The organism is Streptococcus sp. 2154 (genome assembly GCF_013277255.1).
GTDB classification, from domain to species: domain Bacteria; phylum Bacillota; class Bacilli; order Lactobacillales; family Streptococcaceae; genus Streptococcus; species Streptococcus pseudopneumoniae.
The window spans coordinates 6,106-50,972 of record NZ_VMMK01000019.1; the positions used below are offsets into that span (position 1 = coordinate 6,106).

At 39.9% G+C, this 44,867-nt stretch carries 40 protein-coding genes and 1 pseudogene; 10 read left to right on the forward strand and 31 right to left on the reverse strand.

Going from position 1 to position 44,867, the window contains the following annotated elements:
• Positions 1-67: 67 nt before the first annotated feature.
• The 3 genes and pseudogenes from HT693_RS12345 to HT693_RS11835 all read left to right on the forward strand — a co-directional run bounded on the left by HT693_RS12345 (position 68) and on the right by HT693_RS11835 (position 1,291).
• Positions 68-327 (forward strand): annotated as a pseudogene (locus HT693_RS12345) (hypothetical protein).
• Positions 328-453: 126 nt separating this feature from the next.
• A complete protein-coding gene (locus HT693_RS02600) occupies positions 454-1,083 on the forward strand; it encodes an MBL fold metallo-hydrolase (protein WP_172924782.1) in 630 nt (209 codons plus the stop codon).
• A 37-nt stretch (positions 1,084-1,120) separates the two neighbouring features.
• Positions 1,121-1,291 carry a hypothetical protein gene (locus tag HT693_RS11835; RefSeq protein WP_240152684.1) on the forward strand — a complete coding sequence of 57 codons (171 nt, stop codon included), beginning with the start codon at positions 1,121-1,123 and terminating at the stop codon, positions 1,289-1,291.
• Positions 1,292-1,450: 159 nt separating this feature from the next.
• Here HT693_RS11835 and HT693_RS02610 read toward each other — a convergent pair whose 3' ends face one another.
• The 3 genes from HT693_RS02610 to pepO form a co-directional block, all read right to left on the reverse strand.
• Positions 1,451-4,126, reverse strand: coding sequence for an LPXTG cell wall anchor domain-containing protein (locus HT693_RS02610; RefSeq protein ID WP_166730939.1), 2,676 nt, complete (start codon positions 4,124-4,126; stop codon positions 1,451-1,453).
• Between the two features lie 427 nt (positions 4,127-4,553).
• Complete coding sequence (locus HT693_RS02615; RefSeq protein WP_000078994.1) at positions 4,554-5,177, reverse strand: recombinase family protein; 624 nt, start codon at positions 5,175-5,177, stop codon at positions 4,554-4,556.
• A 183-nt stretch (positions 5,178-5,360) separates the two neighbouring features.
• Positions 5,361-7,253, reverse strand: a complete 1,893-nt coding sequence (gene pepO / locus HT693_RS02620) for an endopeptidase PepO (RefSeq protein WP_023940430.1) — start codon at positions 7,251-7,253, stop codon at positions 5,361-5,363.
• 370 nt (positions 7,254-7,623) lie between these two features.
• On the opposite strand from pepO, the gene HT693_RS02625 reads away from it, so the two are divergent.
• The 6 genes from HT693_RS02625 to tpx all read left to right on the forward strand — a co-directional run bounded on the left by HT693_RS02625 (position 7,624) and on the right by tpx (position 13,842).
• Positions 7,624-8,406, forward strand: coding sequence for a ThiF family adenylyltransferase (locus tag HT693_RS02625; RefSeq protein WP_230531986.1), 783 nt, complete (start codon positions 7,624-7,626; stop codon positions 8,404-8,406).
• A gap of 325 nt (positions 8,407-8,731) precedes the next feature.
• Positions 8,732-9,925 carry an MFS transporter gene (locus tag HT693_RS02630; RefSeq protein ID WP_001081491.1) on the forward strand — a complete coding sequence of 398 codons (1,194 nt, stop codon included), beginning with the start codon at positions 8,732-8,734 and terminating at the stop codon, positions 9,923-9,925.
• Positions 9,926-10,397: 472 nt separating this feature from the next.
• Positions 10,398-11,120 (forward strand): metal ABC transporter ATP-binding protein, encoded by a 723-nt coding sequence (locus tag HT693_RS02635; RefSeq protein ID WP_000619152.1) that lies wholly within the window; start codon positions 10,398-10,400, stop codon positions 11,118-11,120.
• Positions 11,117-11,965, forward strand: a complete 849-nt coding sequence (locus HT693_RS02640) for a metal ABC transporter permease (RefSeq protein WP_000559791.1) — start codon at positions 11,117-11,119, stop codon at positions 11,963-11,965. The genes HT693_RS02635 and HT693_RS02640 overlap by 4 nt, the downstream gene beginning before the upstream one ends.
• A 34-nt stretch (positions 11,966-11,999) precedes the next feature.
• Positions 12,000-12,929 (forward strand): metal ABC transporter substrate-binding lipoprotein/adhesin PsaA, encoded by a 930-nt coding sequence (gene psaA / locus HT693_RS02645; RefSeq protein ID WP_050253855.1) that lies wholly within the window; start codon positions 12,000-12,002, stop codon positions 12,927-12,929.
• Positions 12,930-13,350: 421 nt separating this feature from the next.
• Entirely contained in the window at positions 13,351-13,842 is a 492-nt protein-coding gene (tpx, locus tag HT693_RS02650; RefSeq protein ID WP_050253854.1) for a thiol peroxidase, read from the forward strand.
• Positions 13,843-14,052: 210 nt separating this feature from the next.
• On the opposite strand, the gene HT693_RS02655 is transcribed toward tpx, so the two are convergent.
• From HT693_RS02655 to pbp2b, 16 genes are all read right to left on the reverse strand, one after another.
• Positions 14,053-16,761: an FtsX-like permease family protein gene (locus tag HT693_RS02655; RefSeq protein WP_138705201.1), complete on the reverse strand. Its 2,709-nt coding sequence runs from the start codon at positions 16,759-16,761 to the stop codon at positions 14,053-14,055.
• Between the two features lies 1 nt (position 16,762).
• Positions 16,763-17,464 (reverse strand): ABC transporter ATP-binding protein, encoded by a 702-nt coding sequence (locus tag HT693_RS02660; protein ID WP_119947765.1) that lies wholly within the window; start codon positions 17,462-17,464, stop codon positions 16,763-16,765.
• Between the two features lie 110 nt (positions 17,465-17,574).
• Complete coding sequence (locus HT693_RS02665; protein WP_130883159.1) at positions 17,575-18,267, reverse strand: phosphoglycerate mutase; 693 nt, start codon at positions 18,265-18,267, stop codon at positions 17,575-17,577.
• 145 nt (positions 18,268-18,412) lie between these two features.
• Positions 18,413-21,205: an isoleucine--tRNA ligase gene (ileS, locus tag HT693_RS02670; protein ID WP_138705202.1), complete on the reverse strand. Its 2,793-nt coding sequence runs from the start codon at positions 21,203-21,205 to the stop codon at positions 18,413-18,415.
• A 261-nt stretch (positions 21,206-21,466) separates the two neighbouring features.
• Positions 21,467-22,348, reverse strand: a complete 882-nt coding sequence (locus HT693_RS02675) for a DivIVA domain-containing protein (RefSeq protein ID WP_001123177.1) — start codon at positions 22,346-22,348, stop codon at positions 21,467-21,469.
• 8 nt (positions 22,349-22,356) lie between these two features.
• Positions 22,357-23,142 (reverse strand): RNA-binding protein, encoded by a 786-nt coding sequence (locus tag HT693_RS02680; RefSeq protein WP_001032411.1) that lies wholly within the window; start codon positions 23,140-23,142, stop codon positions 22,357-22,359.
• Complete coding sequence (locus HT693_RS02685) at positions 23,139-23,402, reverse strand: YggT family protein (RefSeq protein ID WP_000576513.1); 264 nt, start codon at positions 23,400-23,402, stop codon at positions 23,139-23,141. Before HT693_RS02685 ends, HT693_RS02680 begins: the two co-directional genes overlap by 4 nt.
• Positions 23,402-23,941: a cell division protein SepF gene (locus tag HT693_RS02690; RefSeq protein WP_000053381.1), complete on the reverse strand. Its 540-nt coding sequence runs from the start codon at positions 23,939-23,941 to the stop codon at positions 23,402-23,404. Before HT693_RS02690 ends, HT693_RS02685 begins: the two co-directional genes overlap by 1 nt.
• Positions 23,942-23,950: 9 nt before the next feature.
• Positions 23,951-24,622, reverse strand: coding sequence for a YggS family pyridoxal phosphate-dependent enzyme (locus tag HT693_RS02695; protein ID WP_001101087.1), 672 nt, complete (start codon positions 24,620-24,622; stop codon positions 23,951-23,953).
• 4 nt (positions 24,623-24,626) lie between these two features.
• The gene (gene ftsZ, locus HT693_RS02700) at positions 24,627-25,886 is read right to left on the reverse strand and encodes a cell division protein FtsZ (protein ID WP_172924784.1); all 1,260 of its coding nucleotides are present in this window, start codon (positions 25,884-25,886) and stop codon (positions 24,627-24,629) included.
• 16 nt (positions 25,887-25,902) lie between these two features.
• Positions 25,903-27,276, reverse strand: coding sequence for a cell division protein FtsA (gene ftsA / locus HT693_RS02705; protein WP_138705204.1), 1,374 nt, complete (start codon positions 27,274-27,276; stop codon positions 25,903-25,905).
• Positions 27,277-27,494: 218 nt separating this feature from the next.
• Positions 27,495-28,199: a TIGR02206 family membrane protein gene (locus HT693_RS02710; RefSeq protein ID WP_054388023.1), complete on the reverse strand. Its 705-nt coding sequence runs from the start codon at positions 28,197-28,199 to the stop codon at positions 27,495-27,497.
• Between the two features lie 94 nt (positions 28,200-28,293).
• The gene (gene murF, locus HT693_RS02715; protein WP_138705206.1) at positions 28,294-29,667 is read right to left on the reverse strand and encodes a UDP-N-acetylmuramoyl-tripeptide--D-alanyl-D-alanine ligase; all 1,374 of its coding nucleotides are present in this window, start codon (positions 29,665-29,667) and stop codon (positions 28,294-28,296) included.
• Positions 29,668-29,752: 85 nt separating this feature from the next.
• Positions 29,753-30,796 carry a D-alanine--D-alanine ligase gene (locus HT693_RS02720; protein WP_138705207.1) on the reverse strand — a complete coding sequence of 348 codons (1,044 nt, stop codon included), beginning with the start codon at positions 30,794-30,796 and terminating at the stop codon, positions 29,753-29,755.
• A gap of 175 nt (positions 30,797-30,971) precedes the next feature.
• Positions 30,972-31,568, reverse strand: coding sequence for a recombination mediator RecR (recR, locus tag HT693_RS02725; RefSeq protein ID WP_138705208.1), 597 nt, complete (start codon positions 31,566-31,568; stop codon positions 30,972-30,974).
• A 10-nt stretch (positions 31,569-31,578) separates the two neighbouring features.
• The gene (pbp2b, locus tag HT693_RS02730) at positions 31,579-33,636 is read right to left on the reverse strand and encodes a penicillin-binding protein 2B (RefSeq protein ID WP_138705209.1); all 2,058 of its coding nucleotides are present in this window, start codon (positions 33,634-33,636) and stop codon (positions 31,579-31,581) included.
• Between the two features lie 303 nt (positions 33,637-33,939).
• Between pbp2b and HT693_RS02735 the strand changes: the two genes are divergently transcribed.
• Complete coding sequence (locus HT693_RS02735) at positions 33,940-34,791, forward strand: MurR/RpiR family transcriptional regulator (RefSeq protein ID WP_138705210.1); 852 nt, start codon at positions 33,940-33,942, stop codon at positions 34,789-34,791.
• A gap of 61 nt (positions 34,792-34,852) precedes the next feature.
• On the opposite strand, the gene HT693_RS02740 is transcribed toward HT693_RS02735, so the two are convergent.
• From HT693_RS02740 to HT693_RS02790, 12 genes are all read right to left on the reverse strand, one after another.
• The gene (locus HT693_RS02740; RefSeq protein ID WP_000384969.1) at positions 34,853-35,203 is read right to left on the reverse strand and encodes a type II toxin-antitoxin system RelE/ParE family toxin; all 351 of its coding nucleotides are present in this window, start codon (positions 35,201-35,203) and stop codon (positions 34,853-34,855) included.
• Entirely contained in the window at positions 35,193-35,480 is a 288-nt protein-coding gene (locus HT693_RS02745) for a hypothetical protein (protein WP_000150673.1), read from the reverse strand. Before HT693_RS02745 ends, HT693_RS02740 begins: the two co-directional genes overlap by 11 nt.
• A gap of 96 nt (positions 35,481-35,576) precedes the next feature.
• Positions 35,577-36,461: an ROK family protein gene (locus HT693_RS02750; RefSeq protein ID WP_023933715.1), complete on the reverse strand. Its 885-nt coding sequence runs from the start codon at positions 36,459-36,461 to the stop codon at positions 35,577-35,579.
• A 17-nt stretch (positions 36,462-36,478) separates the two neighbouring features.
• Positions 36,479-37,396: a dihydrodipicolinate synthase family protein gene (locus HT693_RS02755; RefSeq protein WP_001281495.1), complete on the reverse strand. Its 918-nt coding sequence runs from the start codon at positions 37,394-37,396 to the stop codon at positions 36,479-36,481.
• A gap of 169 nt (positions 37,397-37,565) precedes the next feature.
• Positions 37,566-38,210, reverse strand: coding sequence for a YesL family protein (locus HT693_RS02760; RefSeq protein ID WP_023940409.1), 645 nt, complete (start codon positions 38,208-38,210; stop codon positions 37,566-37,568).
• Between the two features lie 82 nt (positions 38,211-38,292).
• Positions 38,293-38,487, reverse strand: coding sequence for a hypothetical protein (locus HT693_RS11840; protein WP_001810112.1), 195 nt, complete (start codon positions 38,485-38,487; stop codon positions 38,293-38,295).
• Positions 38,488-38,520: 33 nt separating this feature from the next.
• Positions 38,521-38,865, reverse strand: coding sequence for a hypothetical protein (locus tag HT693_RS02765; protein WP_025170608.1), 345 nt, complete (start codon positions 38,863-38,865; stop codon positions 38,521-38,523).
• 326 nt (positions 38,866-39,191) lie between these two features.
• Entirely contained in the window at positions 39,192-39,644 is a 453-nt protein-coding gene (locus tag HT693_RS02770; protein ID WP_023940408.1) for a YhcH/YjgK/YiaL family protein, read from the reverse strand.
• Between the two features lie 226 nt (positions 39,645-39,870).
• A complete protein-coding gene (locus HT693_RS02775; protein WP_001192006.1) occupies positions 39,871-40,710 on the reverse strand; it encodes a carbohydrate ABC transporter permease in 840 nt (279 codons plus the stop codon).
• Positions 40,711-40,725: 15 nt separating this feature from the next.
• Entirely contained in the window at positions 40,726-41,592 is an 867-nt protein-coding gene (locus tag HT693_RS02780; protein WP_161802645.1) for a sugar ABC transporter permease, read from the reverse strand.
• 250 nt (positions 41,593-41,842) lie between these two features.
• Positions 41,843-43,171, reverse strand: coding sequence for an ABC transporter substrate-binding protein (locus HT693_RS02785; RefSeq protein ID WP_023936033.1), 1,329 nt, complete (start codon positions 43,169-43,171; stop codon positions 41,843-41,845).
• Between the two features lie 123 nt (positions 43,172-43,294).
• Positions 43,295-44,812 carry a PTS transporter subunit EIIC gene (locus tag HT693_RS02790; protein ID WP_031222794.1) on the reverse strand — a complete coding sequence of 506 codons (1,518 nt, stop codon included), beginning with the start codon at positions 44,810-44,812 and terminating at the stop codon, positions 43,295-43,297.
• Between the last annotated feature and the right edge of the window lie 55 nt (positions 44,813-44,867).

The following is a 44,867-nucleotide window of genomic DNA, read 5'->3' on the forward strand; positions in this document are numbered from 1 at the left end:
ATTTTCGAAGAGTATAAAAATCCTCAAGATACTTTCTTTTATCCGTTAGTTTATAAGGAGAACACCTATGAAAAAAACTGCTATTTCTATCTTTGCTCTCCTAGTATTAGGAGCTAGTTGCCTGTTCCTATTCAGCCAGCAAAGCTATAAAAAACAGTCGTTCAATACTATGCTAACGACCAGAACCTGCCAAATAGGATAACTTATAGTGAATATAGCGACAAACGAGAAGCCAACTACGGTGGCACTCTAAACATCACATCTATCAAACAAGCTAATGACGGAGTTTATGCAACCTATGGAGGGCAATTGACACCTTTCCAATAGTGATAAATTGATAACCAGCCTGTCTTCATCTAGTCATGCTGGTTTTTAAGTTCATTCTAAATCCTTACCTATTCTCCCTAACTGTGCTATACTTAATTTAGTACATTCTTTGAGATTGGAGATAAAATGAAAATCCATAAAACTGTGAATCCTGTTGCCTATGAAAACACCTATTACCTGGAAGGTGAAAAACACCTCATCGTTGTAGATCCTGGTAGTCAATGGGAAGCCATTCGTCAGACAATCGAGAACCTCAACAAACCGATCTGTGCCATTCTATTGACCCACGCTCATTATGACCATATCATGAGTCTGGACTTGGTTCGCGAGACGTTTGGCAATCCTCCTGTCTATATCGCAGAGAGCGAAGCCAGCTGGCTCTACACTCCTGTCGATAATCTCTCCGGTCTCCCTCGCCACGATGATATGGCAGATGTGGTCACAAAACCTGCAGAACACACCTTTGTCTTTCACAAAGAATACCAACTAGAGGAATTTCGTTTTAAGGTTCTACCGACCCCAGGGCACTCTATCGGTGGTGTTTCCCTAGTCTTTCCTGATGCTCACCTAGTCTTGACGGGAGATGCTCTGTTCCGCGAAACAATTGGACGGACGGATCTTCCGACTGGTAGTACAGAGCAACTCCTTCATAGTATCCAGACCCAACTCTTCACCCTACCAAACTACGATGTCTATCCAGGACATGGTCCAGCTACTACTATCGCTCACGAAAAGGCCTTCAATCCCTTTTTCTAGCAAGATGATGACAATCGATAGCACAATTTAATACTCAATGAAAATCAAAGAGCAAACTAGGAAACTAGCCGCAGGTTGCTCAAAGCACAGCTTTGAGGTTGCAGATAAAACTGACGAAGTCAGCTCAAAACACTGTTTTGAGGTTGTGGATAGAACTGACGAAGTCAGTAACACATATCTACGGCAAGGCGACGCTGACGTGGTTTGAAGAGATTTTCGAAGAGTATTAGAATTATAAAAAACGCATAATATCAGATGTAGATAATTTGATATTATGCGTTTTATCATGAAAAGATTTTCTAAATCATCTCCTCAAATTGATTTTTTCACAGTCTAAAATATTTGATAGATAAACTATGAATTGGAGTTATTCTGACTCCTTACGAAAGCTAAATAATCCAGCAGTTAGAGTTAACATTCCAAATAGGGTGGCGAGAATTGAGTGATTTTCTCCAGTATTTGGCAAAGTCTTAGCTACTTGTTTCGAAATAGTTTCAGTCTTAGTTGCTAACGACTCAGCTTGAGTTTTTGTACTACTTGCGTCATTTCCTTTTTGTTCAGTATTACTACTATTTACAACTGGAACAGGAGTTGTACTACCTCCGTTATTGCGGCTTGCGGCAACTTTGAAAGTCATAGCATAGATACTGAAGTGATTGGTTTCAAAAGTCACCTTATCTGTATCTTGTTTGAACTTCAATGCCTGTAAAGTACCATCTGGAGCAACATAGTAAACATTTTCAACTGGCTTATCGGCAGAAAGACTTACTAGAACCATGCCATTTGGCTGGATAGCTTTACCATTCGCGTCATATAGATGAATGTCAAATGCCTTGTAGTCTTTTGATTCAAGTGAAGTCGGCTTGGTTTCTTCTACCTTGATATAGCTGACATTTTTGAGTGTTGCTTCTGAACCATGCACTTGAACGCTTCCAGCTTTGTTCGAAAGAACACGAGTATTGTTTGGGATGGCTGGATTAAGCGTAGGCGTTACGGGAGTTGTCGGTGTTATTGGAGCAACTGGTGTAACTGGATTTACAGGTTTCTCGCTTGGCTTTTCTGCTGGTTTCTCTGGCTTAGCAGGTTGTGGTTGATCAACTGGAACAGTAGGAACACTTGGTTGCTTGTCTGGCTTAGGTTGTTCACTTGGCTTAACTTCAGGTTTTACTTGCTCAGCTGGTTTTTCAGCAGGGTTCTTAAACAAGAAAACGTAAGTATCGTAGGTTTCACCAAATAGATTGTATGAATGAGTTTTAGTTTTCTCATCATAGCGATTTGTTTCTTCACTTGGGAATCCTGGATAATAGAGTTCTTCCAGTTTTCTATCCTTAGTTAATGTATAAACCTGAATATCTTCTTTCTTCTCTTTTGATTTGATAGTTAAAGAGATGCCACCACCTTGGAGAGTTCGATTTGTTCCGTAAGTTGGATTTCCATTTTTATTAGGAACTTCATAGAAGATTGTATAAGCTTCGTAGTTCATTCCTTCCAACTCTGGAACTTTTACTCGAACAAGAGCAGGTTTAAACCTACTGTCCATATCTCCAAATCCGCTACCTTTAAATTTTATCTCTTTACCGTTTTCGAACATCGGATTATTGAAATTCGAATTAAAAGTATTTACTTTTATATGAGAGCCTGCATGAAGCAAGTCTGGTTCAGCTGTCCACCAACCGTAAGAGGTTTTTTCTACATTTTCAGCAGGAAGTGGAGCAGCAAGGTCGTTTGTTGTTAGAGTAGGACGACCTGTTCCATTATTAAACCAACGTTTTGGCTGGTCGTTACGATAAGGAATCTTTGGCAATCCAGTATTTTCGGCTGGTTCCACTGGTTTAGCAGGTTGTGGTTGTTCTGCAGGTTTAACCTCTGGTTGAGGGGTTTCTGCTGGTTTTGGAGATGGAACGGGTGTTTCAGCTGGTTTATTTTCAACCGGCTTGTTCTCAGCTGGTTTCGGCTGCACAGTTGGTTCAACTGTCTCCGCTGGTTTCGAAATTTCAGCAGGTTTTTCCGTTTCCGCTGGTTGCGGATCTTTAGGTGTTGGTTTTTCTTCTACTGGTTTATTTTTAGTATAAATAAAATAGTAGCGAAAAAGATTATCTCCTTTACCATTTTTGTAGCCAGAACCACGCAAAGCATAAGCTGCATCATAACTGACTCTGACAACTTTTGGATCTGGGTCGATATCTGGATGATCTGCAGCTGATTTTACGACGTGGCTAAAAGTGTAGTCGGAGAATTTTTTTGCTGTTAGTATTCCATCTGCATCATCTTTATCGGTATCGAACCGTAATGATCTAACTGTTGCGTGTTCTGGACTATCAATCCTGGATTCAGTAGTGTATCCATATTTTTGGACACGATCAGCATCCAAGAAATCTGCTTGGACTTTGTATTCTCGATAAGTCCAGTCTGCTAAAGTAGGAAAGCCTTGCCCATTTGTTCCGGGAATTGGCGTGTTTAGAAGTTTATCAGCATCTATTCCAGAAAGAGCGTAAAGCTTTTGATTTGCTTCAGATACAATCTTGTCGTTCTCTTCTTTAGTCATAGACATGACTGCGCCAGCTTTGTATGCCAAATCTTCCGCCACCATCTTCTTCATCTCTTCAGAATCTGTTATAGGTTGTTCTGGTTCAGGCGTTATGATTGGTAGACCTGGCTCAGGTAGCTGATTGGTTGGATCGACGTTGTATTTTTTCTCGATCTCAGCATTTTTCTTGTCCTCTGCGATAGCCTCATCTGTTCCGTTTGCGAGAATGTTGCCCTCGGTCGAAGGTTTTTCGACAGGCGCGGGCTCTTCTACCGGCTTTTCAGCAGGTTTCGAAACTTCTTTGCCTGGCTTTGGCTTAGCGATTGGGTCGAGCATACTGAAATCAACCCAGCTACCATTAGGTTTTGGTGCAGGTGTTGGTTGAGCAACATTAGGTTTAGCAGCAACATTTGGCTGCGGCGCAACGTTTTCCTCGGCACGCACCAAAGTTGGCACGGCAGCACTAAGAGTTACAGCAGAGAAAGTGACAATACCTAGTTTAGTTAGTTTATTCATAATTTTTCCTCCTTGGGAATGTATAATTGCCTTTTTAGGCTTATAAAATAACAAAATCAACTTCCTTTCAAGACCACAAAAGCAAAATTTTGAGCCAACTCATTCTCTAAACATTTAATGTTCTTGATAGAAGCCTTAAATGAACCTTTATCCATTAACTGAACAATACAGCTATTACACTATTACATATCTTAATAATTTTTAAATTTTTTGTTACCATAAGCTCGCTAACTACTTTAGAGATAGGGAACTAAGTGTATCGCGTAACGACCGTTAAACGATACACAAAAAATACCAGTCTAATACAGGTTAAAAACACTGTTAAACTCGTATTTTTTAAATATTCATATTGTTGTTTTGACTGTTTCATCAAACGGTCGTTAATCGAAACAAATTTACAGCTTCATTCTACCATTTTTCCCTATTTTTAGCAATGATTTTCCGTTTTTTTTTGACGATTGTTCGCCACTTTATTGCGTTCTAACACTTTATATAGGGTTGATGTAGAAATTTGTTCAGCTTTTGCAATATTACGTATGCTTATATTTGAATGTAGATATTTGTTAAGTATCCGCTCCTCCTTTTCTTTTGAAATCCGTTTTGCTCCTAATCTAACACCATTTTCCTTAGCTTTTCGAAGTCCTTCTTTTGTGCGAAACCTCAGATTTTCCAGCTCATTTTCTGCCACAAAGCCTAAAATGACGCAAAGTAACCTGCCAATAAGAGAGTCTGTTTCTAGTTTTTCATGCAAACTGACTAGCTGAATATGATATTCATTAAATTGTTCAATAAGTTCTAGTAGCTTAAACATAGATCGAGTCAGTCTATCTAACTTATAGATAGTGAAAGTAACCTGCTTGCCATCTTTCGAAAAGTCAGAGGCCAGTTTTAAGGCTTTTGTAAGTTCAGGACGAGTGTTATTTGCACCAGATTCCTTTTCTATAAAAAGTTTATCGCAATGTTTGAGAGCTTCGATTTGCACTTTCAATCCTAGGTCTTGCTTATGAGTAGATACACGGGCGTAGCCTATGTTGATAGTCTTTTGAGACATAAAAATCCTCCTGTTATCTTGATACAGAGGGATATTTTACTATGAATTTTAAAATAAGAAAAGACTTCAATTTCATAATCCCTATCTATGTACACCCCAAAAGCTAGATTATTCTATCTAACTTTTTAGGGTGTACATAGATAGGGAAGGTGTAATTATAGGAGTTTTACTTGTCTCTTTGTATTACCAAATAATCACGCGCTCTTCTGGTGAACGCCACATACCGTCTCCTTCTTTGACATCATAGGTTGTAAAGAAATCATCGAAGTTTGGCACTTGTACATTGACACGGAGTTTGGCTGGCGCGTGCACATCGACGCTAGCCAAGAGTTTCATAAATTCTGGACGACCTTTCATGCGCCAGATGCGACCGAAGTTGTAGAAGAATTCTTCTGCTGAGAAGTCTGGTTCTCTCCTAGCTGCTTCAAGCGCTGCAGCGATTCCTCCCAAGTCAGCCACGTTTTCTGACACAGTCAATTTACCGTTAATGGTTGCTCCATAAGAATCCTGTCCATCAAATTGGTCAATAACTTTTTGTGTTTTCTCCTTGAAGGCAGCATAGTCGCTCTCTGTCCACCAATCCTTGAGGCTACCATTTTCATCAAAGGAAGCTCCGTTGGTATCAAAGGCGTGGGAAATTTCATGGGCAATAACCGCCCCGATACCCCCGTAGTTAGCAGAAGATGACTGATGCAAGTCATAGAAAGGTGCTTGTAAAATAGCTGCTGGAAAGACAATCAGGTTCTTCTGTGGATTGTAGTAGGCATTGACCATATGAGCAGGCATGCCCCATTCCTTGTAGTCAACAGGTTGGTTCCACTTGCTCCAACTGTGTTTGATTTCCACACGCGCAAAAGCTAGAGCATTGTCAAAAAGACTAGCCGTTTCATCCACTACCTTGTCCTTATAGCGTTCTGGCAATTCTTCTGGGTAACCGATGTAAGGCTTGATAACATTGAGTTTGACGATGGCCTTGTCACGAGTTTCGGGAGTCAGCCAGTCATTTTTAGCCAAGCGTTCCTTATAGACATCAATCATAGTTGCTACTTTTTTCTCTACGTCTGCCTTAGCTTCTGGAGAGAATTTTTCATGGGCATACCAAAGACCCAAGGCTTGTTTGAAAGGACCTTGTGCTAGTTGATAAGCTGCCTTGACCTTGTCTTTAGCTTGTGGAACTCCTGAAAGCGCACGGCTATAGGCACCTGACAAGACACGGATTTCTTCTGTTAAATAGCTGGTTGAGAGATTCACAACACTTAAAATTAAGGTTGCCTTGAGGAGAGGCCAAGCCTCTTCACTATAGAATTGGTCTGCTGCTTGCCAGAAACGTTCTTCGTCTACAATAACCTTGTCTGGTACTTGTCCAAGAACAGCTTGGAAAAAGTCATCCAAAGGTAGGGCAGGCGCAAATTTCTTGAAATCTTCATATGAATATGGGTGGTAGAGCTTGGCATATTCTGAACTTTCTTCATTAGAAAGCACAACTGCTGCAATTCGGCGGTCCAATTCTAGTCTTTTCTCTATCAAGTCTTCAATTTCTTCACCAGAGAAATCATAAGCCTTGAGAAGATTTGTACTGGTTTCTTTCCAAAGAGTCAAGAGCTCTTCGCGCTGAGGATGTTCTTCTGCATAGTAGGTCGTATCTGGCAAGATTGTGCTTGGAGCGCTAGCCCATAGAACATTGATTCTAGCATCCATAAAGTCTGGCGATACACCAAAAGGAAGGAAGTTTGGTTTTCCAGCAAGCTCAAACTCTGCTAGTTTAGCTGTAAAATCCGCAAAAGTCTCCAACTCTTGGAATTCTTTAAGGAGTGGTAAGACAGGTGTGATACCGTCAGCTTCTCTCTTGTCAAAATCACGAACTAGGCGGTGGTATTTGACAAAGTTTGCCAAGATAGCATCCTCAGGCACCTCTTCACCTGCTAACCACTTGTCTGTTGTCGCCAGCATCAAGTCTTCAATTTCCTGATCTAAATCAACAAAACCTCCTGTTTGAGACTTATCTGCTGGGATTTCAGCTGTCTGTTGCCATTCTCCATTGATAGCATCATAAAAATCATCTTGATAACGTGTCATCTTGTTCTCTCTTTCATTTGTATTTGTCTTTATCTTAACAAAAATCACTAGGGAATGCAATTAAAAATGAACTTTCCTTTTCTATCATTTTTCAGTTATTATTTCAATTTTTTAAAAATTCACAAAAAAATTAATTGTCTGAAAAATGAATTGACAAAAAATATATAAAATGATAAAATTCTATCTATCTCATAGCTTTGCTACTTGAAATTTAAATATTAGGAGGTAGATTTTATGCTTAAGCAAAAACGTGTTCATTCTGTAAGTATTGCAGGAATCGCAGTAGAAGGATAGTAATACTTTCTTCACCGAGGCTGGTAACTAGACTTTCTCTAGTTACCTTTTCTTTTAATTGATATAAAGAGATATAATGGATCTACTAAAAGCTCGTCCAAAACTAAAAAAGGCTTACCCAGTAGTATATAAAGACGGATCGGTCTATATAGGTGGGGTTGGAGAAATTACAGAATATGAAGACCCTAGCGGAGCTATTGAATACATGCTCAAAAAAATGGATGGAATTAATACCGTCGAAAAAATCATAAGAGAAGTTTCAGAAACCTACAGTGAACTATCACCATCTGATGTAATGGAAGCTATTGATGAAATCAGTAAAGAACGATTTATCGAGGATTTAAATCTTACTGGTTCTAAAATATTATCCAAGTATGAATTAGAACGTTATCACAGAAACATCAACTTTTTTTCATCTTACGCAACTTTAAGTGAAAATAAATATATTTCTCAAAAAAAATTAATTGATTCAAAAATTGGAATTATTGGATTAGGCGGATTAGGCTCTCACATTATATATGACTTAGCTGGCTTAGGTATAGGAGAAATAAAAGCTGTTGAATTTGATGTCGTTGATATATCTAATTTAAATAGACAAATTTTATATAACTTTGATGATATAGGAAAGAGTAAAGCAAGTATAGCAAAACAACGCATCTATGAATTTAATCCTCAAATAAAATTTACTGTTGAGGAAAAGAAAATCAATTCATCTGAAGATGTTGTTGAATCATTCCGAGGATTCGACTGCTTAATACTAGTTGCGGATAGACCTAAAATCAAACTAGCAAGATGGGTAAATGAAGCTATAGTAAAGCTGAATATTCCTTTATTTTGTGCAGGTTTAGAAGCGCAATGAGCCCTGCAATATACTATTATCCCCAAAATATCTGGATGCATAGATTGTTGGAGAAATACTATCCAAAAAGAACACCCTATTTCTCACCTAATCCTTGAAGAAAGAACTCGTTTAAATTTAGTTGGTGACAATACTGCCATAGCTCCTCTAGTATCTGTAGCAACTGGTATCATTTGTTCAGAAGTTACAAAATATATCACTGGTATCGGTGAATTAACTACTGTAGGCCAATTAAAATCTATAGATATGAATACAATGACTACAAAAATAGCCGAGCATTGGCATATAGATCCCAATTGTATAACCTGTCGTGGAGGTAATATTATTGAATAGAAATTACAAAATATTGTGGCTAACATTTCTTGTATCCAACTTTGGTGATTGGCTAAGAAAATTAGCTCTACCTTTGCTAGTATTTGAGAAAACAGGATCTCCATTTCATATGGCTACTCTATACGGTATTTCATTTTTACCATGGATTTTATTTTCTCTAGTAGGAGGTATATTAGCAGATAAATTCAAAAAAGTATATATCATTTCAATATGTCATTTAATCTCATTAGTCATTCTAAGTTTGCTAATAATATCTTTTAAAAATGATAATATACTCTTACTCTTAATTTATATTTTAACCTTCCTGCTCTCCTCTACAGAGCCATTAGTCCACCCAGCATTTCAAAGCTTGTTACCACAGATTGTAACAGACAATCAGCTATCAAAAGCCAATTCAGGAATCCAACTTATTGACAATACATTAAATCTTATTGGTCCTATGATTAGTGGTTCTGTTCTATTACTTATTAATCCAGCTAAAGTTTTATGGGTCAATGCTCTTACCTTTTTAATTGCCAGCCTATTAATTCTCTGCATAAAAACTCCAGAAAATACACTAGTAAATATCTCTAAAAAAGAGAGTCTTTCTAAAACAATATCTATTGGTTTGCACTATGTAAAAAATGATAAAATCATCCTAAGTGGAGCTATTCTTTTTTTTGGAACAAACTTTGGTATTCATATATTTCAGGCCAACTTAGTTTACTATATTACAGATGTTCTAGGCTATACCTCCTTTCACTATGGATTAATACTCTCAATAGCTGGTGTAGGAGCTATATTAGGTGCTATTCTTGCCCCTGAATTAATTAAAAAGTTTAGATATGGAAAAATCCTCTCCATCAGTACAATGCTAGCTGGTCTATCTACTATGTTGCTATCAATTAACACAAACTATATATATATGGGAGTATTTTTAGGTTTGAGTAATATGTTTGGCAATATCAATGCCATTACATATTTTACGTTACGACAAAAAGTTGTCAAAAAAGAAATGTTGGGACGTGTTGTTAGTATTACTAGAATGATCTCATTTGCTTCTATCCCCTTAGGAGCATACCTTGGAGGGATACTTGTTTCACATAACTTAACTATCATAAGTATTCTAATATTAGCAGGTACTATAAGATTTCTTGCAGGGGGATTTAGTTACTTTAGTCCATTAACCAAAAGTAAAAACTATTGATGTTTAAAGTGTGATATACTGATTCAAAATAATTCATCAAAGAATCGCTCATACTCAATAAAAATCAAAGAGTAAACTAAGGGCTTATCCATAGATGGATTAAAACACTTTTTGAAGTACAGATAGTAAATCTAATTAAAGAATCTTTAAAATCATAAAAACGCATAATATCAGGTGTATAAACCTTGAGATTATGCGTTTTATTAGACATCCTACTAAATATATAGCAAAATAGAGTTAGTTGGAGCTGGAGTAGTACAATGCTGCTTCTAAGGCATTTTTATAATTTACTTTGAATTTCTAACAATGTTTTAAAAAACTCGGTGGACTATTCCAAATTCAATCCACTATATATTGATTCCCTTGTGTGATGTGTAAAGATTTTTTAATGACTTATTTTAATTTTTTCAAAAATTAACTTGACTTAATTTTTTTTTTAATGTATATTAAGAGACAGGAGGAATATAAGTTTATGATACGTATCGAAAACCTCAGTGTCTCCTACAAAGAAACGTTGGCACTTAAGGATATTTCACTAGTGCTCCATGGACCGACAATTACAGGTATCATTGGTCCAAACGGTGCTGGAAAATCAACATTATTAAAAGGGATGCTGGGAATTATCCCACATCAAGGTCAGGCATTTCTCGATAACAAGGAAGTTAAAAAATCCTTACACCGAATTGCCTATGTCGAACAAAAAATCAATATCGACTACAACTTTCCCATCAAGGTCAAGGAATGCGTCTCGTTAGGACTCTTTCCCTCTATCCCTCTCTTTCGAAGTTTAAAGGCTAAACATTGGAAGAAAGTGAAAGAAGCCCTTGAAATCGTCGGTCTAGCTGACTACGCTGAACGGCAAATCAGTCAACTGTCTGGAGGTCAATTCCAGCGGGTCTTGATTGCCAGATGTTTGGTACAGGAAGCCGACTATATCCTCTTGGATGAACCCTTTGTTGGGATTGACTCTGTCAGTGAGGAAATCATCATGAATACGCTGAGAGATCTGAAAAAAGCTGGGAAGACGGTTCTCATCGTCCACCACGACCTCAGCAAGGTTCCCCACTACTTCGATCAAGTCTTACTTGTCAATCGAGAAGTGATTGCCTTTGGTCCAACCAAAGAAACCTTTACCGAAGCCAATCTCAAAGAAGCTTACGGTAATCGACTCTTTTTCAATGGAGGTGACCTATGATTGCAGAATTTATCGATGGATTGCAAAAATTCCATTTCCTACAAAATGCCTTGATAACAGCTATTGTCGTCGGGGTCGTAGCTGGAGCTGTAGGATGTTTCATCATTCTACGTGGGATGTCACTCATGGGAGATGCTATTTCACATGCTGTCTTACCAGGTGTAGCCCTCTCCTTTATCTTGGGAGTTGACTTCTTTATCGGAGCCATTGTCTTTGGATTGCTAGCTGCTATCATCATTACCTACATCAAGGGGAACTCGATTATCAAAAGCGATACCGCCATCGGCATTACCTTTTCTTCTTTCTTAGCCCTCGGTATCATCTTGATTAGTGTCGCTAAAAGTTCAACTGACCTTTTCCATATCCTTTTTGGTAATATTCTAGCCGTCCAAGATACGGATATGTTTATCACTATGGGCGTAGGGGCGGTCATTCTCTTGTTAATCTGGATTTTCTTCAAGCAACTCTTGATCACTTCCTTTGATGAACTTCTGGCTAAAGCCATGGGAATGCCTGTCAATTTCTATCACTACCTCCTCATGATACTCCTGACTCTCGTGTCTGTGACAGCCATGCAAAGTGTTGGAACTATCCTGATTGTAGCCATGCTGATTACCCCAGCTGCAACTGCTTATCTGTATGCTAATAGCCTGAAAAGTATGATTTTCCTTTCCTCAACCTTTGGAGCTACAGCTTCAGTTTTGGGACTCTTTATTGGCTATAGTTTAAACTTAGCAGCTGGTTCTAGCATCGTACTTACAGCTGCTAGCTTCTTCTTAATCAGTTTCTTTATCTCTCCTAAACAACGATATTTGAAACTAAAAAATAAACATTTGTTAAAATAAGGGGCAAAGCCCCAATAATAAATTGGAGGATCTAATGAAAAAATTAGGTACATTACTCGTTCTCTTTCTTTCCGTCATTGCTCTTGTAGCATGTGCTAGTGGAAAAAAAGATGCAGCTTCTGGTCAAAAACTAAAAGTTGTTGCTACAAACTCAATCATCGCTGATATTACTAAAAATATTGCTGGTGACAAAATTGATCTTCATAGTATCGTTCCGATTGGGCAAGACCCACACGAATACGAACCACTTCCTGAAGATGTTAAGAAAACTTCTGAGGCAGACCTCATTTTCTATAACGGTATCAACCTTGAAACAGGTGGCAATGCTTGGTTTACCAAATTGGTAGAAAACGCTAAGAAAACTGAAAACAAAGACTACTTTGCAGTCAGTGAAGGTGTTGATGTTATCTACCTTGAAGGAAAAAATGAAAAAGGTAAAGAAGACCCACACGCTTGGCTCAACCTTGAAAATGGGATTATCTTTGCTAAAAATATCGCCAAACAATTGAGCGCCAAAGACCCTAACAACAAAGAATTCTATGAAAAAAATCTCAAAGAATATACTGATAAGTTAGACAAACTTGATAAAGAAAGTAAGGATAAATTTAATAACATCCCTGCTGAAAAGAAACTCATTGTAACCAGCGAAGGAGCATTCAAATACTTCTCTAAAGCCTATGGTGTCCCAAGTGCTTACATCTGGGAAATCAACACTGAAGAAGAAGGAACACCTGAACAAATCAAGACCTTGGTTGAAAAACTTCGCCAAACAAAAGTTCCTTCACTCTTTGTAGAATCTAGTGTTGATGATCGTCCAATGAAGACTGTTTCACAAGACACAAACATCCCAATCTACGCACAAATCTTTACTGACTCTATCGCAGAACAAGGTAAAGAAGGCGACAGCTACTACAGCATGATGAAATACAACCTTGATAAGATTGCTGAAGGATTGGCAAAATAATCTAGATATTAGTTTATCTATTACTAGGTTCTTGTCTCTCTTTACATTACTTCTAATATTAGCTTTGTTAGTTCTATCTCTAGCTACAAAACAGCGTTTATAAGAATAAAGATTTCTTAAATCAGTACGAACGAAGTGAGTTTTTACCAGATATTTCTCACTGTAGTGGTATCCTAGATAAGAACTTTGATCTTATCTAGGACGGAATTTTTGAGACCTAGGGCTCAAAAATTAGGGATGAAATTCCGAAGGAAGTTGCTCCCGTCCGCACTACCTTCGAGAAATATCAAATAGATAAAAAATCTGAAAAACGTCATTCTCACATGAGCTGGCGTTTTTTCTATGCCCACATTTCCGGTCAAATCATTGGAAAATTTCGATCGTTTCAGCTAAAATGGAAGAAAAAAGATTGGAGTATCTTATGGTAACTTTTCTCGGAAATCCTGTGAGCTTTACAGGTAAACAACTACAAGTCGGCGACAAGGCGCTTGATTTTTCACTCACTACAACAGACCTTTCTAAAAAATCTCTGGCTGATTTTGATGGCAAGAAAAAAGTCTTGAGTGTCGTGCCTTCTATCGATACAGGTATCTGCTCAACTCAAACGCGTCGCTTTAATGAAGAACTGGCTGGACTGGACAATACGGTTGTCTTGACTGTTTCCATGGACCTACCTTTTGCCCAAAAACGTTGGTGTGGTGCTGAAGGCATTGAAAATGCCATCATGCTCTCAGACTATTTCGACCATTCCTTTGGACGTGACTATGCCCTCTTAATCAATGAGTGGCACCTATTGGCACGCGCAGTCTTTGTCCTCGATACTGACAACACTATTCGCTATGTTGAATACGTGGACAATATCAACTCTGAACCAAACTTCGAAGCCGCAATTGCAGCTGCTAAAACCCTATAGAAAAAATCCTCTGTCACAAAGAGTTCCCTACTCTTTGAAACGGAGGATTTTTGTTTACGAGTAAATACAAGTTCAATCAGCTAAAAATAACTACCTTATGCTCAATGAATATCAAAGAGTAAACTAAGATTCTAGCCACAGGCTACTCAAAACACTGTTTTGGGTTTTCAAATGGAAGCTGACCTGGTTTGAAGAGATTTTCGAAGAGTATTACTCTACAGATTTCAAGGCTTCAAGCATATCAACCTTTCTCAGATGATGATTGACAAAGAAACCAAGCAAGGTCAAAATGATGCTTACTGCTGCCACTGGGATTACATATACTTCCCAGCCTACCTGTGGATAAAAGAGAATAGTCGCAGGCGAAATCATTTGAATCAAAAATTGATGTAAATAGAAACCAGATACCAAACCAAGTACGATTCCCACAAGGGACAGCACAATCGTCTCACGGTAAATGTAGAGGGTGACTTCATTATTATGAAAACCGAGAACCTTGATTGTGGAGAGTTCACGGATTCTCTCAGCCACGTTGATATTGGTCAGATTGTAAAGGATAACAATAGCCAACAGAACCGATACGATGACCAAGATAGTCATGGTCTGATTGAGTGAACTAGCGACGGAGTCAAAGAGGCGAATGGATGAAGCATTCTGGACAACGCTGGACACCGCAGCTTGATTCATAAGTAATCCTGCCTGCCTTTCAATACTAGTTGCACTAGTATCCCTTAGACTAACCAGATAAGTGTTGGCTTGGGCCAGCTGTCCGTATATTTGCTCATAGCTAGCCTGACTCATATAAATAAAGTGACCAACGTAGTTCTCAGCAATGGCAGCGACCTTTAGTTCCTGATCTTCAATTTCTAGAGTCTGCCCAACCTTGACATCTGCCAGCTGGGCTAGTTTAGCTGTAATAACGACGCCATCTTTTAATGTCAGTTCCTGCTGATGTTTTTGCAGATGAATAAAGGGAGTCAAATCTTCCTTCTTTGTCATCATAAGGGTAATAGTCTGAAGACCAGCCTTACCTTTGAAATCCTTGTCCAGCGTTTTAGAATAGATTTTCTGATAGGCTTGGATATCCTGCCCTTTCAACACTTCTTCTAACTCTGCCTTGTCCTGATTGGTCGCACTAGGATTTTCAGAGACAATCATCTGATACTGTTGAATTTGTTGAAACTGTCTAGACGGAACTCCTGCTACAGAGGATTGAATTCCCAAACCTGCAAAAAGCAGAGCTACAGAACCTGCCACACCAAAGATCGTCATCAACATCCGCTGCTTATAACGGAAGATATTGCGAGCTGTTACCTTATGAGTAAAACTGAGACGACGCCAGATAAAACCGATGCGCTCTAGTAAGATTTTAGCTCCTTTGACAGGAGGTTTAGGTAGTAAAAGCTGGGCTGCTTCGTCATGAAGTTCCCTACGAGCTACCAAGTAGGCTGGTAACACACTCGCCAACCAACTCAAGACAAGAGCCAGTAAGCTATAGGTCCAATAGAACTGAATCTGGGTTTCTCCCACCACCATGCCTTTTGTAATGACACTTGAAATCACACTAGCTAGTAAATAATGGCCAAGTATACTACCTAGAGCTGTTCCGACAGTCCCAGCTACTAGACCATAGAGGAGAAATTTAGCGATAATATCCTTGCTGCGATAGCCCAAGGCCTTAAAAATCCCAGCATGAGTTCGTTCTTCATCCACAAAACGAGTCATGGTTGTAAAGGTCACCATGGCTGCTACGGCATAAAGCACTACAGGAAAGATATTGCCCACTGCCCGAATACTGGCTGAAGCATTACTGTACATGAGATAACCTTGACCGCCAGGCATGGTCTGACGATTATAGACTTGATACCTTGGTTCCGCCAAATCATCCAAAACTTGCTGATGTTTTTCTAATTTTTCCTTTTCTTGGGCTAGATTTTGTTCGGCCTGCTTTAGTCTATCCTCTTCCTTGCTCAATTCCTGCTTGGCTTGGGTAAATTGAGCACTAGCCTGGTCTCTTTGAACTTGAGGAAGCAAGGCTAGTTGACTTTCCTGAGTCTGTAAACGAGCTTGAGCAGCTGCTAAACGACGCTTACCTTCCTGCAAATTAGTCTCAGCCTTATTAAGGGTCTCTTGCCCCTTATCGAGAGACTCTTGTCCTTCTTTTTTCAAGAGTTGCAGACGTGCCTTACCATTATCTGACAAAGCTTGTTCAAGGTCTTCCTGATGTTGCTTGGATTTTTCTTCATAAGCTGCTGAAAAAGCATTTAAACCTGACAAATCTTGATATTTTAAGCGTGCTATATTGTAGACTTTCTGATCAAACTGACTAGGTAAAATGACCCCATAGGCTGTCAGAGTCCCACTTCCACTTCCTGCGTAGCCCATATCTCGCTGGGAGAGGATTTCAGCCGAATCCACAAAACCAGTAATGGTATAAGTATGGTCTTTTAAAGAGGAATGACCCTCTTCTTTTTCTTTAAAACTAATCTCCTGTCCCACGCTGTATTGGCCTTGCAAATGAGTGGCCAAAGCGATTTCCTTGTCTGACTGAGGAAGTCGTCCCTTTCTTAGCTGAAAGGTTGAAATTCGCTCTGGTTTGGAGTACAGCCGAATGGCATCCTGCCCATTATCCATAGTCACATCTGTCAAATAGCCAAACTCGACCTCTGCGCCCTCCGTCTGTTTTAGTTCTTCTTGGTCTGCTTGATCCAAGCCATAGTTAGACATGACTGCCAAATCCAAGGTTTGAGCAGTTGTTAAATAAGCATTAGCTGTCGCCTCCATGTTGGGACTGGTTACTTTGAGGCCTACTAAGGCTAGAGATCCCAACATCATCAGGATCAAGATGGATAAAAAACGCCCCTTGGAGCCTGTAAAGGACTGAATTAAGTCCTTCCAATAGGTTTTTCGATTAATCATGCTAGTACTCCAAACTGTCAATATCCTGAGGATGCTGGTTGAGCACCACATCCTTGACACTGGCATCGTGCATATGAATCACGCGATCAGCAATGGGCGCCAAAGCTCCATTGTGAGTCACGATAATCACCGTCGCCCCCTTTTGACGAGACATGTCTTGGAGAATCTTCAAGACTTGCTTGCCCGTCTGATAATCCAAGGCGCCTGTTGGTTCGTCACAAAGGAGAATTTTAGGATTTTTGGCTACCGCGCGTGCAATGGAGACTCGCTGTTGCTCCCCTCCAGACAGCTGAGCTGGGAAATTATTGAGACGATGAGCCAGACCTACATCTGTCAAGACCTGCTCAGGATTCAAAGCATCTGTCACGATTTCAGAAGCCAACTCCACATTTTCCTTAGCAGTCAAATTGGAAACTAGATTATAAAACTGAAAAACAAAACCAACATCATTTCTACGATAATTGGTCCTCTGGTGGGAACTATAGTCTGCAATATTAACACCATCTATCCAGATTTCCCCATCATCATTGGTATCCATTCCCCCAAGAAGGTTAAGAACCGTTGACTTTCCTGCACCAGACGCACCTAGAATAATAACCAATTCACCCTTTTCAATCTCAAAATTCACATCGCGATTAGCCACAATCTCCGTGTCCCCAACCTGATAACGCTTGTAACAGTGTTTCATCTCAATATAAGCCATATCTGTTTCTCTTTCTTTCATATTTACTATCATTATATCGCTTTTTCAAGCCATTGGAAACTGGGAACAAAAACAAAAAGCCTAGAAATCAATTCTAGACTTACATTTTTTTATTTTCCAAGGTAGTATTCAGAAACTACGTTCAATTTTTCGTCGAATTCGAATACCAATGGTGGGAAGTTAGGGATTTCCACGTCCATGATCTCGTCATCTGACAAACCTTTGATGTGTTTTACAAGGGCACGGATTGAGTTACCGTGAGCTCCTACGAATACGTTTTTACCATCTTTAAGAGCTGGAGCGATTTTATCTTCCCAGAAAGGAAGGGCACGTTCCAAAGTCACTTTCAAGTTTTCAGCATCTGGGATTACTGAGTCGTCAAGTGAAGCGTAACGACGGTCTGTGTGAGCTGAGTGCTCATCATCACGGTTCATGTTTGGAGGCAATACATCGTATGAACGACGCCAGATGTGAACTTGCTCATCACCAAATTGCTCAGCAGCTTCAGCTTTGTTTTTACCAGTCAAACCACCGTAGTGACGTTCGTTCAGGCGCCATGATTTTTCAACTGGAACCCACAATTGGTCAGAAGCTTCAAGAGCCAAGTTCGTTGTTTTGATAGCACGTTTCAATACTGAAGTGTAAGCTTGGTCAAATTCGATACCAGCTTCTTTGATCAATTTACCAGCGTCAATCGCTTGTTGTGTACCTTTTTCAGACAAATCAACATCAGCCCAACCAGTGAAAAGGTTAGCTTTGTTCCATTCAGACTCACCGTGGCGAGCAAAAACCAATTTTACCATTAGATGGATTCTCCTTCAAATTTTCCGAGGTTTCCCCTCGTTTATCTATTCTATTCTACACAATTTTTCACAAAAAAGCTAGTCAAAACCAAAAAGGAAAGGACTGTTTGGCAATCCTTTTCCTTCTTAGTATCATACAACAACCTTACTTCTCTTCAAATCCTTCTGCGACTGCGTCCGCAAAGTTTTCTTCTACGATACTTGCACAGTGGTCACAGATGACTGCCTGGTAGCTGCGTTCTGCTGTTGTTGGGTCGGTGCGACGGCAACGGTCACATACTTGGCCTGCAGCACGTTCAACTGTGAAGGCGACATCTTCGAAGCTAAGGGCAGCTTCTGGAGCTGGTCCTTCTGCGATGGTCAATTCAGACACAATCAAAAGTTGAGCTACATTGCTGTTTACTGCTTCGAGTAGAGTTTTCACAACTTCATTTGGATAAACTGTCAAGTGTGCTTCAAGTGATTTACCGATAACTTTTGCATTACGAGCTTCTTCCAAGGCTTTTTGAGCTTGTCCACGGAAGTCCATGAAGGCTGCCCATGTATCCAAGATTTCTTCTTGATTAGCAAAAGTTTCCGCTTCTGGCAATTCTGACAATTGAACGAAGTCTTCTGCTTCAAACTCAAGGTATGACCAGATTTCTTCCGCAGTGTGAGGAAGGATTGGTGTCAAGAGTTTGGTGATTTTCACAAGAATGTCATAGAAAACAGTCTGCATTTGACGGCGTTCGAGTGATTTGGCACCTTCGATATAAACAACATCTTTGGCAAAATCAAGGTAGAAGGCTGATAAATCAACGTTGATAAAGTTCACCAAGGCCTTGTAGATTGTCAAGAATTCAAAGTCTGCATAGGCATCACGAATGGTCTTGACAAGCTGGTTAAAGCGAATAGTCATGTACTTATCAACTGAGCGAAGCTCTTCGTAAGCGACTGCATCTTGAGCTGGGTTAAAGTCAGATGTATTGGCAATCAAGAAACGAAGGGTGTTACGGATCTTGCGGTAAGTTTCAGAGACTTGGCTCAAGATATCCATAGAGATACGCACGTCATTGCTTGAGTCAACACTTGTTACCCAGAGACGCAAGATTTCAGCACCAAATTGTTTTTCAACATCGCTTGGAGCAATGGTATTTCCAAGAGATTTAGACATCTTCTCACCTTTACCATCAAGGGCAAAACCTTGTGACAAGATTTGTTTGTAAGGTGCTACGCCATGGTTGGCAACAGATGTGATGAGTGAAGAGTTGAACCAACCACGGTACTGGTCAGAACCTTCTAGGTAAAGGTCTGCTGGGTAAGTCAACTCAGGACGGTTTACAACCACTCCATTCCATGATGAACCTGAGTCAAACCAAACGTCCATGATGTCAGTTTCTTTTTTGAACTCTCCGTTTGGTGAACCTGGATGAGTAAATCCTTCTGGCAAGAGGTCTTTGGCATCACGTTCCCACCAAATGCTTGAACCGTGTACTTCAAAGAGTTGAGCTACATGCTCAATCGTTTCAGCAGTCATGATCGCTGTACCATCTTCAGCGTAGAAAATTGGAAGTGGAACACCCCAAGCACGTTGACGAGAGATAACCCAGTCGCCACGGTCACGAATCATATTGTAAAGACGGACTTTACCCCATTCTGAGTGGAATTTCACTTTTTCAATTTCATCCAAGATTTCTTGGCGGAATTTAGAAACTGAGGCAAACCATTGTGGTACTGCACGCCAGATGATTGGTTTCTTAGTACGCCAGTCAAATGGGTATGAGTGAGAGATTTCTTCTTGGGCAAGAAGGAGGCTGCCGAGTTTTTCAATAACAGTTGGTACAACCTTGTCGTAGAACTGGCCTTCAAACCCAGGACCAGCATTCCCCATCATGATACCGCGTTCATCAACAGTCACTGCGACTTCAAGACCATTAGCAATACCAACATTGTAGTCGTCCTCACCAAAACCAGGGGCTGTATGGACAATACCAGTACCAGAGTCAGTAGTAACGTGATCACCAAGGATAACCAACTCATCTACAGCTGTATCCCATGGGTGTTCTGTTACGATGTGGTTGAGTTCTTGACCACGGTAAGTTGCCAAAACTTGAACATCAGCCCAACCAAATTTTTCAGACAAGCTAGTCAATAATTCTGCAGCAACGACAAACTTACGAGCTTCACCAACAGGTTGAACCAAAACGTAATCAATATCCGCACCAACCGTCAAACCACGAGAAGCTGTGATGGTAAATGGAGTCGTTGTCCAAACAACGATATAAGTGTCTGTATCAAGGGCACCTTTTCCTTCTTTTACCTTGTTGGCATAGTAAAGGGAAGTTGAAACCAAGTCATGGTATTCAATCTCCGCTTCAGCAAGGGCTGACTCAGATGACCAAGACCAGTAAACTGGCTTGGCACCACGGTAGATATATCCTTTATTAGCCATCTCACCAAATACACGGATTTGGGCTGCTTCATAGTCAGGAGTCAAAGTCACATATGGATTTTCCCAGTCACCAGAAACACCCAAACGTTTAAAGTCTTCACGTTGTTTATCTACTTGAGAAAGAGCGTATTCGCGACAAAGTTTCAAGTACTCAACCAAGTCCATTTCTTTGCGTTTAACACCTTGTTTTGCCAAAATTTGCTCGATTGGCAGACCATGAGTATCCCAACCCGGGATAAATGGCGCGTAAAAACCTGACATTGATTTTGAACGAACAATGATATCTTTTGAAATCTTGTTCATAGCATGTCCAACGTGGATATTTCCGTTAGCGTATGGAGGGCCATCATGCAAGGTGAAATGAGGTTTTCCTTGGTTCAATTCTTGACGACGTTGGTAAAGTTTTGCATCTTCCCATTCCTTTTGCCAAACTGGCTCTTTGGTCGGAAGGCCTGCACGCATTGGGAAAGCTGTTTTACCAAGATTAAGAGTATCTTTGAGTTTCATGGTATCTCCTTTATAAACTTTATAAATAATAACAAATTAAAAACCACGACTGCCAAAAAGGACGAAAATCGTGGTACCACCTTTATTCGGAAAAAGATTTAGTCTTTCTCCCTCTTATCCCGTAACGTGGGGAACGTCAAATCTTACTCCATTCAGACTTGAGTTTTTGAGAGGATAATCTTATCAATAGGGATTACAGGACTCACACCATCTCCTGCTCGCTGGAAATATAAGGATAAGATATTGTTCTCAGAATATTTCTTATAAAATTGTAACGGATTCTTGCGGTGCTTCAAATCCTGGTGCTGAATCAAATGTTTCTGTAGCTGGTGTTGGAGCCGAAGGATGTACTGGAGCTACTTCTGGCTCTTCATACATTGGACCAACTGGATGAGCAGGTTCTTCTTCCATTTGAGGACCCACTACAGGAGTTGGAGCTTCCACTTCCTGTTTAGTCTGAGCTTCAAATTCAGCCAATTCTTTATTGGCTGCTTCAATACGAGCCTGTAACTCTGCCATTTCTGCTTGAGAGAACTGACGTGTCATATCAATTGGTTCTTCCTCAATTGGAGCTGGAATCGGTTCTCCAAGTACCTCGCTAACCACTTCTTTAAAGGCTTCATCACTGGTTTGAAGATAAGTAGCTGTTGGGCGAAGAATATCTTCCCAGTCTGAAGATTCAACAATAGCCAACTGACTCTCAATTGTAGATTTGAGACGTTGGTGGAAGACACGGCTCTTATTCTTCAATTCTTCTGTTTCAACAGCAACTTTCTTAGCATTGTCTGTTGCTTGACGAAGAATCTCATTTGCCTTATATTTAGCTTCTTCCAACAAGCGTTGCGCATCCTGCTCTGCTTGATGAATGATATTGTTTGAACGTTCATGTGCTGCTTGTTTCACTCGCTCAGCTGTGTCTTGGGCAATCAATACAGACTGGCTCAATGAATCTTTCATTTCGTCAAAGTAAGACAAACGCTCTTCTAAACTCTTAATACGCAAATCTTTATCATGATTCGCACGAACAAGATCTTCGTAATCACGAACCACAATATCTAAAAATTCATCGACTTCTTCTGGATCAAAGCCTCTGAATCGAGTTCCAAAGGTCTTGTCCTTTATTTCTAATGATGTAATTGGCATTCTATTCCTCACTTACTTAATAATAACTGGACGGTTATTTTTTTCTTCTCTTTTTTCGTTTGTCCCTTATCTTGAAGTAATCTCAAGCGACCAAATTTTCTCACACTAATCAAATCTCCAACTTGAACAGTATAATCTGATTTGTCTACCACATGATAATTTACTTGGACAAGTTTCTTTTCAATCAACTGGTTTGCTTGATTCCTAGATAGTTTCAAAACATTTGATAAAAGAACATCTAATCGAAAACTAGACACAGATAAATCCAGTTCTCGATACTGTTCTAGCTTATCTATTTTCTCGGCGAAAGGACGTTCCTCCAGCGAAACAGGTATACGACCAATTTTCTTTAATCCATCTTGAAAGAGAAGAAGAAACTGCTGATTAATCATAATCTGCGCCCGTTCTTCATCTACTAGGATATCTCCAAAAAGTTTCCGTTCAATCCCTAATTGATTGATGACTGTCCCTAAAATCTTAGCATGCGTTAAATGTTCAAATTTATTGGAATACACAATTTCCTGAAGAGATATTTCAAAATCTGAAAACTCTGGTTGGAAATAATCTGGGTATAATAAAACTCGAACATACTCACTCGAGACAAATTCCCCACTACTGCTACAAGCAAGACCATAGGTTTTGGCCAAAATCTTTAATAGCTTCTCCTGATGAGGATTGATAAAAGGAGTTAAAAAAGGAGCATAGCTATCTTCTACCTTCTTTATCCATTCCATTCCCTTGTCAAGAAAGGGACGATCTTCTATGGAGAAATGCTGATAAATCCCTTTATTCATCCTATCATCGCCAGAAAACGGACTAGGTTTTCTCCTAAAAATCGAACCAAAACAATCGCAACCCAAACAGATAAATCAAGGCCCGCTATCTGTAAAGGCAGGCGTTGCAAGGGAGCAAGCACTGGTTTTACCAACGCTACAATCCAACGACCCAAACTGGATTCGTAGGCGCCTGGAAACCAAGACATGACAGCAAAGGCTACCAAAATCAGGGAGTAAATATCCACTGCATTATAAATCATACGAATTAAAAAAATCATTATCGTACTCTATTTCGTCTCATATCAAAATCAAACTCACCCTGTTGATCTTCATCTGGCAAACGAATATCTTCTACATTCACAATAACATTCACTGGTGTCAACAGATACATGGTAGAAGCTACTTTTTTCAGACTTCCAGCTAGAACATGGCAAGCCCCATCCAGGTAATCCAAACAACGACGAGCCTGCACTTCAGTCATATATTGAAAATCAATCAAGATACTTTCGTTTCCTGCCAATAAATCAACAATTTCTGTTGCGTCTTCATATTTTCTAGGATAACGAACATCTATAATGACCTTATCAGTTGCACGCTGACTTTGATTTGCCAATTCCTGTTGTCTTGCATGAAGTCTGGTGATATTGTTCTCCTTTGTTCCAGCTGATTGTGGAGTTTGAGTGATTGGGAGAGCCGGTTCCTGTGAAGAATTTACTGGAGTAAACACAGGCTCATCTCTTTTTTCATAAGGGAGACTTGAATCCTCATCCTCCGTAAAATAATCTATAAATCTATCGAATCTATCTTTTAAAGACATGGTTCTCTCCTACTTAAAAAATGCTGTACCTATACGAACAAAGGTGGAACCGAATTGAATCGCTTCTTTATAATCACGACTCATTCCCATACTTAACTCGGTCATAGGCATATTTGGAATTTGTTTTTCTTGGATTTCTCTTTGTAAATCTTGGGTCGCCTTGAAAATTTCTTTCAACTGCTCACTTCTAGCCTCAAAAGGTGCCATCGTCATTAAACCAACATATTCAATCTTATCTAGTCTGGCTAACTCTGGCAAGATATCCAGCAGTTCCTCTCTCGAAAAACCGTGCTTGCTTTCTTCTTTAGAAATATTTACTTGAAGGAAACACTTGATGACTCGGTCACTTCTTTTTTGGATTTCCTCCGCTAGCTTTACTGAATCCAAGGCATGGAAATAATCGACAAATTGTATGACATCTTTCACCTTACGTCTTTGCAAGGTACCAATCAAATGCCAAGTCACATCTCGATCTTTTAAAGCTTCATATTTTTCCAGAAACTTATCGACACGATTTTCACCGATATGATGAACACCTAGCGGAAGCAAGGATTCCGCTGTTGGTACATCTACATACTTGGTAACTGCAATGACAGAGACTGAACCACTCTCTCGATGAGCACTCAGACTAGCCTCTGCAACTTCTCGAAAAACAAGTTCTGTATTTTCTTTTACATTCATTTACTTAACGATTTTTGAAAAATGGAGGTGTATCCAATTCATCTTCATCTTGTGATGTTGGGGCTTCAAAGCGTTCAACTGGAGAAACGACTGAATCTGTTGTACGAACAATCGATTCACGGCGAAGATCCCAATCACCAAAAGCAGATGCCTGAGTTGGTTCCAAACGACGTGGATTTTGTTTTGGCAATTCAGCTGTTTCTGCCATATCAAAATGACGATTAAAGCCATGTGAATGAGCTGGTTTCACTGTCTCACGGTAGTTAGTAGTCGGTCTAGCTTGTGGAGCAACAGCCTTCTCTACGCGGTCTTGACGAACACCCGTTGCGACAACTGTTACACGAATTTCATCACGCATACTTTCATCAATTGAAGTACCGAGCCAGATGTTCACTCCTTGACCTGCTGCCTGGTTCACAATTTGTGAAGCCTCCTCAGCTTCAATCAAGGTTAAATCGAGACCACCAGTTACGTTGACAATCACATCTTCTGCTCCATCAATTGTTGTTTCAAGAAGTGGAGAGTAAATTGCCTTACGCGCCGCTTCTACCACACGTTCTTCTCCACTACCGATACCAATACCCATGAGAGCATTCCCTTTATTTGCCATAACTGTTTTCACATCGGCAAAGTCAAGGTTAATCAATCCTGGATTGGTAATCAAATCGGTAATCCCTTGAACACCTTGACGAAGAACGTTATCCGCTTCGCTAAGAGCCTCCAAGAGCGGTGTTTTCTTATCAACAATTTCAAGCAAGTTGTTGTTTGAAATAATCAATAGAGTATCTACATGCTCACGAAGTTGGTTGATTCCTTCAACGGCAAATTGTCCACGTTTGCTTCCTTCAAAACCAAAGGGACGTGTCACAACACCAACTGTAAGAGCACCTAAATCTTTGGCGATACGAGCAATAACAGGAGCAGCTCCAGTTCCAGAGCCTCCTCCCATACCAGCAGTGATGAAGACCATATCTGCGCCACTGATAGCTTCCGTCAGTGTTTCTTCGCTTTCTTCAGCAGCTTTACGACCAACCTCAGGTTGACCTCCTGCACCCAAACCACGAGTCAATTTAGGTCCCAACTGAATAACAGTCTCAGCTTTTGTACTACTCAATGCTTGTACATCTGTGTTTGCTGCGATAAATTCTACGCCTGTAACACCTTCGTCGACCATACGGTTGATGGCATTGCCACCACCTCCACCGACACCAATTACTTTAATCACTGCACCTTGAGCAACAGCTGTATCAAATGAAAATGTCATAATTTATTTTTCCTCTTTATTCGTCAAACATGCTTCCGATCAAGCCACGGAAACGATCTGCTAATTTCGGTTTATTTTGTGAAGCTTGTTGGAAATCCACCATTGGTTCTGTAGGCGCCACCGGCTCTACTTCTGGAGCAGGAGCTGGTTGAACAGGCGTTGATTGTACAAACTGAGCTGTCTTTTGCAGCATCCCACCAAAACTAATTGGCTGATGACTTAAGTCATTCTCACCTTTTATCGCTCTCTGAGCCAAAAGATTCACTTCTGTTAATTGACCCGCAAATTCTGATAAACTAATCACATGCGCAAAGGCTGGATTACGGATACCAACTTGATTTGGAACATAAAGCTTGACACGGACGCCAAAGACTTCCTGAGCAAGTTCAACCATACCTGGTAAAATGGCATTCCCACCGATTAAGACAATACCACCAGGGAGCTCCAATAGACGTCTTCTATCTAATTCTTGCTTGATTTGCTCAAGGATGTGCTTAATTCGTGCAGAAATAATTTCTGACAAGTAGGCTTCCGTCACTTCAACTGCTTCTACTTCTCCAATAACTTCTACTTGGAAGGTTTCTTTGCTTGCAAGAGGCGGATAGGCTTCCCCGTAATTCAGTTTCAAGCCTTCCGCTAATTTGCGAGAGGTTTTCAAAACCTTGGAGATATCTTTAGTTACATAATCTCCACCTTCTTGGAGAATATGTGTGAACTGAAGTTCTTGGTTACGGATTGTAGCGACAGTCGTTTGACCTGCTCCCATATCAATCACTGTAGCACCAAATTCACGTTCACCTTCGTTCAAAACTGATTGAACCATTGCTAGTGGTGAAATAATAACATTTTCAACCTGTAGTCCGACACGTTCTACTGTCTTACGTAGGTTATGTAAAATAGTGCGAGGACCTGTATAAAGCAAACCACGCATTTCAAGACGAACCCCCATCATGCCACGTGGGTCACGAATCCCTTGGAAACCATCCACAATAAATTCTTCAGGAATAAAGGTAATGACTTCACGGTCAGGTGTCATACTCTTTGTCAAAGCTGATTTGACAACATTTTCAACATCTTGATCCGTAATTTCCTTGGTATCAGATGTTACTGGAATCATCCCTTGAGTTGGTTCTACCTGCAAAAGATTACCAGGCAAGCCGACATTCACTGATTTAATCGAAATGCCTGCCTTTTCTTCTGCTTGGGAAATGGCTGACTTGATAGCAGTTGCTGCTGCATCAATATCAACAATAATTCCATCCTTTACACCTTTACTTTTGGCATTACTCACGCCAATTACATTTAATTCACCATTTCTCTGCTCGGCTACAAGCACCTTGACAGAGCTTGTTCCAATATCTAGACCTGTAAAAAAGCCTTCTCTAGCCATTACATCGCATCCTCTCTATCTTCCAAGTTTCGCACTTCGTATTATTCCATAGCTAAACTTAGGCATAGCTATTCACAGAATATTATAACACAAAAAATTTAATCATGCTTGCTTTTTTCCTAAATTTCCCAGCCAATTTTTGAGTTTCTATGTTCAGAAATTCTTATTTTATAAGCTGCTTGTAAAAACTCTCTAAGACAAAAAAAGAAAGCTCTGTGTTAAGCTTTCTTTGCAATCATTTTTTCTGCTTCTTGAGCTAAAAAGAATTCTAAGATTTTCTTAGTCAAACTGATAGTAGCTACCAGCACAATTGAAACAAGTAAATAATTAGCTACTAGACCATGATCCCCAACCAATGGCGGTTTTGTCAAGAATCCGTAATCCCCACCTGTTACCAAATTGACCACAAAAATTAAGGCATTTAATGCAAAGGTCATGAGAAAAATTCTTTTCACATCTAGCATTCTCGCATCGTACTGTCTCAAGAGATAAACCAGTGAGTTCCCCAAGAGTGCTAAATGACCAAAGATAAAGGATAAAATGGTGATATGTGGAAAAGGGTAAGCATCTGGCACTGGATAAACAAAGGCTGCTAATGTCCCAAATGTTCCCAATAATGCAAAGTATTGTTTATATTTGGACTGACCAGGAAGCAAGAGTACCACAAACATAGCCATACGGCAATGGTAAAAGGGTAGGCTTTCTGACAATGGCATATGATTGACCCAGTACCAACCATAAAGAAGGATCAACTGAACAGCCTGTAAAATCTGGAAAAATCGTTGGTAAACCTTCTTTTCACGATAGCGATAGGCTGTATAAAAGGTCAAGGCTAAGAGCGTAAATAGGCTAACATACCAAAAAAGGTCAAATTTAGGTGGTTCTGTTGGCTGAGTTGTAAAAAAAATATCCCATAAATTCATCTAGTCTTCCTCATAATTCAAAATTTTCCTGCATATTATTATACCATGCTATTTGTCAAAAATGGATTTAGAAATACGTAAATGTTTGACAAAATCACTTGGTTTCATTTTCTAAACTTTCTACCAACATGGCTAGGTTCATAGAGTTAGAGCCCTTGAGCAAGATTTGATCATTGGCACTGAGGCTTTCCTTGACCTGCTTGACTAGGTCTTCAAATTGGTCTTGGTCTTCTGTTTTCTTGAAATAGTAAACGTGGCCAATTGGGAACATTTGACTGGCAAGTTGGGCCAATTCAGCAATGTCTTCTCCGTAGAAAATCACGGTATCCAGCACATCTGGAGAAAGGCTCAAAATCATCTGATTATGGAGTTGAACTGACTGGTTACCCAGTTCCTTCATGTCCGCTAAAACCGCAATTTTCTTGCCCCCTTCATTGGCTGGAATGGCAGAGAAGGTCTCTAAAATCAGCTTCATAGCAGTTGGATTGGCATTGTAAACATCTGACAAGATGTCTGCTCCATTGGCTGCTTTCTTCCACTCGGTACGGTTACGCGTCAATTCAAGATTTTGGAAGGCCTGACAAATTTGTTCTTCTGAAACTCCTTCTTGTAGGGCCACATAAGCAGCAATCATAGCATTAGTGGCATTGTACTTACCAGTCACTGGCAAATCAAGGGCTTGTTCCAAGAAATTAGCTTTAAAGGTCAGACTGTCCTTACGCTCAACCAAGTCTGTGATTTCCAACTCTGCTCCTTGCCCAAAACGAACCACCTTTTTATCAGTTGGCAAGTAGGCCTCTACAATGGAGTCGGCTGGGGCCAAAAGCAAGGAATTCGAAGCCATGCCATCTGCAATTTGCATTTTTCCTTGGGCAATCTCCGAACGGTCTTTGAAAAAGGCCAAATGGGCTTCTCCAACCAAGGTCACGATGGCTATCTTTGGATGAGCCAATTCAGACAAGAGATGAATATCTCCCAAGTGATCCTGTCCCATCTCCAAAACCAACTTTTCTGTTCCTTCAGGCATATGGAGAACTGTGTATGGAAGACCAATCTCATTATTGTAGTTTCCTTGAGTTTTGTAGGTCTTGTAGGTCGTTGACAGTAAATGCGCTAGCATATCCTTGGTCGTCGTCTTACCATTTGAACCTGTGACAGCAAAGACATCTACAGCCATTTTCTCAAGATAGTAGGCAGCTAGGGTTTGAAAGGCAGTCAATACATCATCTACTAGAATATAGGGATGATTTACAAGCTCTTTCTCAGACAAGGTTGCTGTCGCACCATTTTCAAAGGCTGTTTCGATAAAGTCGTGACCATCACGCACACCTTTGAGTGGCACAAATAAATCTCCAGTCCCAATCAATCGACTGTCAAACTCAGCTTTCTCTAACCGGGTATCCTCAAAGATGCTGATATCATTTTTAGCTCCGACAACTTGAGCCACTTCATGGATTGTTAATTTCATTTCTACTCCTTTAAAAAGGGCTGAAGTCCGAGAACTCTGATCACCTTGCAATGATGGTTCTGTCTTCTACCCTCTCTTTCATTTTTTATAGCAAATGCGCTTCGCGCTTGTCAAAACTTTCCTTGGCAAGGTCAACCAAACGCTCGATTAAGTCTGGATAGCTGATTCCCATATTGTCCCAAAGAAGTGGATACATTGACCACTGGGTGAAACCTGGCATGGTATTCAGCTCGTTTAGGAAAATCTCACCCTTATCTGTATAGAAGAAATCGCAACGAGATAGACCGAGACCACCAATGGCACGGAAAGCAGTTTCTGCATTTTGACGCATGACAGCTACCACATCATCACTGATTTTAGCTGGGATGTCCATAGTAATCTTGTTATCAATATACTTGGCATCGTAGTCATAAAAGGCAACATCCTTGACAACTTCTCCTGGCAGCGTGCTTTTGACATCGTAGTTACCCAGTAGACCAACCTCGATTTCACGGGCATTTACCCCTTGCTCTACCAAGACACGGCTGTCATATTGAAAGGCAAGTTTCAAGGCTTGACAAAGTTCCTCTTGATTTTCAGACTTAGAAATACCGACACTAGACCCCATGTTTGACGGCTTAGTGAAGACTGGATAAGTCAATTTTTCTTCCACTTCAGCGATTTTAGCAGTCACATCATCCCCTTCAACGATAGCCACATAAGGAACTTGGGCAATACCAGCAGATTCCAGAACACGCTTAGTCGTGATTTTGTCCATGGCAAGGCTAGATGACAAGATATTACATCCGACATAAGGCATTTTCAAAACTTCTAAGAATCCTTGGACAGAGCCATCTTCTCCCATCGGACCGTGAAGAACTGGGAAGACCACTGCCCCTTCTTCATAGATAGCACTTGGTGCAACTTTCTTATCCCAATCAATAGTTTCATTGGTCATAAGACGGTCTTCTTGTCCCGGAGTCTGACTAAATTCCTGCGTTTTGATAAAGTCACCTGACTGACTGATAAAGAAAGTCTTGACTGTGAAACGGTCGTAATTGACCGCACGCATGACACTTTCCGCTGAAAGGACAGAGACTTCGCGTTCCGCACTCCGTCCACCATATAAAAGAATAATCGTTTGTTTCATATTATTTGTCCTAATTCTACTAGAATACTCGCTCTTTAGTATATCATATTTGCTTGTTTTTTTAAAACTTGAACCTGATCCTACTCATCACACTATACAAAAAGAGGCCGATATAAACGATTTTCAGCCTCCTTGATTTTTTATAAATGAATGAAGTTCGTAAATTTGTCTACACTTACAACTCTGTTCGATTTTCAATAGCCCGTAAGAGGGTCACTTCGTCCGCATACTCGATATCTGCTCCCACAGCGAGGCCTCGTGCCAGGCGCGTAACCTTGATCCCAGCTGGCTTGAGTAAGCGGGAAAGATACATGGAAGTCGCTTCCCCATCTGCTGTAGCATTTGTGGCTACGATCACTTCTGAAACCTCACTATCCATCAGACGAGTCATGAGGCTCTTGAGATTGATATCATCTGGACTGATACCATTCATAGGAGAAATAAGACCATGTAAGACATGATAGAGCCCGTGGTATTCTTGAATGTTCTCCATGGCTGCCACATCCCGACTATCCTCTAACACCAAAATCGTTGTCTGGTCACGACTTGGATCGGTACAGATAGAGCAAGGATCGTCGTCTGTCAAACGTCCACAAATAGAACAGTAGGTCAATTCTCTCTTAGCAGAAAGGAGATTTTTTGCAAATTCATTGACATCATCATCAGACATCCCAATCGTATAAAAGGCCAGACGCGTGGCCGTCTTAATCCCGATACCTGGTAACTTAGAATAACTGTCAATCAGCTTAGCAATGGGTGTTGGATAAAACATAAATTCCTTTCTAGTTCATTGGATGGTATTTTTGATACAGATTGATAATGTCACGCGCAATGGAAGGTCCTACACCATTTGTTAGATTGGTATTATGAGGAAAGACCACTGCAACAGCGATTTGGGGATTATCAGACGGGGCATAGGCCACCGCATTAGTATTGGTTGCTTGCTGGCCATCTGCCACATAGCTTTCGGCTGTACCCGTTTTTCCGCTAATGGATACCAAGGCACCATTTGAAAAGGCACGTCCAGTTGTCAATCCACTAGTCCCATGAGCAACCTGATAAAAACCTTGGTGCAAGACACTCATATCGGAGTCGGATATATTGACCTTATTCATCTCTGTCGGTTTCAGTTGCTGAATCAAGTCGCCCAGTCCTCCCTTATCATTATTACCATAAATGCCTTCAACAATACGAGGAGCCACACGAACACCATCATTTGCAATAGTTGCTACATACTGAGCCAACTGCATGGGCGTATAGTTATCAAACTGCCCAAAGGCATTAGTAATGTAATTAGCAAAGCTATACTCTTTGGGAACAAATCCAGTAGATTCATCTGGTAGGTCAATCCCAGTCGCAGAGCCCAAGCCATATTCACCAAAGGTTGAACGCAATTTCCCCATAGCTGACTCTAGCTTGCTGGTGCCGACAAACATATTGGGTTGGTAGGTTTGCCCCATAAGACCTAAGGCTGTTTGGACCATATAGGTATTAGATGAATACTCCAGAGCTTGGACTGCTGTGATAGGGAATGAACCGTAAGCCTGAGTATACCAAGAATTGATGGGAGCTGAACCTTGGAAGACAATGGACTGGTCTGTCAAGGTCTGGTTTCCTGACAAGACTCCATTTTCCCAGCCAGAGCTGATGGTCGCAGCCTTGACAACCGAACCTGGGACAAAGACATTGGTTACCGTTCCCAAGGAATCAGGCGTCAACTCTCCCGTTTTCAGGTCATGTTTGAGTCCTGACATAGACAAAACAGCACCTGTTTTGGGGTTAAGGGCGACTGCATAGACACCTTCAGAATACTTGGCTCCTCCATTTCCTAGCTCGGAATTGAAATAACTTTTCAGCAGAGCATCCACGCTATCTTGGAAGGCCAAATCAATGGTCAGCTTGATATTGTTTCCCTTACTACCTTCCTCAATTGTATCCACGCTTTCCATATTACCATATTTATCCAGATGGATTTCTTTTACCGAGCGTTTTCCTTGCAAGGTCTCTTCATATTGCTTTTCCAAATACGAAGTTCCAACACGGTCATTTAGAGAATAGCCTTTTTTAAGATAGGCTTCTGCTTCTTCCGCCGGGAGACCAGCTTTTTCACTGGATACACTCCCTACTATAGAAGAAAGAGAAGTTTCCAAAACCTTTCGATCCCAAGAAGTAGAAATACTAATGCCAGGCATCTCCTTTGAAATAGAGGCAATAACAGCCACCTGAGAATCATTTAAAGGATCTGTCGCAATGGTACCTGTCGCAAAGTTTCTAACAGCATTTAACTGACTAAAAAGATAGATTTCTTTCTTTTCATCCTCTGTATAGTTTAGTTGACTCGTTTGGACACTATCGACCGCATTGTTATACAGTTCTGATTCGGATAGGCGATTGCCATCTGAATCCAAGCGTTTCTCGCTTGGGAGAGCCTCCACTGTCTGTTTATAGATTTCAGGATCAGCCAAATAGTAATCCGCCAGCTGGCGTTCTGTCAAATTTAGAGAGCTGATGCTCACATAAGTCAGTAACTTTTTAGCTGTTTCTTTTAAGTCTGTAGCCGTCATTTTATTGCTACGCGTAAAGGAAACAACCTTCTTTAGCGTATTTTCTACCAAAGGTTTCCCACTAGCATCATAAATTTCCCCACGGGCAGAACTGCTTGTGACCTTGGTCTGACTAGCTGATGCTAGCTTTTTTTCGTAAAAATCCTTGTTTAAAACCTGCATATACAACAAACGACCAATAATGGTCATAAAGAGTAAAATGATGATTGAAAACAATAAATTAAGCCGAATCGGAATCGAATGGCTGTTAAATTTTCTCATACAAATCAGTCTCATTTCTAATACTCAATGAAAATCAAAGAGCAAACTAGGAAGCTAGCTGCAGGCTGTACTTGAGTACGGCAAGGCAACGATGACGTAGTTTGAAGAGATTTTCGAAGAGTATAATTAAAATCTTACTCTTAATTGTACCACAATTTGAGTAGAAAATTATGGAAAAGTAAGAAGCTTTTTCGACTTTTTCGTTTTTAAAACAGAGATGCGTTTTTATTTATCTATCCTTATATTATGTGTTATAATGAAGTGTGACTATTCCCTGATCTAGTCTTCCAGTATGACTCATGTAAAGGAGCTTTCCCTATGGACAAACCAGATATCGCAACTATCATTGATTCACATTTTGAAGAAATGACAGACCTAGAGCAAGAAATCGCTCGCTATTTTTTGCAAGCTGAAACGATTACAGATGATTTATCTTCTCAACAAGTCACCCAAAAATTACATATTTCTCAAGCTGCTTTGACCCGCTTTGCTAAAAAGTGTGGCTTTACTGGCTACCGAGAATTTATTTTCCAATACCAACATCAGGCAGAAAATCAAGCCAACCAAGTCTCCAAGCACAGTCCACTGACCAAACGAGTCCTCAGAAGTTATAGCAATATGAGGGAACAAACACAAGACTTGATTGACGAAATCCAACTAGAACGAATTGCCCAGCTAATCGAAGATGCTGAGCGTGTCTACTTCTTCGGAACAGGGAGTTCTGGCCTCGTCGCCCGTGAAATGAAATTGCGGTTCATGCGTCTGGGTGTGGTCTGCGAAGCCTTGACCGATCAAGATGGCTTTGCATGGACAACCAGCATTATGGAGGAAAATTGTCTCGTACTGGGCTTCTCACTTTCTGGTGCAACACCTTCTATTTTAGATAGTCTATTAGATGCCAAGGAGATGGGGGCAAAGACTGTACTCTTTTCAAGTGTTCCCAATAAAGATAGCCAGGCCTACACAGAGACTGTTCTTGTAGCCACCCACAGCCAGCCTTCCTATATCCAACGAATATCCGCTCAACTTCCTATGCTCTTCTTTATCGATTTGATTTATGCCTACTTTTTGGAAATCAATCGCGAAAGCAAGGAAAAAATCTTTAATAGCTACTGGGAAAATAAGAAACTCAACGGCTATCGTAGACAAAAACGTGTCAGAAAATCCTAGTTTGGCTAAGCCAAACTAGGATTTTTATTCATCACCAAACATACCTCTTCAAGATTATGAATTAGTCATATCTTGACTTAGTCTTGAATAATTTCATGTAATCACTTTTTGAAGGGAGTAAATAAGCAAGTCTGACGGTATCCTCAACAATTGTATACAATACAATGTAATCCTTACTCAAGGTCCATCCTCGCGTTTGGTAGCGAGGGTCTAATTTCTTACCAAATTTTTCATCAGCATCAAATCCAGCTTGGGGGAAAATTTCTAGCCGATTAATATCTTTTCTAATATTGGCTACTTTTCGTCTCGCAGCCTCTACAGAACCGATTTCCTCCGCTATATACTGATATATTTTATCCAGACTATCAATCACTCTAGGAGAATACAAAATCCTATATCTTTTATAATCCATAGCGTGTCACGACATCCTCATCTGTCAAGTAATTTCCAGCCTCAATCTTGGCATAACTTTCTTGAACTTCTGCTTGTAATTGTCTAAACAAATACTCCTTCTCTAATTCCTCTTCACTCAGTAAATCTACTTCATTTGTTACGGCAACATTCTTTAAAAATAATCTGAGTGCTGATGAAAGAGAGAGATTTTTTTCTTTTAACACTTCCATGGCATCATTTACTAATTCTCTATTAGCTTGGAAGGTCACAATCTTACTTGAATTCGCTATAGTCATTTTATATAATTCCTTTATATATTTTATTTATTATCTCACAATTATAAAGAAAGTCAAGGGAATTTGATTAGAAAATCCTAGTTTGGCTGAGCCAAACTAGGATTGTTTTGTCTTAAAATGATAATATGCACCAAGCATACCTGCTGTATTCTGGTGATGGGCAAATTCTAATCGTGTTTTTTCTGCTAAACTTGGTACCAAAGCCTCTTTCAAGGCTGTGCGGATCTTAGGTTTGAGGATAGCCTCTTGCCCCATGATACCACCACCAAGAATAACCACTTCTGGATTGGCAACGTAGCAAATATTTGCCAGACCTTTTCCTAGATAGTCTACCATGCGGTCAATACCTTCCATGCAGAGTTTATTGCCTTCAGTGGCTTCCTTGAAAATGCGTCGGCCATTCCACTGATCAACATCTTCTCCATGAGATGTTGCTACATACTCCACCAAGGCTGTGGTAGAAGCGAGATCCTGAAAAGCTCCATCTTGCATATGCATATACCCGACTTCACAGGCCGAATTGCTAAAACCATGGAAGACTTTCCCATCCATAATCAAGCAACCACCGATACCTGTTCCAATGGTCAAGCAAAGGGTGACACTTGCTCCCTTACCTGAACCAGATACTGCCTCAGCCAGACCTGCACAGTTGACATCATTTTCAATCTCACAAGGAATAGCAAAGCTTTCTTCGATTTCCTTCTTGAACTGGGTTCCTGCATAATTTGGAATCTGAGGTCCAGCGTAGAAAATTTCCCCCTTATCAGGATCCACCATTCCTGCAGAAGAAATGGCAACACCTGCTACTGGGCCTTTTTCTAAATAGCTGGCTACAATATCTTTGGTTTTTTGTAAGATATGAGGTCCACCCTTATACGCTTCAGTTGGCATTTCATGCGATTCAAGAAGTTGCCCCTCTTGATCAACCAAACCATACTTGATGTTGGTTCCACCTATATCAATTGCAACGTAGTGTGTCATAAATACCTCCTTATGGATTAGAGGAAGCGCTCCTTGGTTTCACGAATCAAGGCTGCAGCTGCTTCTACAACTGGACGATCTTCTTCCGTTACTGGCGTCAATGGTGAACGAACAGAACCAATATTCAATCCTTCATTGATCTTCAAGACTTCTTTAATGACACCGTACATATTTCCATGTGCAGCAGTCAATTTACCAATGATAGCGTTGATAGCATACTGTAACTCACGCGCTGTTTCTAAATCTTTATCCGCAATCAATTGGTTGAGTTTCAAGAAGAGTTCTGGCATAGCACCATAAGTACCACCGATACCAGCTTTGGCACCCATGAGGCGACCACCTAGGAACTGTTCATCTGGACCGTTAAAGACGATATGGTCTTCCCCACCAAGGCTGACAAAGGTTTGGATATCTTGAACTGGCATAGAAGAGTTCTTCACACCGATAACACGAGGATTCTTCAACATTTCGGTATAAAGACTTGGAGTCAAAGCAACCCCTGCCAATTGAGGAATGTTGTAGATCACGTAGTCTGTGTTTGGAGCTGCAGAACTGATATCGTTCCAGTATTTGGCAACTGAGTATTCAGGCAAGCGGAAGTAAATTGGTGGAATTGTTGCAATGGCATCTACTCCCAAGCTTTCAGCGTGGCGAGCCAGTTCCATACTATCTTTGGTATTGTTGCAAGCAACATGGGCAATAATAGTTAATTTACCTTTAGCAACTGCCATGACTTCTTCCAAAATCAACTTGCGGTCTTCTACACTTTGGTAGATACATTCACCAGAAGAACCATTGACATAAAGACCTTGAACACCTTTATCAATGAAGTATTGAACCAAGGCACGTGTACGCTCTGGACTTACTTCTCCTTGATCATCATAACATGCGTAGAAGGCTGGAATGACACCTTCGTATTTTTTCAAATCTGACATAGATTTTCTCCTATTATTTTTATTTTCTGCTAAAGCAGATTCTTTCTTTACTTCTTTAGTATACACTTTACCGAAAAGGCTTTCAATATCTTATAGACACTTAGATTTTAGTTTCTAGCTTATAGAATAGCGTTTGAAGCCTTTGAAAGTAGTTTCAGAAATAAGACTCCTATTGATATTTTGCGAAAATTTTCTCCATCAATCCAGTCTGGATAAAGACCAATAGTCCAAACCCAAAAAGTAGGAAGACTGAGCCACCTAAGAGTAGACTGAAGGCGGACAGATAAAGAACCATCACAATGAGGACAAGAATGGCTAACATGAGGAAGAACCAAGGAAAGTTAAAACTAGCCAACATCAATCCTTTTTGAAGAATTTCTTTCCAAGATAGGTCATAACGTGCCGCGATAGGGTAACTAGCCAGCATCACGATAGTAAGAAACATCAGAATACCTAAACAAATGGCTTTCAGCAATTGGAAGGGCAGAGCTGTTTGACCCCAGAAAAGATAGAGATCTGAAAAGGTAAGAAATACAATTCCTAACTCCATTAAACCCAGCTGAAGACCTAGTTTCAGATTTTGCTTGAAAGATCTTAGATAGATTTTAAAAACAGGCACCCGTCTGCTCTTCTTAATCTCAAACATGGTCTCGTAGAGGCTGATTTTAGCCACTCCAATCGTCACGATGGGCAAACAAGAGACGACAAAAAGAAGATTGGCTGTCACGATGTCCAAGACTTTCTCACTGAAACGCATGAGAAAGTTGTCTGTATCAAATGCTGCCTTGATAAGGCTTACTCCTTTTTGTGCCATGTTTGCTCCTCCATCATTTTTCTTTGTAAACTGTTTTCTTTTTTGTCAGTAAAGCTTTCATAAGTCCCTACCATGAACAAATCTATTTTTTCTTTTTTCTTTTGGACTTTTTTCTACTTTTATCTATGGACATATAATCTATATATATCCCGGACAGCGAAGCAATTAAAATAGTACTCCAAGTATGCTCATTAAATCCATCTAGCCCTCCACGGATTATCATTGCAAGCACTGTCCAAGCTAACATATTCAATAAAAAAATACAAAGTGCTTTCAATAAAAAAATACAAAGTGCTTTCATTCTCACATTTTAAAAGTTTATACGACCATTGTTAGGGATTTTATCATGTGCATCCCAAGCTGCAGCAATATTGTAGGCAAAATTACCATATACATCAGCTACATTCACAGCTATTTGTAAAATCCATCCAGAAATCTTGGTCAATAATCCTACTCTTGCTGCTGCAGTTGCAGCTGCCCTACTTAAGATCGAGCGCGCCATACTAATACCATACTTAGCCGCATAAGTACCTAATTTTATGTATTTACCAATCAATCCAGTCACAATGCCCTTAATTATCCAAGCCATCTCATTAACTGTAATTCCCTTTCCATCTAAGAAACTAGCTCTTGCAGCATACTTAGAAGATACCATTTCTAGCAATTCAATTTTACGTTCATCTGATATGTCTGGATAGACTCCTTTGCTATCTTCCACCAAATCCTTAATTTCTTGTTCAGTTAGCAAGTAATTTTGAGATAATTTTGCATCTATTCGATCCATTTCTGACTGTATAGTTTGGATATGCGAGACTTCATTCGCATACACAATTGAAGGTAAAATATTACTCATTAGCAATAAACAGACTGACAAGAAGATACCAATTTTTAAATATTTTATTCTCATTTCTCTACCTCACAAAGATCAATTTCATGGTAGAGTATTATCAAAGCTTTACAAAAAAACAATTCATCCTATTTTTAATCAATCAAAATTTTAAAGAGATATTTTCGAACCTTTTCTTCCATGCCTGCATAGCCAGTTGGCTGATGTGGCTCACCTGGGAAGAAAATCGCAAAATTGTGATAACCCAATAAGAGTGGGGAGTGTTCATGACAATAAACAAAGCCAATGTCACTCGCTTCGTCGAATGCTACTGCCTCGTCTTTGATACGTGAACCGTAGCTCGAATATTCATGTCCTTCTACCAGCAAATGCAAGTCTGCATAGTTCTTATGGTGTTCAAATTGATCATTTTCAGCTTGATTGAGGACATTTTCCTGAACAACTAGAAAGACTTTATCTCCATCAATATCATACTTTCCTAATTCGAAAGAATCCTTACGGTGTTGGTAGAGATAGTCGATAGCCTTGTCTAAATTAGGATGAATCCCTTTGTAAAAGGTGATGTTTTTCAAATCGTCAAAAATCATACTCTTTCCTTCGTTTCTGATAGTTAACTAAAACCATTCTTAAGTTGATAAGTGTCTGACAAAATCTTTATGGTAAGCAAATACCCAACATTTTGTAGACACTTATAACTCTATATTCTCTTATACTCAATGAAAATTGAAGAACAAACTAGGAAGCTAACCGCAGGCAATACTTAAGTATGGCAAGGTGACGCTGACCTAGTTTGCATTCGATTTTCGCAGAGTATTATCCTTTGACCGCTCCCATAGTAATACCCTGTGTGAAGGATTTTTGGAAGACAAGGAAGACTGTTACGATTGGCACGGCTGCAAGGGCAGCTCCTGCCATAATCAAACCATAGTTGGTTGCCATTTCAGCCTGCATGGTCGCAACCCCAAGTGAAATAGTCAAATTGTTACGTGAAGTCAACATTACCAACTGCATGAAGTAGTCATTCCAAGTATTGATGAAGGTAAAGATTGCAAGAGCCGCAAACCCTGGTTTTACAATTGGGAAGGCTACGCTCCAGAAGGTACGAATCTCACCACAACCGTCAATCTTAGCTGATTCGAGCAATTCTGTAGGGATATTTTCACTGAACTGTTTCATGAGGAAGACCCCAAATGGCCATCCAATCAAAGGCAAAATAACTGCCCAAAGAGTGTCATGAATTCCCATGAAGTTGACGATACGTACCAATGGTACAAGGACAACTTGTTTTGGAAGCGCCATAGCAGCGATAAAGATAGCAAATAGAATGCGTTGACCATAGAAACGTTTTTTAGCCAATACATAACCTGCTAGAGATGAGGTTGCACAGACTAAGAACATGGTTACCAATGAGATAAATACTGAGTTCCACATCCATTGCAAGGCAGGGTTCTGCACCATAAGTTGTTGGAAGTTTTCCATGGTTGGCATTTTAGGGAACCATTGTGGCGGAATCATAATGGTATCAGGCTGTGACTTGAATGCCCCTGTCAAAATCCAGTAGAATGGAAAGATGAACAGCACAGTCAACAAGAGCAAAATGATTGTTGAAATAACAGTAAAGGCTGTTAATGGTTTTTTTTCTGTAGATTGCATAACTGTCTCCTTTCTTTAGTATTCTACGTCGTTTCCAAGTACTTTAAATTGAACAAAGCTTACGATAGCAATCATGACTGCCAAGAAGACACCAATTGTGTTGGCATAGCCGTATTCTGTCAATTGGAAGGCTTTTTCGTACAGGTAGTACATCAAGGTACTTGTTGAGTAGTTTGGACCACCAGATGTCAAAAGCTGAATCAAGGCGAAACACTGGAAGGAGTTAATTGTTGTGATGATTGCAATATAAAGAGTTGTTGGAAGAAGGCTTGGCCATTTAATCTTCCAGAAAACTTGAAACTCAGTTGCACCATCAACACGCGCCGCTTCAACCAGTGAATTATCAATATTCCCCATAGCAGCGATATAAAGGATGATGGGCTGACCAACTGAAGTGGTCAAGAGAATAATCATAATCGCCATCAATGCCCAGTGCTTATCACCAAGCCATGAAATGTTTTGAGTAATGATATGACTTGATTTAAGCACAAAGTTCAAGATACCTGATAATGGATCATAGATCCATTTCCATACAACCGTTACGGCAACACTACCTGTTACAACAGGAAGGAAGAAGACAAAACGGTAGAAGGATCTGGCAATAGCATTTTGGTGATAGGTTTGCGATGCTACAAAGAGTGAAAATAGAACAACAACTGGCACAGATCCAATAACCAAAATAACTGTGTTAATCAGAGATTTTGCAAAGACAGGATCTTTAAACATACGGACATAGTTATCTAAGCCCACAAATTGGAAACTAGTCATAGAATAGTTAAAGAAACTTGTGATGAAGCCCATAATCATTGGTGCTAAAACAAAGATAATAAAGAAGAACAACACTGGTGCTAGGAAAGCATAGGAAATCACTGTTTCCCGCATACGAATTTTATTGACTTTCACAGTCGGCACCTCTCTTTCAAATAGAATAATTTTTTGACTTTCTTGAACTGTTTTAAAATCAAAATGAAATTTTTTATGATTCGCTTATGTAAGAACTTCATTTTAATTTCGTGACAGTTTCTTACATTTTAAACAAAAGCCCCCTTTTCTTACACTATCTGTGTAGAGGGAAAAGGGGGTATACACTCTTAGCTTCTTTAAAAACTACTTTTTATAGAATAACTAAGGACTATTGTTTCATAGCTTTTTTGATTGTTTCGTTCGCTTTTTCAGTGAAGGCTTTCAAAGCGTCCGCTGGTTTTTCGTCACCATTTGATACAGATTGCAACATTGGGAACCAAAGTGTTCTCATTTCAGCAAATCCATCAATAGTGTTGTAGTATGGTGAGTAGTATTGAGTCCAGCCGCTGATTGTTTCCATGCGTTTGTCTTCATAAAGTTTTCCAAATGAAGTACGGACTGGGAAAGCACCTGTACGAACTACGTCTTTAGGTCCCCACTCTTTGTCATCTGCGATAAACTGGATGAATTTCTTAGATGCAGCGACTTTCTTGTCGTCTTTATTGTTGAATACTGCAAATCCGTTTACAAGGTATTCAAGAGCTGGTTTACCTTCGTCTGATGGGAATGGTACTTCTACTACTTCTACCTTACTTGCTTCTAACAGTTTAGCTTGGATACCATTTTGAGCTGGTGCCCAAAGGGTTGTGTAAGATGTTTGACCGTTGGCAAAGTTTTGGATATCTGCCCCACCGTCAAATTGTGAACCATTATTGAGCAAATTGTCTTTAATCCAGCCAGTTGCTTTTTCAAGACCTTTGACGAATTTAGGATCATCAGTTGTATATTTGCTAACTTTTTCATCTGTTACAGAACCGCTATAAAGGTTAGAGATAAAGGCACGTGTTCCTTGGTCTCCCCCTTGACCAGAACTGAACAATGAACCTGGTGTGTAGCCCTTGTCTTTGAGTGCTTTCAATACTTTTTCAAAATCATCAGTTGTCCAACCTTCTTTTACAAGGTTTGCCACTCCAGCATCTTCTAGCATTTTCTTGTTCATTGCCATGTAGAATGGGGCAGAACTAATTGGATACATGTAAGCCTTGTCTCCAGCTTTACTTGCTTGTATGATGTTTTCGTTATTGACATCTTTAACAAATTCATCTGTGAAAAGGTCGTTCAACTCAGCCAATTTACCATTTTTACCGTATTGGATGATACGTCCTGGTGCGTCAAAGAGTACGTCCGGAGCTGTTCCTGCTTCGATGGCTGTTGTGATTTTTTCAGGGCCTGACTTGAAGTCGATGGTTTCCAATTTCACTTTTACATCTGGATTTGCTTTTTCAAACGCTTCGATGATTGATTTTTCATAAGTTCCAACACCGTCACCAGCTTTTTCTTGGGTAAATACTGGGAATGCCCACCAAGTGATTTCTGTTTTGGCACCGTCACCACCTGATTTACCAGCATCTTTATTTCCGCCAGAATTGCCACAAGCAGCAAGACCAAGAACCGCAGCACCCGCAAGTACTGTACAAGCTAATTTTCTAAATTTCATTTGTATTCTCCTATTTTATAAGCGTATCCAACTTGGATAATGAGTTCTTTGCATTTATATACGTTTTCATTTTTTCCTACTCATCAATCACTCTCCTCTATTTTTTATTAAGTCAGTAAGTACTTAATCATCTACACCTAAAATTTCATTAATACTATTTTTATATAAGATTGCTTTTGCTCCATAGATTGCTTGAATGCCACCCTTCACTTCTAAGACATCAACTGCACCAATTTGTTTTAAAAGTGCTTTATCAACTTGATTAACTTTTTTTACAGCTACACGTAAACGTGTCACACAAGCATCTACATCTTCTATATTATTTGATCCACCCAACGCTCTGATAATTTGTAGGCTATCCTGTTTTAAATGATCCGCAGTATTTGAAGTTGAATCTGCGGATTCAGAAATTTCTTTAGAATCTACTTCTTCTCCTCTTCCTGGCGTTAGAACGTTGAATTGAGTAATGAACCATCTAAAAATAATATAATACAAAACACTCCAAATAAGTCCAAATGGAATCTGAAGAACCCAATTCGTCTTAGCGTTCCCCTGCAAAATTCCAAATAAAGTGAAATCGATTACACCTCCTGAAAATGTGTTTCCTATTGAAATATTTAAGATGTCTGCAATAAAGAAGCTGACACCATCAAGGAATGCGTGAACAACATATAGAACCGGACTGACGAATAGAAACATAAATTCAATTGGTTCTGTAATACCGGTAATAAAAGATGTTAAAGCAACTCCAAAAAACAAACCCGCGTATTTTTTACGACGATTCTTAGGAACACTATGGTACATCGCTAAACAGGCAGCCGGTAAACCGAACATCATTGTTGAGAAACGACCTGCAAAAAACCTTGTTCCTTCTGTAAATAATCCAGAATGAGCCGGATCGGCTAATTGAGCAAAAAATATTTTTTGAGCTCCAACCACTGTTTGTCCTGCAACAGTTTCAACACCACCAAGTTCAGTATACCAAAACATAGGATAAATCATATGATGTAAGCCTACTGCTCCAGAAAGTCTCATTAAAAATCCATATAGAAAAGTTCCAATTGGACCTGCCTGAGAAATATATCCACCTGTAGAAACAAGAAGTTGTTGGAAAGGTGGCCAAATAACAAAGAAGACAAAGCCAATTAAGATAGAAGAGAACGATGTAACAATAGGAACGAAGCGTGAACCTCCAAAGAATCCTAAAGCGGAAGGTAATTGAATATTGCTATATCGGTTGTGCAAATATACGGCAACTATTCCGACAACTAATGCTCCAATAACTCCAGTATCAATTGCAGATCCTTCTGCCATAAAAAGTTTTACCAGAGCTTTGATCGTTGCAGTCATAACTAAGTAACCAGTTACTCCTGCTAACGCAGCGGTTCCTTTATCTCGTTTCGCTAAGCCAATACATAATCCCACACAGAGAAGTAGTGACAAGTTACTGAATACAACCTCTCCTGCAGAGCTCATTACTTGGAATATCGATTGAAAAATACTATTGTCTAGTATTGGATAAGTTGCTATCGTGGTTGGGTTTGAAAGTGCACCACCAATCCCCAAAAGTAGACCTGCTGCAGGAAGTATAGCTATAGGTAACATAAAAGCTTTTCCAACTTTTTGTAAAACTTTAAATATAAAACTCCCCCCTCACATCTTATTTAAGACCAGCAACGAAGCGTTCTGTAATCTC

Excerpts from the sequence above, each read along its gene's own strand:
- HT693_RS02750 (WP_023933715.1), bottom strand. The coding sequence starts at position 36,461 with ATGACACACTACGTTGCAATTGATATAGGTGGAACCAACATCAAGTAT.
- HT693_RS11835 (WP_240152684.1), top strand. The coding sequence starts at position 1,121 with ATGAAAATCAAAGAGCAAACTAGGAAACTAGCCGCAGGTTGCTCAAAG.
- HT693_RS02735 (WP_138705210.1), top strand. The coding sequence starts at position 33,940 with ATGGACAAACCAGATATCGCAACTATCATTGATTCACATTTTGAAGAA.
- HT693_RS02755 (WP_001281495.1), bottom strand. The coding sequence starts at position 37,396 with ATGTCAGATTTGAAAAAATACGAAGGTGTCATTCCAGCCTTCTACGCA.
- HT693_RS02655 (WP_138705201.1), bottom strand. The coding sequence starts at position 16,761 with ATGATTAATCGAAAAACCTATTGGAAGGACTTAATTCAGTCCTTTACA.
- HT693_RS02765 (WP_025170608.1), bottom strand. The coding sequence starts at position 38,865 with ATGGTATCTTCTAAGTATGCTGCAAGAGCTAGTTTCTTAGATGGAAAG.
- HT693_RS02710 (WP_054388023.1), bottom strand. The coding sequence starts at position 28,199 with ATGAATTTATGGGATATTTTTTTTACAACTCAGCCAACAGAACCACCT.
- pepO (WP_023940430.1), bottom strand. The coding sequence starts at position 7,253 with ATGACACGTTATCAAGATGATTTTTATGATGCTATCAATGGAGAATGG.
- HT693_RS02600 (WP_172924782.1), top strand. The coding sequence starts at position 454 with ATGAAAATCCATAAAACTGTGAATCCTGTTGCCTATGAAAACACCTAT.
- HT693_RS02780 (WP_161802645.1), bottom strand. The coding sequence starts at position 41,592 with ATGCGGGAAACAGTGATTTCCTATGCTTTCCTAGCACCAGTGTTGTTC.
- HT693_RS02720 (WP_138705207.1), bottom strand. The coding sequence starts at position 30,796 with ATGAAACAAACGATTATTCTTTTATATGGTGGACGGAGTGCGGAACGC.
- HT693_RS02610 (WP_166730939.1), bottom strand. The coding sequence starts at position 4,126 with ATGAATAAACTAACTAAACTAGGTATTGTCACTTTCTCTGCTGTAACT.
- HT693_RS02770 (WP_023940408.1), bottom strand. The coding sequence starts at position 39,644 with ATGATTTTTGACGATTTGAAAAACATCACCTTTTACAAAGGGATTCAT.
- HT693_RS02685 (WP_000576513.1), bottom strand. The coding sequence starts at position 23,402 with ATGATTTTTTTAATTCGTATGATTTATAATGCAGTGGATATTTACTCC.
- ftsZ (WP_172924784.1), bottom strand. The coding sequence starts at position 25,886 with ATGACATTTTCATTTGATACAGCTGTTGCTCAAGGTGCAGTGATTAAA.
- HT693_RS02625 (WP_230531986.1), top strand. The coding sequence starts at position 7,624 with ATGGATCTACTAAAAGCTCGTCCAAAACTAAAAAAGGCTTACCCAGTA.
- murF (WP_138705206.1), bottom strand. The coding sequence starts at position 29,667 with ATGAAATTAACAATCCATGAAGTGGCTCAAGTTGTCGGAGCTAAAAAT.
- pbp2b (WP_138705209.1), bottom strand. The coding sequence starts at position 33,636 with ATGAGACTGATTTGTATGAGAAAATTTAACAGCCATTCGATTCCGATT.
- HT693_RS02695 (WP_001101087.1), bottom strand. The coding sequence starts at position 24,622 with ATGAATGTAAAAGAAAATACAGAACTTGTTTTTCGAGAAGTTGCAGAG.
- HT693_RS02660 (WP_119947765.1), bottom strand. The coding sequence starts at position 17,464 with ATGGCTTATATTGAGATGAAACACTGTTACAAGCGTTATCAGGTTGGG.
- HT693_RS02785 (WP_023936033.1), bottom strand. The coding sequence starts at position 43,171 with ATGAAATTTAGAAAATTAGCTTGTACAGTACTTGCGGGTGCTGCGGTT.
- HT693_RS02690 (WP_000053381.1), bottom strand. The coding sequence starts at position 23,941 with ATGTCTTTAAAAGATAGATTCGATAGATTTATAGATTATTTTACGGAG.
- psaA (WP_050253855.1), top strand. The coding sequence starts at position 12,000 with ATGAAAAAATTAGGTACATTACTCGTTCTCTTTCTTTCCGTCATTGCT.
- recR (WP_138705208.1), bottom strand. The coding sequence starts at position 31,568 with ATGTTTTATCCAACACCCATTGCTAAGCTGATTGACAGTTATTCTAAG.
- HT693_RS02740 (WP_000384969.1), bottom strand. The coding sequence starts at position 35,203 with ATGGATTATAAAAGATATAGGATTTTGTATTCTCCTAGAGTGATTGAT.
- HT693_RS02640 (WP_000559791.1), top strand. The coding sequence starts at position 11,117 with ATGATTGCAGAATTTATCGATGGATTGCAAAAATTCCATTTCCTACAA.
- HT693_RS02775 (WP_001192006.1), bottom strand. The coding sequence starts at position 40,710 with ATGCAATCTACAGAAAAAAAACCATTAACAGCCTTTACTGTTATTTCA.
- HT693_RS02760 (WP_023940409.1), bottom strand. The coding sequence starts at position 38,210 with ATGGCACAAAAAGGAGTAAGCCTTATCAAGGCAGCATTTGATACAGAC.
- ftsA (WP_138705204.1), bottom strand. The coding sequence starts at position 27,276 with ATGGCTAGAGAAGGCTTTTTTACAGGTCTAGATATTGGAACAAGCTCT.
- ileS (WP_138705202.1), bottom strand. The coding sequence starts at position 21,205 with ATGAAACTCAAAGATACTCTTAATCTTGGTAAAACAGCTTTCCCAATG.
- HT693_RS02745 (WP_000150673.1), bottom strand. The coding sequence starts at position 35,480 with ATGACTATAGCGAATTCAAGTAAGATTGTGACCTTCCAAGCTAATAGA.
- HT693_RS02680 (WP_001032411.1), bottom strand. The coding sequence starts at position 23,142 with ATGAATAAAGGGATTTATCAGCATTTCTCCATAGAAGATCGTCCCTTT.
- HT693_RS02635 (WP_000619152.1), top strand. The coding sequence starts at position 10,398 with ATGATACGTATCGAAAACCTCAGTGTCTCCTACAAAGAAACGTTGGCA.
- HT693_RS02675 (WP_001123177.1), bottom strand. The coding sequence starts at position 22,348 with ATGCCAATTACATCATTAGAAATAAAGGACAAGACCTTTGGAACTCGA.
- HT693_RS02665 (WP_130883159.1), bottom strand. The coding sequence starts at position 18,267 with ATGGTAAAATTGGTTTTTGCTCGCCACGGTGAGTCTGAATGGAACAAA.
- HT693_RS02615 (WP_000078994.1), bottom strand. The coding sequence starts at position 5,177 with ATGTCTCAAAAGACTATCAACATAGGCTACGCCCGTGTATCTACTCAT.
- tpx (WP_050253854.1), top strand. The coding sequence starts at position 13,351 with ATGGTAACTTTTCTCGGAAATCCTGTGAGCTTTACAGGTAAACAACTA.